The sequence below is a fragment of the Virgibacillus sediminis genome (genome assembly GCF_042643265.1).
Taxonomy (GTDB): domain Bacteria; phylum Bacillota; class Bacilli; order Bacillales; family Amphibacillaceae; genus Virgibacillus_O; species Virgibacillus_O sediminis.
Window position 1 is genome coordinate 57,672 of record NZ_JBHRRZ010000040.1, and the last position, 57,671, is coordinate 115,342.

A 57,671-nucleotide genomic window follows, 5' to 3' on the forward strand; every position below is an offset into this window, starting at 1 on the left:
CAGTTTTGTGCCATTGAATGCAATCTCTAAATTCGGTGTATATCCAATATTAAAACTAAGTTCGTCCTGTCCGGTGACATCAAACTCCATCTCGCCATTTTCTTCCGTGAGCGTCCCGCTGTAAATGATCTCATCATTATTTCCGCCTCTTACTTCAAGCCAGGAGCCAGTTCCTACAGCATTCAAGGAAAGGGTCACTTGCTCCCCAGCATTCGTAAACTCGATTTGCGATAATGGAGGTGATCCTGTACCTTCTTCGATGACATTAAACACAGGCTCAGCTTGTTCTTCCTGGGAATCATCCTCACTGCCGTCATCTTCCCCAGTCCCTTGATTATCGGTATTGCTGTCATCGGAACCTCGATCCGCCTCCGTGCCAGCATCCTTGCTCTCATCTTCGTCATCTGGATTATTTATCACCACATTATCGTTCGGCTCCTCTACCGGTTCCGTGCTTTCTCCAGACATCGCTTCCTGGATGAAGAACCAGGCAGCAAAGAAAATGCCGATGACAAGAGCAACAGTTATAATACTCGGTAATATTGAAAATATAGCTGGACCTTTATCGGAACTCTCTTTTCTGCTCCGTTGCATCCGTGTATACTGGACAGTATTTTCCTCTTCTGTCTCCGGGACTTCTTCTTTATGTTCATCCAATAACTCGTTCGGGTCAAGGCCCACTGCATTAGCATACTCTTTAATGAAGGCACGGGCATAGAATTTTCCCGGAAGGATATGAAGATTCCCTTCTTCAATAGCAGTCAAATACCTTTTCTGTATTTTGGTTGTTTCCTGCAAATGATCCAGGGAAAGATTTTGCGCTTCTCTAGCTTCTCTCAGCCTCGCTCCAATTTCCATACATAAACACCATCCATTTTAAAAATCAAACATAGAAAAGCCATCCTGATGGCTATCCTGTTGCTGTTCCATGGGTTCATATGTAATCTCTTCGTCCTCATGGCTCCGCAGCTCAATAATATAATCGAAATCATCCAGATTATATTCCGTGGCCTGCACAAAAATGTCCGGATGCTCCACTACTTTAATGGCTGGCAGCTGCATAATTTCCCTAATCAGCTGCCAATGTTTTTCATTGGCTCTTCTCTTGGATACAACTCCATCAATAATATAAATATTGTCCGTGTTGTATTCGCCCTCAATCAGCTGGCTGCGCACCGTTTGCTTCAAAAGGGTGCTCGAAACAAACAACCACCGTTTATTGGCAGATACACTGGCAGCGACTACTGATTCAGTCTTACCAACTCTGGGCATGCCCCGGATACCAACCAGCTTATGCCCTTCCTGTTTAAACAGCTCCGCCATGAAATCCACCAGTATACCGAGTTCTTCCCGGACAAAGCGCACTGTTTTCCGGTCATCCGTATCCCGATGGATATACTTTCCATGCCTTACCGCCAGCCTATCCCGTAGCTTCGGTTTACGCAACTTTGTAACTTCAATGATATCGATGGTATTCAAAATAGACTCTAGCCGGGTAATATGCTCATCATATTTAGAAAGAATAAGCATTCCTCTTTTGGAATTTTCCACCCCGTTAATAGTAATGATATTGATTGCCAGCATTCCCAATAAAGAGGAAATATCTCCGAGGAGTCCCGGCCGATTATACTTTATTTCATACTCGAGGTACCATTCCGTTTTTTCCATTATATGCTCCCTCTCATGCATACTTTGTTTATGTTATCTAATCTCTTCCGTAAAAGCAATATATGTACTATCATAAATGATTTTCTGACAAGTGAAAAGCAATTCACTGTTTTTTAAAAAAATGAAAAGAAGCTGCATTCTCACATACAGCTTCTTTTCGCACAGATTATTCAATTGTTGCCTTGGTTCTGCACCATCTTGATCATGGTGTTGGCAATTGCCTGTTGTTCCTCTTCAGAAGCAGCGTTCCACAACTCTCTCAGTACCGCTTCTTCTCCATTCTTCGCTTCTACATTCTGTGCTAGGTAGTCACCGACTTCCTCTGCCATATTGGAAATGGTCTGCTGGTTCATACCCTGCTGTTGTGCCTGTTGCAGTTTATCGGCTAAAAAGCCTTTCCAAGAATCAAAGTTATCCAACACTGACATAGCTTTGCCTCCTTCATTATTGTCATGTATAGTATTCGACTTAAACTATTGTTTATACATGATTGAAGGAAGAATTATATCTACCATCCGCCAGTTACATTGATAATTTCTCCATGGATATAGGAAGCTGCTTTATCCATCAGAAAATTTACTGCTTGGGCCACTTCTTCGGGTCTTCCAGTACGGTTCACAGGGATCTCTTCCACAATTGCCGCCTTTTCTTCTTCTGTAATCTGCCGATTCATTTTCGTCTCGATAAATCCCGGGCTGACAGCATTCACCCTGACTCCACTAAGACCAGTTTCCTTTGCAAGTGCTTTTACAAAGGTGTTCTGGGCACCTTTTACAGATGAGTAGACCACTTCATTACTAGCACCTTCCTCGCCCCATATGGATGTTATAAATATGATGCTCCCCTTCTTTTCCTGAATCATAGGAGGAAGCAAATACTTAGTGATCATCCAAGGAGCTTTCACATGAAGCATAATCATTTCATCCATTATATCTTCGGAAGTTTCTTGGAACAGCCCATAATGTGATATTCCGCTGGCAAAGACGATATGATGGACAGGGAAAACGATTTCTGTAAGAAACCGTTTGATTTCCGTTTCCTTTGTTAAATCTGCCTGTATTACAGCAAGCACCGACTCCCCTTCCAACTCCTCCCTGAGTTCATCGACTGGCTGCCGGCTTTGATTAAAATGGAGCAGTAATTTGTAACCTTCCTGTGCAAGCTTTCGGCTGACTGCCGCGCCAATGCCTCCACTGGCGCCTACAACCAATACATTCTCAGCCATGGCTCACTTATTCCGCTGCAATGGTAAAGACAGAAATACGGTCTTCTTCCATCCAGCTTTTCAGGAAATTGTTGGCATCATCCAATGTCAGCCGCTGTATTGCAGGAATGACATCAAATAAATCAATATCGAGCATATGATAATGAGTGAATTTGCTTGCGATAAATTCGAGTGAATTCATTGCCCGAAGTAGCTGGCCAATTTTCTTTTTCTTCATCCGGTCAAATTCCTCTGCATCCAGTGCAGCCTGATTAGTGGATAAAAGCAGTTCCTTCATTTTATCAGCAAACCGTTGAGGGTCTTCCGTATTGCTGCCAATCAAGGTATACCCAAAATTTCTATCCAGTGTTGTTTCAAAATGAAAACTATTATCAATCAGATTCTCTTCATATAATTCATGATAAAAATCTCCGCTCGTGGAGAAATAGTGATCCAGCAGCATATTAATCAACAGGTCTTTCTTGAGCAGTTCGCTGCTCTCCAGTACAGAAGAGGAATCCTTGATTCCGATCGTACATTTAGGAATCGAGACAGGCATGACGACCTTATCTTCTTTTTTGGCTACTTGCTTCGGTTCATCAGGAAAATCTCTTTCAATCTCCTGCATCTTCTTAAATTCTTTCCGGCTCTGGTTATCCTTGACCAACTTCATCATCCGGTCGCCGTCAAAATTGCCAGCAATAAAAAGCACCATGTTTTCCGGGTGATAAAAAGTATTGTAGCAGGTATATAAATCATCCTTCGTTATGGATGTAATTGAATCGACGGTACCGGCTATGTCTACATTCACAGGATGCTTGTGGAACATGCTTTTAATTGTTCCCATAAATGACTGCCAGTCCGGCTGATCATCATACATTCTAATTTCTTGTGAAATGATTCCTTTTTCTTTTTCCACTGATTCTTCCGAGAAATAAGGGTCTTGAACAAAGTCAATTAATGTTTCTACGTTTTTCTCGATATGATCGGTGGCGGCGAATAGATATGCTGTTTTTGTAAAAGAAGTATAGGCATTGGGCGAAGCACCCTGTTTACTGAAGTCTGCAAATACATCCCTGTCTTTTTTCTCAAATAATTTATGCTCAAGAAAGTGGGCAACACCTTCTGGAACAGTGATTTTTTCATCACCGTCTATCGGTACAAATCGCTGGTCAATGGAACCATAATCTGTAGTAAAAAGAGCATAAGTTTTGGACATCTCCTGCTTTGGCAGTAAATAAACCGTGAGCCCGTTTTCCAGCTTTTCGGAATATAATGTCTCCTCTATATACTCATAGGAATGTTTATTCACGGGAATCCCCTCCTTCGCTCGTCAACAGGTAAACTGTATCTTCTTTTACTTTTCCGGCTGTTTCAACAACCTGTTGTTTCGTCACTTTTTTAACAGCATCAATCAGTTGCTGAGGGCTTCGTTCCACATTTGCTGCTGCTTGCTGATAAAGCAATTCAATCATTCCTTGCGGGTGGTCCATGGTTTCCAAGAGTTGATTGATGATGAGTTCCTTTGTTTCACTTAATTGTTCTTCTGTAAAATCGCCTTTTCTCATAGCCTCGAGCTGCTCTCTGATAATATCCCTTGCCTTCTCGTAATCCTCGGGAGCTATTCCGCTGAACACGAGCATTAGACCTTTATGGCTTTCCAGCCGGGAAGCAGCATAATAGGCAAGACTATTTTTCTCACGAACATTCAGAAACAGCTTGGAACTTGGAAACCCTCCAAATAGCCCATTAAACACTTGAAGGGCTGAATAATCTTCATCCCCGAATGTCGTATTTGTGCGATAGCCAATATGCAGTTTGGCCTGCTGTACTTGTTGTTTCTCTATCACTTCATTCGGTTCATTGATATCCTTTACTTCTGTTTCTTCTGATGGCTGAATAGCTGAAGTCGCATTCCTCCCGGAGAACACTTTTTCCAGTCCAGAGAGCATTTCCTCATGATTGAAGTCTCCCATGACATAGATATCCATCTGGTCTTCAGCCAGAACGTCTCGGTAATATACATAGAGATTTTCAGGAGTCAGCGTCTGCAGATCTTCCATATAACCATGTACATGCAATTGGTATGGTTCCTCTTTACACATCTCATCAATCAATCGCATATTCGCATATTTCATCTTATCATCTTTTACTGTGCTTATTTTCTGCTTAAGTGTATCTTTTTCTCTTTGGAACGCTTTCTTGTTAAAGGCTTCACCTTCTCGATGAGGATGATAGATAATTTCACTCAGAAGCTCAATTCCCTCTCCGATCACAGAGCTTTCCTCAGGTAAGAATTTTTCATTCGCTATATCAAGCCGTATGCTAATAATATGATTTTCGCCCTTTTTAGCTCCATCCACAGAGAAAGAAGCACCATACAGCTCATCCATTTTTCGCTGAAGGGATTTTCTGCTGGGATAACTTTCCGTACCCTGCTTTAAAATATATGGCAGCAACGCTCTTTTGGTTATGGTGTCACGCGTTAATGGCGCCTTTAGCTTTACAGCAAAATGGATGGTTTTAAATTTCTTGCTTTCAACAAAATGGAAATTGACACCATTCCTGCTGAAACGCTGTTCTTCAATTATTGTCATTACTCATCCTCCAATCCAATAGGGATCCAACACTATTCTTCACATTTTTTCCATTTAACATCCATTATACGGCAAAAAAAACTGACTTGCTATGAATACATAGCAAGTCAGTTTTAGGGGGAGCCCTGCCTAACCGCGTTTTCTGAGTACATGGAAGCTGAAAGTATCAGAACGAAAGTAATTGGAAGAATATAATACTGGTTCATCATCCACTGTATAGTGCATTTGCTTCAACAACAACAGGGACTGATCTGGCTCACAATTCAGAAGATCATAAATCCGGTCATGGTAGCTGATCGGCTCAATGTACGTTACAGCATAATCTATCCGCTTTCCAGAATATTCTTCCATCACCTTGAATAGCGAGTCTTCCTTATTTACCGATTCAATTGGAATGAGCCCCTCAGGCACTTTGTCGATGCAAAAGACGACTGGACGGCCATCAGCCGTCCTGATCCGTTCTATTTTTGCCAGCTGATCTACCTTGACAGGGGAGAATCTCATGGAATCCTCATCAGTGGGGCCCAGTATTTCGGTACTTAAATACTGTGATCCTGCAGTTTTTCCGGATTGTTCAATCATAAACGTAACACTGTTCAACTGTTCTATGCCTGAGGAAAATATTGGTTTGGCATTTACAAATGTACCAACACCATGACGGCGCGTCACCACATTATCTTCCTCGAGAATACGGAGGGCTTCCCGTAAGGTCGCACGGGACACTCCGAGCTGCTTGGATAATTGGAATTCTGAGGGAAGCTTTTCTTTCTCCTTATACACCCCGCGTTTTATGTCTTTTTTAATTTCATCAATTACCTGCAGATACAGGTGTCTTGCATCTGTTTTAATTGACATAACATCCCCCTCCTTTCATGGTTGTTTAGACATCAGACGTTCAACCGGCAGTTGTCTTATAATAATATAGCATTTTTCAGGGAAATAATAAATACAGGATAAAAGATATTACACTTTGACAGCCATATCTAACAATATAAAAACAGTATGCGGTACCTTTCCTTCCGCATACTGAATAACATCTTCTTAAGAGGATTTCTCTTCTGGGCTGTTCGATACTAGAACGGATCTAGGCTTACTCCCTTCATATGGCCCGACAATGCCCCTGTCTTCCATTGCGTCAATAAGCCGTGCTGCCCGGGTATAGCCAATACGAAACCGCCGTTGAAGCATAGAAACACTTGCACTTTGCATTTCGGTAATCAATTGAACTGCTTCATCATACAGATTGTCGTCAACTTCCTCTGCGGCCTCATTCGTGTCTTCAGGAATCATCTCTTCCTGATAGGATGCTTTCTGTTGATCAACACAGTGATCGACTATGCGTTCCACTTCCTCATCCGACAAAAATGCTCCCTGCACCCGAGTCGGTTTGGAATTCCCTACCGGCATATAAAGCATATCCCCTCTGCCAAGCAGCTTCTCTGCACCGCCTGTATCCAATATCGTGCGGGAATCAATGGCGGAAGACACACTGAAAGCAATTCTTGACGGGATATTCGCTTTGATTACACCGGTAATTACATCCACGGATGGACGCTGGGTGGCAATGATCAAATGGATGCCGGCGGCTCTGGCCATTTGAGCAAGACGGGTGATGGAATCCTCCACATCATTTGAAGCAACCATCATTAAATCAGCCAGCTCATCTACCAGGACAACGATATATGGCAGATTTGGCTGCGCCTCATCCTCGCCAACCGTCTTATTATACTTACGGATATACTCATTATAGCCTTCTATATTCCGAGTTCCTGTGTCGGAGAACAGTTCATATCTTCTCTCCATTTCGGAAACAACTTTTTTCAATGCTCTTGATGCTTTCTTGGGATCTGTAACAACCGGTGCAATTAAATGGGGTATACCGTTATAAACATTCAACTCCACCTTTTTCGGATCAATCATCATCATCTTTACTTCATGGGGCTTAGTTCTCATTAGAATTGTCGTTATGATCCCATTCACACATACACTCTTACCGCTTCCTGTAGCACCGGCGATAAGTAAATGAGGCATCTTGTTCAATTCACCGAGTACTGCGTCTCCAGAAATATCCCTTCCCAAGGCAAATAAAAGTTTAGAGGACTGCTTATTCGACTTGTTGTCCAGGACTTCCCTCAATGACACCATCGCCACTTCTTGGTTCGGTACCTCTATACCTACTGCAGACTTGCCTGGGATAGGGGCTTCAATCCGTATATCCTTAGCTGCCAGGGCCAAAGCCAGGTCGTCATGAAGGTTAACGATTTTGCTAACTTTCACACCGGCTTCCGGATAAACTTCATACTTTGTTACAGCAGGGCCTACATGGACTTTGGTAATCCTTGCTTTGACTCCAAAACTTTGGAATGTCTTTTCCAACTTCCTCACAGTTCTTTGAATCATAGACTTCTCTTGCTGCTGTGAATTATAGGAAGGTTCAGCCAGCAGATTAGGCGGAGGAAGTTCGTACTCATGGTTCTCTGTTTCTGTCATCGGCAGATTGGACATAGTAGAATCCTCCGTTGCTTCAGTATGATCCTCTTCTGCCTTGTCATCTTCCTGTTCGTCCGGTTCCTCATTCAACTCAGATGAAGAGTATGCCACATCTGTGAAGTCTTGGATAAACGGTTCATCCGTATGGCCGGACTCAGCAGGATCAGAACTGGGCTCGCTGACAGCCATAGTGGTAACCTCTGCTCCTTCATCATCCTGTATGGCCTGCTTTCTTTCCTCTTTTTTCTCTTTATACGACTGCCAACCGGCAGAGATGTGTTTTCTAAGCTTGTCCCAGACATTAGCAAAGATTTGACCCACTGAGATTTCAGTCATGAACAAGAAGCCGATGATAATAGAAAAAGCCGCCACAATCTGAGAACCCGCAGAAGAAAACAAATAAAAGCAGAATGTATAAAGCAAGGCTCCGATCATCCCGCCCCCTGTCTGCATGGCAGTCCCCTGGCCATCGAGATAAGCAATGAAACTGGACCAGCTGCTAGCAAGAATGGATTGATTTTCCGGATCGACTAGCAGACTGTCCAATGTCTGAATATGTGTCAGAAGCAAAACGCCTGTAAACAAGATATAAAATCCTATCACTTTTTTGCTGCCGAAATCCGGAAAGCGCCTTTTTACCAACAGAATAAAGCCTGTAATGAATAAAGTAATAGAAGCAATAAAATACCAGATGCCAAAGAAGAAACGAAACAGATGTTCCAATCCGCCCGGTATCGCTCCATCGCTTATCGCACTGGCGCCGCTCCCAAATATAGCTAGGAAGAGAAATAATAAACCGAGCATCTCCATTTTCACATATTGCTTCAGTTTTCTATTTTTACGTTTTTTTCTCTTTTTAGGCAAATTAGTCACCTCTCTTATGGCCTATAATAGAACAGCAAACCCCTGCCGATAATTGGCAAGGGTTTACGTACTATGCAATTATTGTCATTATACCATAAAGTAAAACTTCATTCAGTGCAGGTTGCTGAATGTCCTTTAGAGCCCATCGGACTTTTACGGCAGTTATTTCCGTTTAGTCCTTTATCGCTCCCCCACCTGAACCGATGCCGACATTAATTGCTCCTATTCTGTTATTAGACACTATTTCTGGGAGAGTGAAGCCTGCCATCTAATCGATGATGTTACCAGGAGTATAATTCTCATCCATATAGTCCTGGGGATCCGTCGACAAAAGCTGAAGTATTTGATAGGAACCATCATTCTTTCTTTCCGCGTATAAGGACCTTCCATTGATGGAAAGTAAATGCCTATTAGAAAACTGCTCTTCAGACTGTGGAAAAATCTCATGTTCGGATAAAGGAGTATAAAGAATCATTGAATCACCTGATTTCCAATATTGTTATCTCCGATCATTTCATTCACTTTTTCCATTGCCTCTTTCACGCCACCTATTCCGTCTATCAGCCCGTATTCCACTGCTTCCGTTCCAACGACATTGGTTCCAATATCCCTGGTAAGGTTACCTTTTGCGAACATAAGATCCTTGAACTTTTCTTCTTCGATGTTGGAGTGGCTGGTAACATAATTGATGACTCTATCCTGCATCTTATCCAAATACTCAAATGTTTGCGGAACACCAATAACAAGACCGTTCAGCCGAACAGGATGGATAGTCATAGTGGCTGTCGGGGCAATGTAGGAATGATCTGCAGCCACAGCAATTGGCACCCCTATAGAGTGTCCTCCCCCTAATACAATGGATACAGTTGGCTTGGAAATGGAGGAGATCATCTCTGCCAATGCTAAACCTGCCTCAACATCTCCCCCTACTGTATTCAGGAGAATAATTAATCCCTCTATCTTTGGATTTTGCTCAACAGCAATCAATTGGGGGAGGAGGTGCTCATATTTCGTTGTCTTATTCTGTGGCGGCAACTGCACATGCCCTTCCACCTGGCCAATAATTGTGAGTACATGTATATTGGAATCCGGTGCCTGCGCAACATTAGAAGAGCCTAGCTGCTGTATCTTCTGTACCAGGGCAGAAGGATTCTGCTTATCTCCTTGGTTTTGGTCCTGATTCGGGTTTTCCTTTTTATCTGTTTCATTATTCATCTTAGAACAACTCCCTTAAAATTAAGATCGCTTTGTTTTTAGTATGTACGTAAGCGATCTGCTTCATGCGGGGAGGAGTATTCCTTGGAAAATGCAGCTGAATATCTTACAAAAGCAAACATGGATAAAAAAATATCGGCTTATCAGCCGATATTTTTATCCATCCATTAATTCTTTTAATTCGTTTCTTTCCTGTTCTGTAAGATCCAGGAGCGGCAGGCGGACCCCGCCGGTATCAATGCCTTTCATTTGCAGTGCAGCTTTTGTTGGCGCTGGTGAAGGCTGCTTAAACAAGCCTCTCATTACCGGCAGGAGTTGACGATGCAAAGATGCAGCCTTTTGGTATTCCCCATTAGTATAGGCTTTGATCATCTGTTGCAGTTCATTCCCGATCACATGGGATGCCACCGAAATGACTCCATCGGCTCCAATAGAAACCAATGGAAGCGTAAGGCCGTCTTCACCGCTATATACGCTGAAATCCTCACTGGTGTTTTGAATGACCTCTGAAGCTAAATCAAAGTCGCCTGAAGCTTCTTTAAGAGAGACAATATTATCGATCTTGCTAAGTTCGATGATCGTTTCAGCATTTATTTTTACGACAGAGCGTCCCGGGATATTGTACAGGACAACAGGAAGTGTGGTAGCTTCTGCAAGTGCCTTGAAGTGCTCATACATCCCCCGCTGTGTCGGTTTATTATAATATGGTGCAACAATCATCACGGCATCGACCCCTGCAGTTTCTGCTTCTTTGGTAAGTTCTATCGAAGCGTAGGTATCATTACTGCTAGTTCCTGCAATAATCGGAACCCTCTTATTAGTAACCTTGACAACATGTTTGAACAGGTCAATTTTTTCCTGGATGGACAGAGTAGGTGATTCACCGGTTGTTCCGTTGATCACCAGGCCTTCTGTTCCATTTTCCAGCAGATATTCAATCAGAATTGTCGTTCTTTCCAGATCCATTTTACCTTTTTCATCAAATGGTGTAACCATTGCTGTTAAAACCTTGCCGAAATCCATTGCATATCACCCTTCTTTTGCATATCTCGATTTCTCCATACTTAAACCAAAAACATCATGCAGCGCATTGACCGCCTTCTTCGTATCTTTTTCGTGAATCAAGATCCAAATCGTAGTATTGCTGTCGGCAGACTGCAGGATTTGTATTCCCTCATTAGTTATGGCCTGAACCATTTTTGAGACCACCCCAGGAATGTAAGCCATCCCTGCTCCAACAGCGGAAACTTTCGTACAGTTTTCAGTGACAATCGGTTGAAACCCTAATTCTTCCAATATACCGACAGCCTTTTCCGTATAGGTATCAGGAACGGTGTATATAACATCACGAGGTGAGATATTGATAAAATCAACGGATATTCCTGATGCAGCCATCGCCTTAAAAACTGCCGATTGAAGATGATATGCTTCTTCTTTTCTTGCCGGCACTCTTATCTGTGTAATATTGGTCATATGGGCGATCCCTGTCACCGCACTTTCCCCTGGGAGCAAGCTATTGTTCCTATAGAGGGAGGAAGTGACTAAAGTACCTTCATCTTCTGTATACGTGGACCTTATTCTTATCGGTATATCGGCTTGCATAGCAACTTCCACTGCCCTCGGATGAATGACTTTGGCTCCCTGATATGCAAGATTGCAGATTTCCTGATAAGTGACTACATGAAGCTGTCTGGCTGAATCGACAACTCTTGGATCGGCTGTCATTATTCCATGAACATCTGTGAATATATCAATATATTCTGCATTCAGGGCGGCACCGACGGCAGCAGCCGTTGTATCGCTCCCGCCCCGCCCGATAGTGGTTATTTCGCCGCTTACCGTTGCTCCCTGGAACCCAGCAACGACCACTACATCACTCTGCTTCAGTTCCTGTACGATACGTGACGGATTAACTTTTTTGATTTTTGCCCGTGTGAATTCCTCATTGGTCAAAATTCCCGCCTGAGGACCGGTTAATGCTGTTGTTTGGATTCCCTCTTTCTGCAGTTCATTCGACAGGACTACTGACGAGATTACTTCTCCGCAGGACATGAGCAGATCCATCTCCCGATTCCCGGCTGAGTGGGCTGGATAATCAACTAACCCAAGCAACGTATCTGTAGCATAGGGGTCCGGATTCCTTCCTAATGCAGATACTACCGCCACCAGTTTATATCCCTTTTTCAATGCAGCTTTAATATGTTTGATGACATGCTTTCTGTTCTCTTCAGACCTTACAGAAGTACCACCAAATTTTTGAACTAATATCTGCATTATAACACTACCTTACAGCCATTTATTTTGAATCAGACTCTGTGCAATCTGGATCGAATTCCATGCAGCTCCTTTCAATAGGTTATCAGATACTACCCATAGATGGAAGCCGTTTTTCTGATCCAGATCCTTTCTTACCCGGCCGACAAAAACTTGTTCTTTGTCTGCAGCACTTAAAGGAGTCGGGTATGTTTGACTGGCAGGATCATCTTCCAGTACGACGCCGTCCGCTCCTTCCAGTACTTTCCATAGGTCAGCTACTTCAAGTCCTTCCTTCCCCACTTCAATATATACACTTTCCGCATGAGAAGTGAAAAATGGCAATCTTACACAAGTAGCTGCCACATTCAACTCGGGAGCATGCATGATTTTCTTTGTCTCATTTATCATTTTCATTTCTTCAAAGGTATATCCATTATCTTCAAACACATCAATTTGTGGAAGTGCGTTGAAAGCAATCGGATAATGCTTTTCCTCCCCTTTTACCGGGAGTAGTTCCGCTTTCATTTCTTCTCCATTCAATCTTGCCTTTGACTGCTCTTCCAATTCTTTATTAGCTTCATTACCTGCACCGGATACTGCCTGGTACGTGGATACGATTACCCGGTCCAGACCAAAAGCATCTTTAATCGGTTTCAATGCTGCAACCATTTGGATAGTCGAACAGTTAGGATTTGCAATGATTCCATTATGTTTGGCTATGTCTTCATTATTCACTTCAGGCACAACCAACGGTACATCTTCTGTCATCCTGAAAGCGCTGGTATTATCCACTACGACTGCTCCGCGCTTAACTGCTTCCGGCGCCAGTTTTTTTGATACAGATCCACCAGCAGAAAATAGAGCGATATCCACATCAGTAAAACTCTCCGGTGTAGCTGCTTCAACTGTTAATTCCTTATTTTGGAAGTTAATTTTTTTTCCAGCCGACCTTTCAGAGGATAATAGTTTCAGGTCATTAATTGGGAAGTCTTTGGCATCCAGAAGGTCGATGATCTTTTGCCCAACTGCGCCTGTAGCCCCCACTACTGCTATGTTAAATGTTGTTTTTTCTGTCATGTACAAAACTCCCTTTCCTATTAAGAATGATAGTGATCAGTTCTTAGCATATTATTCTATCATAGATTAGCCTTTATGAGTAATGATTACAGGCTGAAATTGTTTACCTTTTAGCGCAAATTTGACAGTTTCCGGCAGATAATTCATATCGGCCACCATAGAATTCGGCTTATTATGTGGGTTATCTTGGCCGTATGGAATAAAATATATGAATTTTGCTGCCATTAGACGCATCAAATTAACTCCATTGAGTCCCAATGCATCATTGGTGGAGATTCCTAAAACAACGGGCTGCTGGTTGCGGATGGTTGACTTTGCTGCCATCAGTACAGGGGAGTCTGTCAAAGCATTTGCTAATTTACTGAGTGAATTTCCTGTGAGAGGAGCAATAACCATACAGTCCAACGGTTCCTTAGGCCCCAATGGTTCTGCTTCGGGAATGGTGGAAATCACTTTTTTTCCTGTTATAGTTTCAAGCTTTTCAATATGCTCTTGTGCGTCGCCAAATTTAGTATTCGTGTTTTTCACGGTGTTGGAGATAATAGGAATGATCTCTGCTCCGCTATCCATTAATTTTTCTATTTGTGGAAAAACTTTTGCATGCATATGATGGGAGCCGGTGAGCCCAAAACCTATCCGTTTTCCCTTCAATTCCATGTTGATCTCCTTTCTTCCACTAGAATCTGTTTTATGACATCAGCCAAAATCTTTCCGGCAGTTTTTGGTGCCACTACTCCTGGGAGACTCCTCGCAAGAATTGCCTGAATTCCACGTTGTTTTGCATAATCAAAATCAGTCCCTCCTGGTTTGGAGGCCAAATCTATGATCAGAGTATGAGGTGGGAGCTGCTGAATGGACTCTCTGGTGATAACAGGAGCAGGAATCGTATTGATGATCATATCGCAGTCCTCGGATCTACCAGGGAGGTCATCCAATGGAACTGCCTCAAGACCCATCTCATTGATTCGGGCTAAATCTTTATTGCTTCTAGTACTTACACTCACCTTGGCACCTAAAGCATCAAACTTATTGGCCACTGTCTGGCCTACTCTCCCAAAGCCTACAACCATCACCTTAGATGAATGAATTGTAAAGTCTGTATGTTCAATTGCCATCATGATTGTTCCTTCTGCAGTTGGTATGGAATTATAAATAGCCACATCATCCCGGTCAAGTAACGGAATTAACGATACGCCCGCTTGTTCAGCGGCCTTCTTCAAGTAATTATTAACAATGCCGCTGAACAGCAATGCATCGTGTTTTAATTCTTTCAGCCAGTCTTCGGTCAATTGAATTTCCTTGTCGGAGAAGACCGTCTCGACATTGCCTTCCATGTCGGTTCCCGTAATCGGTAGAATGACGGCATCTAATTGATCCTGCTCCAATTCTGCAAAATCCATTTGTTTTAAGCCGGTAAATCCTTGTTCCAATTTATCGAAACCAACCAATATAATATCGGTACCGGAAAGTTCCTGCAGCTGCCGGATTAATTCGAGATAACGGGCATCTCCGCCTATTACAGCAATTGTATGTTTCATCTTTATGAGACCCCTCCAGACATTGATCCATAAATTATTTCTTTATAGCTTATGAATTTCCATGCAGAGGGTGATAAAGATTTTATAAAATCTCCCGTCGATTAAAATTTCCGGCCGGAGCAAAAGCATAAACGCCAGTCAATATGCAGAATGACTTTTACCATTCCGCCTTCCAGCTTATGTAAGAAGTGAATAGAATGGGCGGCACCGGCTTGGTGTTTAAATTTTTTTGCGTTCCCATTTATAGACAAAAACTCCGGCATCATCGATGCCGGAGTTTTTCATTCGTCCATTTCAATCATTATCATATCATCACCGATTTTCCTTATGGAGGTCCAGTGGATCTTTTTTTCCTCTCCTTCTTTTTTAAGGCCAAACCATTTGTAATTTGGCAGAATAAGAGCTTCAATCTGACCGCTATGTTCATTGATCTCCAGATCGGTCTGCCCTAGAATGCCTAGTCGCGCTCCCTGATTGATGTTAACGATCTCTTTTCCGCTGATCTCCTTATAACGCATGATTTCCCCCCATTATTGTCCTCTTCTTATCTAATATATATGCAGAGAGGAAACCAGTCATTCTATACTATTTCGCTATGATAAAAGGAACGTGTAACTATATAGGTGAACCATAAACTTTAATCAGCTTTTGGAGCAATTAAGGCTGTTGAAGGGGACTGATTGAAAATGGTCTCAATTACACGCTGGATAGATGCATGATCTACCGCGTCAATCTCTTCAATCATTTCGTCCAAGCTTCGATGTCGATTTAATAGCAGTTCATTCCTTCCATTTCGGCTCATTCGACTATTGGTGCTTTCCAGGCTGAGCATTAAATTCCCTTTCAATTGTTCTTTACTGTTTTTCAGCTCTTTATCAGTAAGCCCCTTCTCTCTCATATGCTCGACCGTCTGTTCAATAGTATCCTGAAGTACCGGCAGTTGTTCACTTCCAGTACCGGCATAGATGGTCAATAATCCATTATCAAGAAATGAGGAATGATAAGAGAAGACTGAATAGGCTAATCCCCGTTTTTCACGGACATCCTGAAAAAGTCTGGAGCTCATACTTCCTCCAAGTACATTATTCATGATGGTGAGACTGAAAATATCATCGTTTCCTACAGCCAGTCCATCATATCCGAGACAGAGATGTGCCTGCTCTGTATCTTTATTCCTTTCTATTTTCTCTGCAAAAAAGTCAGGTTTCTCTAGTGAGCTGCTTTGATTTCCACCTTGATAAGACCCAAAATGCTCATCTACTTTATCCAAAAATTGCTGATCTACGTTCCCAGCAATAGACACAACGACATTTTCCGGTCTATACTGCTCTTTCATATAATTTCTTAATGTGTCGGCAGTGAAGGAACTCAGGTGCTCCTCTGTTCCCAAAATCGGGTAACCGAGCGGATGTTTGCCATATGATGCCCTTGCCAGCAGATCATGTACAATGTCGTCCGGCGTGTCTTCATACATTTTGATTTCTTCATATACAACCTTTTTCTCCCGCTCCATTTCTTCTTCATTAAAAGAGGAATGAAAGAACATGTCAGCCAGAATATCCAACGCATACTCCTTATGGGTATCCAGCACTTTTGCATAGAAGCATGTATATTCTTTTGAGGTGAAGGCATTCACCTGTCCTCCTATGGAATCAAAAGCCTCTGCTATTTCTTGCGGAGACCTCTTTTCCGTACCCTTGAAAAACATATGTTCAAGGAAATGGGAGATTCCATTGTTCTGATCCGTTTCATTTCTGGAACCGGTTAAAACCCAAATTCCAATGGTTACCGAACGAACCGACGGGATATTTTCCATCACTATACGAAGACCATTCTTACTTGTGTGCTTTTCTACCATGTTTTCCCTCCTAGATAATAAACCCTACCGCTCTTCCTTTAATAACATTTCAATCGTATCAATTCTATAGCCTTTATCTTTTATATTTTTTATTAAGGGTCCCAGGCCTTCCACAATAGCAGGTGTCGGGTGCATCAAAATTGTAGCGCCGGGATGGATTTTGTCATTTACTCGGTTCATCATAACAGATACCGTTGGATTCTTCCAATCAATCGTATCAACGGTCCATAGTATAGTCTCCATGCCTAGTTGATCGGCAGCTTTGACCACTTCTTCGGTATAGTTTCCACTTGGTGGTGCAAACCATTTAGGAGTAGCATCCACTGTGGCTTGCAGGATCTCATTGGTTCTGGAAATCTGTTCGGCAATATCGGCGGATGATAATTGTCTCATATCCGGGTGGTTGTATGCATGGTTGCCGATCAAATGCCCTTGTTCATGAATCATTTTCACATACCCGGCGTTTTCCTTGGCCCATTTACCCTCAATAAAAAAGGTGGCTTTTACCTTGTTCTCTTTTAAAATCTGTAGGATATCTGGAATATACTCTGTTCCCCACGATACATTAATAAGCAACGCAACCATCTCTTTTTCAGGATGTCCTCTGTAGATAGGAGATGCTGGAAGATCTTTTAATTGAATCTCCGGAGGAACCTGCTTATACTCCAGAAGGCTTTCATCAAAGGAGCCTTTTTCCTTCATTTTTTGGTAAGATTTCTCTACATCTACTTTTAGACCATTCCTTCCTGGTGTCTTATGCCAGACCTGGTCAATGTATGCGTTCTGCGGCTCTTCAGCAAACTCCTTGCTCTTCGCCTGAATTTCTTTATATAAAGGATCCTCAGCATTTACCATAGTTGATGATATATGTAGACCCGGAGCTTTAAAGGGATTCTGGTCTATATCGAATGCCAAAGCAACGATAATGATAAATACCAATAAATGAACACCTTTTGAAACATAACGCATCGATATCCCCTCCTGTTAAAACCATATGTCAGGAAGGGACAAGGTATGCCTGAAATAGTGCAAATGAAGAACCCGATAGCTAGGAATCGGAAACTGGCTAGCACTAAAGAAAAGCATACCGGCTTTTTCCCAAATAAAAAAAGAAACTGGAATCCAGCTTCTTGTTTTTAAAAAGTAATTATTGTTCGGCCTTTTCAGCTTTCTCTGCCTTTTCTCTCTCTTCTTTCAGCAACGCTTTACGTGACAGGTTGACCCTGCCTTGGCGATCTATTTCTTTAACCTTGACCTTTATCTGATCACCGATTGATACAACGTCCTCTACCTTATTGGTGCGTTCCTCAGCCAATTCGGAAATATGGACAAGGCCATCTTTTCCTTTAAATAATTCTACAAATGCACCGAACTTTTCAATACGTTTTACAGTACCCAGGTAAACTTCGCCTGTTTCCACCTCTCTGACAAGGTCCTCGATAATTTTCTGAGCTTTCTTATTCATATCGGCGTCAGTAGAAGAAATAAATACATTGCCATCCTGTTCAATGTCGATTTTTACTCCGGTCTCATCAATAATTTTATTGATTTGTTTACCGCTTGGTCCAATGACATCACGGATCTTATCCGGATTGATCTGCATGGTCAAGATTTTTGGTGCGTACTCGGACAATTCAGTTTTCGGTTCCTCAATCGTCCCAAGCATATGTTCAAGGATTTGCATGCGGCCAATTCTTGCCTGCTGCAGTGCCTCTTCCAGAATTTCCCTGGAAAGCCCATCAATCTTGATATCCATTTGCAATGCAGTGACACCTTTTTCGGTACCAGCCACTTTGAAGTCCATATCACCAAGTGCATCTTCCATACCCTGGATATCGGTCAGAATGGAATAATCTTCCCCTGACTTCACAAGACCCATAGCTATCCCGGCAACAGGGGCCTTAATCGGCACACCTGCGGCCATCATGGCCAATGTGCTTGCACAAATACTGGCTTGTGAGGTTGATCCATTGGATTCAAGGACTTCAGATACCAGGCGAATAGTATAAGGGAATTCTTTCTCATTGGGAATTACTTTCTCGAGAGCTCTTTCTCCTAGGGCCCCATGCCCGATCTCGCGGCGGCCTGGTCCTCTGATAGGACCGGTCTCCCCTACGCTGTATTGCGGGAAATTATAATGATGCATAAAGCGTTTGGACTCTTCCAGATCCAGCCCGTCCAAGATTTGAACATCACCAAGCGCTCCAAGCGTACAAACACTCAAGGCCTGTGTTTGCCCTCTTGTAAAGAGGCCAGATCCGTGTGTTCTAGGAAGTACATTGATACGGGATGACAGCGCCCGAATCTCATCAAGCTTACGGCCGTCCGGTCGTACTTTCTCTTTGGTGATCAGTCGACGGACTTCCTCTTTCACCATTTTATCCAGGACATTTTTCACCTGTTTAATAACATCCTCTTCCTCTTCTTCGTAAGACTCAAGGATTTCCTCTTTTACACTGCTGATCGCTTCTTCTCTAGCCTGTTTCTCCTTCACCTGGATTGCCTCGACCAATTTACCCTTGGCTTCGGCTTCCACCCGGCTGGCAAGCTCTTCATCCGTTTCAACCAATTTCACCGGCGACTTTGGTACACCGACTGCCTCTACGATTTCCTCTTGGAAAGCGATCAGCCTTTTGATTTCTTCATGGCCGAACATGATTGCTTCCAGCATTACTTCCTCTGGTACTTCATCAGCTCCGGCTTCGACCATATTGATGGCATCCTTTGTTCCTGCCACAGTTAACTCTATATCGCTTTTCTCTTCCTGTTCAATCGTTGGGTTTATTACAAATTCCCCATCAACCCTGCCGACATGGACTCCGGCAATAGACTCCTCAAAAGGAATATCTGATATGCTAAGAGCGATAGAGGATCCGATCATTGCGGCGATTTCTGAAGAACAGTCCTGATCTACACTCATCACCGTGGAAATGACTTGTACCTCATTACGAAAACCATCTGGGAAAAGCGGGCGGATCGGCCTGTCAATTAGGCGGGAAGATAAAATCGCCTTTTCGCTTGGGCGGCCCTCTCGCTTAATGAATCCTCCCGGTATTTTGCCGACTGCATAGAGGCGTTCCTCGTAGTTTACAGTCAATGGAAAAAACGGAAGATCTTTCGGTTCTTTGGATGCTGTAGCAACAGACAGCACTGCTGTATCACCATAGTGAATCATGCAGGCTCCATTAGCCTGTTTTGCTAATTCGCCAACTTCAACGGTAAACGTCTTACCGGCGATTTCTTTAGAAAATAATCGTTTTTCTTCTGACATTAATCCAAGTGCTCCTTTCAATAGAACGTTCTACACCCCATTTTATAGTTTATAACTTAAAATGTAAATTTTATGTAGGCTGAGATGTATACATATTAAAAAAAGCAGGATTTCTCCTGCTTTTTGGCTTAACGACGTAGACCAAGTTTTTTAATTAACTCACGGTACCGGGTAACGTCTTTTTTACGTAGATAGTTAAGCAAATTACGACGTTTACCGACCATCTTTAAAAGACCGCGGCGTGAATGGTGGTCTTTTTTATGAACACGCAAATGCTCATTCAATGTCGTGATCTCTTCAGTAAGTACAGCAATTTGTACCTCTGGAGAACCAGTGTCACTGTCGTGGACCTTGTATTCGTTAATGATTTCGTTTTTACGCTCTTGTGTGATTGCCATCTGGTTCACCTCCTATCAATCTGTCTTATCCCCATTCCCCTAGCAAACGCCGGAGTTGCGATTTGCCAAGCGATGGTTCTACGTTGTTAATCGTACCTTTTTTTTATAAGAAATGCAAGGGAAAAGCCGAAATTCTACATTTTTAATTTTTCTGCGAGAAGTAGGCCCTGATTTCTCTTTCATCCTGAGCGATACGTGCAACCAGTTCTTCCACTCCGTTGAATTTCTCTTCTTCCCTGATATACTTGTACCATTCTACTTGGAGGATTTCACCATATAAATCATTGCTGTAATCTAAGATGTTCACTTCAATTGACAAATCTTTTCTATCTGCCGTGAATGTCGGATTGGTTCCTATGTTTGCCATTCCTTCATAGATTTCGTTTTTATAAATCACTTTCACGGCATATATTCCGGGCTTCGGCAGCAAAGCATCCGGATTAACCTGCAGATTAGCTGTCGGATAGCCAATTTCCTTCCCACGCTTATCCCCATGGATTACCAAGCCTTCAAGCAAAAGGGGACGGCCAAGCAGTTCATTTGCTTCTTCCACTCTTCCATCCATCAACAACTTCCGAATCCTAGAGGAACTCACTTTTTCAGAGCCCATGGTAACTTGATCAATTGTAGTATAGCTGAAATATCCTTTTGAAAATTCATCCATATTATCCATTCTGCCCTCTCCTCTGTAACCGAATGAAAAGTCAAAGCCGGCAACGAGATGCCTGATGTTCAACCCTATAATAAAGTGGTCCACGAATTCCTGTGGTGACAAGGAAGATAATTCTTTATTAAAAGTGATAATATAGAGTCGGTCCACATCCATTTGTTTAAGTATTTCTTTCTTTTCTTTTAAGGTGGTAAGATATTTCACATGGTCTGCGCCTTTCAGTACCACGGAGGGATGGGGATGAAATGTTATGACTGCACTCTCCATGCCTTTAGCTCTGGCTTCCTCTACGGCCGTCCCTATTACTTTTTGATGACCTTTATGAATACCGTCAAAAAAACCGACCGCACTGACAGTTTCAGGTAGTCCTTCCCTCTCCAAGGAATGGGGAGAAGTCAACTCAAACGTTCTCAATATCTTTCACCTGCTCTTTCACCCGTGAAAAACACGGACCGGCTTAATCTGCCCCGGTTTTTCAGGATGCTTTTGATAGATTGCCAGCAGTAGCCGGCCATGCATAACTCTGAAGGGATCTGTTTTTAATTCCTCATCAGGATGCATAAGTTTGCTGCCATTTTCTACCTTTTTCTTTGTAGCTTCATCTACTTGCAGTACATCTAGATGGTTCAGCCCGCTGGAAAGCGGAAAAAGCAGCTGTTCTTCCTGATTTTTTTCCACAGCTTCCTCTATTTCTGTAAAACGTATACAGTCATCCTCAGCAAACGATCCTGTCTGTATACGGGAAAGGTCTGCCATATGGGCGGGATAGCCGAGTTTTCTTCCCACATCCACACATAAGGTACGGATATATGTGCCTTTGGAACAAACAACTTTAAAACGGATGTCCTGCCCATCAGAAGGCAGTCTCTCTATGTCAAAAATTGTTACTGTCCGCTTGGGACGCTCGACTTCAATGTTTTTCCTCGCATATTCATATAACTTTCTTCCATTTACCTTGACTGCTGAATACATAGGAGGAACTTGTGTAATATCTCCCTGGAATGATTGTAGCACATCCTCTACAGTATCATCAGTCGGAAAATCATTCACTGGTTTGCTTTCAACCACTTCGCCTTGGCCGTCTTCCGTATCTGTTGCAGTGCCAAGCTTCACTTCGGCAATGTAGGTTTTTTTTGTATCTGTCAAAAATGGTACTATTTTAGTGGCCTGTCCTATGCATATCGGAAGGACACCTTCCACTTCAGGATCGAGTGTTCCGGTATGACCGACTTTTTTTGTACGATAAAGTTTGCGTATTTTGACAACACAATCATGGGATGTCATCCCTTTCGGTTTCCATAAAGGCAGGATACCGTCCATACCATCAGCTCCCTATGTATTGAATGCACCAAAAATCTGACCTTGCTTTATGAAGGTCAGATTCAGATGTCTCTATTTATTGAGGTCGCGAAGAATGGATTCAATTCTGTTTCCATATGCATATGCCTCGTCAAACTCAAAAGATAACTCCGGAGTTTTCCGTAATCGTATACGGCGGCCGATTTCCGAACGGATAAACCCTTTTGCCTTAGCAAGACCCAGCAGTGTATCTTTTTTCTGCTGGTCATCGCCTAAGACAGAAATGAATATCTTGGCCTGCTGCAAATCGCCAGTTACCTCTACATCTGTTACGGTAACGAATCCTACCCGTGGATCTTTAATTTTGCGGGTAAGGATTTCCCCCATTTCTTTTTTCATCTGCTCTGCGATTCTGTTTGCACGTAAATCTGCCATCATTTTCACCTCATTCGCGAATGCTAATCCATTACATGGGGTCACCACCCAAAAAAGCGAGAACCCCGTAGTAATGGAATATTGGATTCAGCGGCGTTCAGTGTTTGTAAGGGTCCGCTCCATTTCCGAATAAGAATCAATGACCCTCAAGACTTCCTGAACTACTTTTTCGGCATGCTTACTATCTATAGAGATGGTTACAATGCCTATTTTTGTCCGCTGCCATAAATCATGGTAATCGAGCTCTGTGACGGCTACATTGAAATCTTTCCTCAATCTGGAAAATAACCGTTTAATCACCGACCGTTTCTGCTTCAGTGAATGTCCTTCATACATCATACATTCCACTTCTGCATACATGATCATCAGCGTGCAATCTCCTGCATGATAAACGCCTCAATAATGTCGCCCTCTTTGATATCATTGAAGTTTTTAATGGTGATCCCGCACTCATAGTTTGTAGCGACTTCTTTGACATCATCCTTAAACCGCTTCAATGTATCAATTTCTCCTTCATATTGTACAACGCCATTCCGAATAAGCCTTATACCAGAATCCCTTGTAATCTTTCCTTCTGTTACATAGCTTCCGGCAATAGTGCCAATTCTTGAAACTTTAAATGTTTCACGGACTTCCGCCTGACCGATTACTTTCTCCTCATATTCAGGATCAAGCATACCTTTCATGGCCGATTCAATTTCCTCTATAGCGGTATAGATGACACGATGTAGACGGACATCCACTTTTTCGGAAGCTGCTGCATTTTTGGCATTGGCATCGGGTCGTACATTGAAACCAATGACAATGGCATTAGAAGCTGAAGCAAGGATAATATCCGACTCGGTAATCGCCCCTACCCCTGAGTGGATGATTTTAATGTTGACACCCTCTACATCAATCTTCTGCAAAGAACCAGCTAATGCTTCAGCTGAGCCTTGTACATCTGCCTTAATGATCACATTTATTTCTTTCATATCACCTTGCTTGATTTGTTCGAATAGATCATCCAAGCTGACTTTTGTCTGCTCGCCGCGGTTCTCCATGATTTGCTTCTGTTGACGCGCTTCACCGATTTGACGAGCTTTTTTCTCATCATCAAATACCAAGAATTGATCACCGGCTTGCGGCACATCATTCAATCCGGTTATTTCCACCGGAGTAGAAGGAGCCGCTTCCTTCACCCGTTGCCCGAGGTCATTGACCATAGCACGTACGCGTCCATATGTGTTTCCCACTACAATGGAATCTCCCACCTTGAGGGTACCATTCTGGACGAGTAATGTAGCAACAGATCCTCTTCCTTTATCAAGCTCTGCCTCTATAACGGTACCAAATGCCTGTGTGTCCGGATTAGCCTTTAATTCTTCCACTTCGGAAACGAGCAAGAGCATCTCCAACAGATCATCAATACCCTCGCCTTTGATAGCAGACATATTTACAAAGATGGTGCTGCCGCCCCAATCTTCCGGAATCAATTCATATTCAGTCAGTTCCTGCATCACTCGGTCCGGATTGGCGCCTTCTTTATCCATTTTATTAACAGCTACGATAATTGGCACTTCGGCTGCTTTAGCGTGGTTGATTGCTTCCACAGTCTGTGGCATAACGCCGTCATCCGCTGCGACAACTAGGACTGCAATATCAGTAACCTGCGCTCCACGGGAACGCATGCTGGTAAATGCTGCGTGGCCAGGTGTATCCAAGAATGTGATCTTCTTTCCATTGTTCTCTATTTGATAAGCACCGATATGCTGGGTGATTCCACCTGCTTCCCCAGCAGTTACTTTTGTATGACGGATGGAATCAAGCAATGTGGTTTTTCCATGGTCGACGTGTCCCATAATGGTCACGACGGCAGGCCGTTCTACAAGCTTATCTTCTTCGTCTTCATCTCTATATTTATCCAGATCGGTATCTTCCAGGATGATCTCTTTCTCTACTTCTACATTGAACTCTTCACAAATGAGTTCCACTGCATCATCTTCAAGATCCTGGTTTTTCGTAGCCATAACACCAAGGAACATCAGCTTCTTAATGATTTCAGCTGATTCCTTATTCAATTTCTCAGCTAGCTCACTGACCGTAAGCGTTCCACTGTAGGTAATCTTTTCAGGTGTTGGCTTAGGAGCAGGTTTTTGTGCGCCACCGGAGGATTGGTCTTTTCTCCCTTTATTATTGCGCTGATTGTTTCTCTGTTGGCCCTTCCCTTTCTTGTTCTGCTTACCGGAAGGGTTGCCGGATTTACCTTTATTATCCGGTTTCTTTCCTTTATTATTCTGCTGATTATTTTTTTGGGAAGTATTACCGTTCTGTTGTTGTTGACCACTATTCTGGTTCCCCGCAGGACTGAATTTCTTATCCAGCTTAGCAACAGTGTCAGCAGAAATAGTAGACATATGATTAGACACTTCTATATTTGATTCTTTCAGATAATTGATTACATCTTTACTTGCTATGTTCTTTTTCTTGGCATATTCATATACTCGCATTTTGTTCATACGTTCACCCCCGAATTTATTACCCGAGCAGCGATCTAATTTTATCAGCAAACCCTGCATCTAAAATAGCAACAGCTACTCTTTGGGACTTGCCGATCGCGTGGGAGATTGTTTCCCTGTCATCCACTACTGCGACCGGTATTCCATAAGTCTTGCATTTATCCATAATCTTTTTTCTTGTTTGAGGCCCTGTGTCACCGGCAAGGATGACAAGCTTCGCCTTCCCCTGCCTGATATCCTTCATGATGGCTTCACCGGTGGAACATTTCCCTGCTCGAAAGGCCAATCCAAGAATATTTAAATAATTATTTTTCATTTTTGCTACCTTCGCCGGCAAGCTGTTTTAAGTCTTCATATATGGAAGCATCCACTTCAGCATCAAGTTGGCGATTGAGTATCCCGGACTTTTCCGCTTTGATAATTACATCCATATCCCTGGAAAGATAGGCACCGCGTCCATTCTTTTTGCCGGTGGGATCTACAAATACCTCTCCCTCTTTATTACGTACAATTCGAATTAATTCCTTTTTCGGTTTCATTTCATTTGTAACTACACATTTTCGTTGAGGTATTTTCTTTTTCTTTACCATAAGACTTCCTCCTTATTCAAACAAATCTTCTTCATTGTCGGAATAAGTCTCATCCACTTCCTGTTCTGCTGCTTCTGAGTCTGTTAAGAGGCCTTCTTCCCTTGCTTCTGTTTCACTTTTGATATCAATCTTCCAGCCTGTTAACTTTGCGGCGAGCCTAGCATTCTGACCCCGTTTCCCTATTGCAAGGGATAGTTGATAATCAGGCACAATAACTGTGGTGGCTTTCTCTTCTTCATCCACCAGCACTTCGACTACCTTGGACGGACTCAGGGCATTGGAGACATATACCACTGGATCTTCAGACCATTCCACGACATCGATTTTTTCACCTTTCAATTCATCGACGATAGCCTGTACCCGCTGTCCACGCTGCCCAACACATGAGCCGACCGGATCTATGTCTGGATCAGGGGCATGGACAGAGATCTTGGAGCGGTCTCCAGCCTCCCGGGAAACAGACTTAATTTCCACTATTCCATCATAAATTTCCGGTACTTCCATTTCAAATAAACGCTTCAGTAGGCCGGGATGGGATCTGGAAATGTAAATCTGGGGACCTTTACTGGTATTTTCAACTTTGGTTACATACACTTTAATGCGATCATGTATATTGTATTCCTCTGTAGGCATCTGCTCTGCTTCGGCAAGTTTCGCTTCAATCTTTCCGAGGTTGACGTATACAAAACGAGGATCTTTTCTTTGAATAATCCCTGTCATTACATCGTCTTCCCGGTCGGAGTATTCACTGAAGATGACACCGCGTTCTGCCTCCCGTACACGCTGGGTTACCACTTGCTTTGCAGCCTGGGCAGCGATACGCCCGAAATCTTTCGGGGTTACTTCTACTTCAATGATATCATCCACTTCATAATTCGGTTCAATCTTCTTAGCCTCTTCCAAGGAAATTTCAAGCTGATGATCCTCCACATCTTCTACTACAGTCTTTCTTGAGTAAACAGCCATTTTACCTGACTCCTCATCAAGTTCGACCCTGACATTTCCCGCAGACTTGAAATTTTTCTTGTATGCAGAGATAAGTGCAGCTTCCAATGCCTCCATGAGCACTTCTTTATCAATACCTTTTTCTTTCGCTAAATAATCAATCGCATCAAACAACTGACTGCTCACTTTTATTTTCCCCCTTTAAAACGTAACAGCAAGCCTTGCTTTTGCTATCTTATCAAATGGTATCTCCACCGTGGACTTCCTTGTTTTCACCTTATATTCAACCGTTGCTACATCTCCAGTGAAGCTGGTTAGAATTCCTTCATACTCTTTGTTACCGTCTATCGGCTCATACAGCTTCACGAAAATATTGCTGTCTATATTAGCAGCAAAGTCTTCCTTTGTTTTCAACGGCCTCTCAACACCGGGGGAAGACACTTCAAGGAAATATGCTTCCTTGATTGGATCAGCTTCATCGAGCTTATTGCTTAGTTCTTCGGAAACTTCTCCGCATTCTGCGATGTCGACCCCTCCGGCTTTATCGATATAAACACGGAGAAACCAATTCTTGCCTTCTTTTACGTATTCTATATCAACCAGATCCAAGTTCCTCTCTTCCAGAATGGGTTGGATCAAGTCTTCGGTTGTATTAACTACTTGAGAACTCAATATATATCCTCCTTCATTTCAATATCATCAAATACTGTCCCAAACGATTGCTACCTTTCCGCCTTAACAATATAAAACCCCTGCCTGGAGATGTGGCAAGGGGGAAGGGTAACTCAAAGTCAGGTCGAAGTATGAAGAAAGAGTGGGTATCTGCCCACTCTTTAGCCGTTCGTATCATTACTTACCAAAAAATTATATCATAATGGTTTTCATGATGCAAGTTTGGGGAGTCCGATAATATTATAACCCGTCCACCTGTTTTTTAAACCAAGTCTGATAAGTTTCTATCTTCCGTGGTTGTGTTCCGGTGGTAGTAATTCTCAAGGGCTTTCTGCAGGGTTCCTCTTGCTTCTACTTTCTTGCTGAAATCCATGTCCACTTCTTGAATGCTCGTAACCACTTCAGGTCTCAGCCCCGTAACGATAGCTTTGCATCCCATCATGGAAAGACCATCCAGAAGTTTTAGGAAATGCTGGGTTGCTTCTACATCCATCTCCGCTATACCGGAAAGGTCCATAATAAGTGTTTCTACCCGCATCTTCCCTACCTCTACCAGCACTTTTTCTTCAATGATAGTAGCACGGTAGGAATCGATGGTTCCTATTAACGGCAGAATGCTTACAGAAGAAGATATGGGAATGATTGGAACAGACAAATTTTCTACCAACTGTCGCTGGGATTCAATCAGCTCGTCCTTATATCTGGAGTAATGGATGAAAAAACTTCTAAAGAATTCATCCATCAATGAGTTTACTTTATACTCCATATCATAAAATTGTTCACTGTTGAACCTATTCCCCTCTTCCTGATCGAACTTGGCAAGGAAATGCCATAGAGTTCTTCGAATGGTCTGCACCCATTCAAGCTTGAAAGCGATAGTCAATTGATTCTTTGCCCAGGCGATTCCTTCCTGTTTTCCAAAGTCGACCACTTCTTGATGCTTCTGTTCGACTATGTACAGGACCAGTTTATGTGCGTTTTCAATGAGATTGATATTGCCAACCAACTTGATTTCTTCAATCTTATCCCGTACATTAACCGCCTCGGACAACAACCTGTTTTCAAAATCCTGCCTATTCTCCTGTATAAATTCCTTAACACCCTTATCATCAAAATTGTTTCCCACGATAGCCACATCCTTCAGCATGTTTTTCTATTATGGACTCTCCGTAGCCCGTAAGTTCTATATATAATCGCATGAAGTATTATAGCATACTCAACCTTGCTACCTTAACAGAAAGGACTTAACACCCATCTGGTAAAGCTAAGCAAGAGTCCCTCATATCAGAAGAGAGATAATTGGTTCTTTTCCGCCATTCCTTCCAGGCAGCCATGATTATCAAGATACTCCAGTACCGTCTTAGATATCCTGCTTCGTTCACGAAGGTCTTCTTTAGATAGAAACTCCCCTTCTTCCCTGGCTTTCACTATATTGAGAGCAGCATTGGTTCCCAGCCCTTCTACTGCGTTGAATGGAGGGATCAATTGATTATCTTCTACGATAAATTCAGTGGCACTGGATTTATACAAGTCGACTTTACTGAAAGAATATCCCCGTTCAGCCATTTCTAAGCTGACTTCAAGAACAGTCAGCAGACTCTTTTCTTTTGGAGAAGCATCATTTCCTTTGGCCATAATTTCTTCGATGCGTTTTCTGATTGCTTCCGAGCCCTTCACCATGGTATCCAATTCAAAGTCGCCAGCCCTGACAGTAAAGTAAGCTGCATAAAAGAGTATTGGATGATGCACTTTGAAATAGGCAATACGCACTGCCATCAATACATATGCCGCAGCATGGGCTTTCGGGAACATATACTTGATTTTCTTACAGGATTCAATATACCAGTCAGGCACACCATTGTTTTTCATCTCTGTAATCCACTCATCCTGAAGGCCTTTCCCTTTACGGACAAATTCCATGATTTTAAAGGCAAGCGATGCTTCCAGCCCTTTATGCATGAGATAGACCATGATATCATCACGGCAGCCGATAACATCTGGCAACTCACATATCCCATCATTAATCAGGTCCTGTGCATTCCCCAGCCATACATCTGTGCCGTGGGAAAGCCCTGAGATAATAACCAGTTCGGCAAATGTGGATGGTTTGGTATCTTCAAGCATCTGCCGCACAAAACGGGTTCCGAACTCCGGCACACCAAGTGTACCGGTCTTACAGTTGATCTGCTCTGGACTTACACCAAGCGATTCGGTGCCCGAGAAAATCTTCATCACTTCGGGGTCATCTATCGGTATGGTCTTCGGGTCAATTCCACTAAGATCCTGAAGCATACGTATAACCGTTGGATCATCGTGCCCCAGGATATCCAATTTCAGAAGGTTATCATGAATGGAATGGAAGTCGAAGTGGGTGGTCCTCCACTCACTGTTCCGATCATCGGCAGGATACTGAATTGGTGTGAAATCAAAAATTTCCTTATCATCAGGAACAACAATAATACCACCGGGATGCTGCCCAGTAGTCCTTTTCACGCCAGTACAGCCCTGGACAAGACGGTCAACCTCAGCATTCTTGTAGACAAGCTGGTTATCGGATGCATAGCCCTTTACATAACCATAGGCCGTTTTCTCAGCAATAGTGCCAATAGTACCTGCACGGTATACATTGTCAACACCAAACAGTTCCTTGGTATAGTTATGGGCTGTCGGCTGATATGCGCCTGAGAAATTCAAATCAATATCCGGAACCTTATCTCCTTTGAAACCAAGGAATGTTTCAAAAGGGATGTCCTGGCCATCTTTTGTTAGTTCCTCTCCACATTCCGGACAGGTCTTATCAGGAAGGTCATAGCCGCTTCCTACAGAGCCGTCCGTAATAAATTCATTATAATGACACTCCATACAGACATAATGAGGAGGAAGGGGGTTTACTTCCGATATCTCTGTCATGGTAGCGACAAAGGAAGACCCTACTGACCCCCGGGAACCAACCAGGTATCCATCATCCAAGGATTTTTTCACTAGTTTCTGGGAAATTAGATAGATAACCGCAAATCCGTTTCCGATAATACTTTCCAATTCTTTTTCAAGCCTATCCACTACAATTTTTGGTACATCCTGGCCATATATTGCTTTGGCCCGGTTGTAACAAAGATCTCTGATTTCCTGCTCTGCACCTTCAATTGTAGGTGTATATAATCCATCCTTCACTGGTGAAATTTCATCAATTTCATCAGCCATTGCATTCGTATTATCAATAACGATCTCCCTCGCCTTTTCTTCCCCAAGGAAATGGAAGCATTCAAGCATCTCACCGGTTGTACGGAAAGGAGTGTCGGGCAGAGTCTGACGGTTCAACGGATTGCCGGCCTGTGAACTAATCAGAATCTGCCGGTACATTTTGTCGTGATCCTCAATATAATGAACATTTCCGGTAGCAACCACTTTCTTGTTCAACCGACTGCCCATGTCCACCAGTTTGGACAGGATGTCTAATATTTGAGCCTCGTTTTGCACTAAGTCTTTTTCTATCAGATGAGTATAATTGGAAGGCGGCTGTATTTCTATATAATCATAAAACTCGGCCACCTTTTCAGCTTCTTCCGCGGACTTCTGCATCATGGTTTCAAAAACTTCACCCTTATCACAGCCCGATCCAACAAGAATGCCTTCCCTGAATTTCTGCAGCAGGGAACGCGGCACACGTGGGACACGATAGAAATAATCGATATGGGCATGGGAAACAAGCTTATAAATATTCTTAAGTCCTTCTTGTGTTCTTGCAAGCAGTATACAGTGGTATGGCCGGGAACGTTGGTATGCATTCCCTTCCCCCATATGGTCATTCAGCTGCTTATGATTCAATATATCTCTGTTAAGCAGCCGTTGAACTAGCTTCCATAACAGATAACCAGTCGCTTCAGCATCATAAATTGCCCTGTGATGCTGGGTCAATTCAATATCCAAGTGCTTACAAAGGGTGTTCAGCCGGTGGTTTTTCAGCTCCGGAAACAGGAATCTTGCCAATTCCAACGTATCAATAACTGGATTTGCAGCCTTGTCATAATCAATCCGTTTAAACCCTTGATTGAGGAATCCCATATCGAAACTTGCATTATGAGCTACAAGAATGTCATTGCCCATCCATTCATGGAATTCTTTCAATACCTGCTCGACTTCTGGAGCATCCCTTACCATATCATCTGTAATACCTGTCAGGTCGATGGTCGTCTGGGAAAGCGGATGATGCGGGTTGGCAAAGGATTCAAACCGGTCGACAATTTCCCCATCATGCACTTTAACAGCTGCCAGCTCTATAATGGTGTCATACACAGCAGAGAGTCCGGTAGTCTCCACGTCAAAAACTACATAAGTCTCTGATGCCAGATTCCGGTCTTGCTCATTATAAGCAATCGGAACACCATCATCCACCAGATTGGCTTCCACCCCATATAAAACCTTTATACCATTTTTCTCTCCAGCAGCATGTGCCTCTGGGTATGCCTGAACCCCGGCATGGTCGGTAATGGCAACTGCCTTATGGCCCCATTCAGCAGCCCTGGACACCAATGCACCGGGGGATACCACCGCATCCATCTGGCTCATCGTTGTATGAGCATGAAGCTCTACACGCTTATCGGCTTCTTCATCTTTTCGAGACTCTACCTTAACTTCGTGTATATCGTTTGCCATCATTGCCAGCTCATTAGTATACATATCTGTTTGAATGCTTCCTCTGGCTTTTATCCAGATCCCTTTTTTAACAGCATCAAACTTCTCGGCATCTTCCTCCCCTTTGGAGAACATCTTTATCTGAAGGGAATCCGTATAATCGGTAGCTTTTATAATCAAGAGGCTTCTTCCGGAACGCAGCTTGCGGACCTCTGCATCAAATATATAACCTTGGACGGTTACCCTGCGTTCCTCTTCTTGTATTTCTTCCATTTGTATAGCTTCGTCCTGAATTTTATATCCTAGCATAAGCGGCTTATCCTCAGGAGAAGACTTCTTCTTATCACGTTTTTCTTTTTCCTGGACTGTCTTGAGCACGGCTTGCTGATCTTCCATGGCTTTTTGCTCTTTAAATTTAAGTATATCCGCTTCTTCCGTTTTAACGGAAACCTCCAGTGAATAGGAAGCCGCCCCAACCTTGCTGCAATACTGGCGGAAACTTTCTTCCAAACGCTTCTTAAGCGCATTGGCCTCTGCATCATTTCTGGCAGTTAACATAATTTTATTATTGTTAATAGAAGGTTTCTGCTGGTGGACAAGCTCTTTATAGGCCGGGGATAGATTGGTGAGTGATTGGATAAAGGTGCTCCAGTAACTACAAATGGTTTCTTCCCCGCAGCTTTTATCCTCCGCTTCAATTGTCAGGTCTATATTGGCCATTTGCTGAAACTCTTCTTTCAGCTTGCCGAAAAAGAGCTGATAAATATTCACAGGAAGCACCCGGGGCACATGAATATAAAAATGCCAAGCCTTTTTACTTTTATGAACTTCAAGCTTGTCCAAATAAGCCCCCTCAAAGTAATCGCCTCTATATTCCAGTGGGATTTGCAATTGCTCCAATAATACATCCATTTTTTCTTTCTTTGAAATATCCATAATATCCCCTCCTGCATCAGCTGAGAAAAGCAGCTGTAATGATGGAAAACCCTTGCCAGTTATTAGACAAGGGTTTCTAAAAAGTCCTGCGTGTTATTTATGTTCTAGAGGAACAAACGCTGTATATCATTCCACGTAACAATGATCATCAATAACATAAGCAGAGCAAAACCAATAAAATGAAAAACACCTTCTTTTTCGGGTGCAATTGGCTTGCCCCGTATTGCTTCGAGCCCTACAAACATTAAACGTCCACCATCCAGTGCAGGCAGTGGCACCAAGTTAACCACACCTAGATTGACACTCAATATGGCCGTCCACATCAAAAAGTTCATAAAGCCGGTCTGGACCACTTGGTCGGTGGCATCATAAATGCCTACAGGGCCTGACAGCAGTTCAATGGAAACCTGGCCGGTTATAAGCATCATAAGGTTAGTCAAGATAGTTTGAGTAGTCTCAATGGTCTGTGTAAACCCATATTCAAATGTCCCCAGGAAAGACTTTTCGAAAGCTTGGTAGACACCTATCTGGCCGATTGGCTCTTGTCCCTCAATAGGCACTTCAGCCGGAACCACCGTCACTGTCTCTTGATTGCCGTCTCTTACAACTGTCATGGAAAGCTCCCGACCCGGATTTTCCCTAACGATTGAAGTGAACTCCTCCCAGGTGGAGACAGAATTTCCTTCAATTTCAACGACCTCATCTCCAGGCTGGAATCCTGCCTCTTCTGCCGGGCTATCCGGCTGTACTTCGCTCATTTTCGCTTCTTCTACTGGTATTCCCTGTACAAGTCCTATAGCTATAAACAGCAGAATCGCCAGTAAAAAGTTCATCATGGGGCCGGCGAACAACTGCATTGCCCGTTGTCCTGCTGTCTTGGAGGCAAACTGGCGGTCATATGGAGCTATCTGTGTTTCGCGCTCGTCCATGACAAAGAAAGCCTTAGGATCTACATCAAATCGGAGCTTCTGATCCTCTTCATCAATTTCGTATCCTTCTATGACCAGTTCGTGATCCAAGTCCACTCTTTCTACTTCCATCGGCCTGGCATTAGGATGTTTGGATTTATTGTTAACAATGATTTTTTCTACATTCCCCGCCTCATTGAACTCCAACCCAATGTGATGACCCGGCTTGAGGTCTATTATTTCCGGATCTTCTCCCGCTACACGCACATACCCGCCAGCAGGAATCAAACGAATGGTATATAATGTTTCATTCCTGGTAAAGGAAAAGACCTTTGGACCAAAACCGATGGCAAACTCACGCGCAAGCATTCCGGCACGCTTCGCAAAAATTAAATGCCCCCACTCGTGGACAAAAACAAGCAGGCCAAACATAAGTATAAAAGCAATAACTGTCGTCAATTGGTACACCTCCCTGAGGGTATATGGCCGGTAATCCGAAACCCATATCCAACAAACTCTTGACTCCTATGAAAATTCCCAGCCCGCCTTATTGAATAAAATTAATGAAATGCAGTAGAGGAAGTACAAAGAGCAGACTGTCAAACCTGTCCAATATCCCTCCATGGCCGGGTAAAATCTTTCCGGAATCTTTGACACCGTAATGGCGTTTAAAAGCTGATTCGACTAAGTCCCCGACTTGACCGAATATAGATGCAAGTATGGTTGCCCCCAATACAACAGCCATGGAAAAAGAGAATGGGTGGATCAGCTGAAAGAAAACAGCTACTATACATGCCAGCAATATCCCGCCCAGGGCCCCTTCCACTGTTTTATTTGGACTGATTTTCGGCCACAGCTTCCGTCTGCCAAACTTTCTGCCAAACAAGTACGCTCCGGTATCTGTTGCCCAAATGATAAATAAGGCAAATAGCAGATAATCCAATCCAGCTTTTTGTGTTTCAATAAAAAACAGAAAGCCGGTTCCTACGTATAGGACGGACAAAAGAATAAAGCCTGCGTCATCAAAAGTAAATTTATTTTTCACCAACACTGTATAGGATAGCAGCAACAGAACAAACAGCATAATGATCTCCGTCTGAGTCAGCCAAGCTGTCCCGCTCCAATAAGGGAACAATATCATCCATAATAGCCCTGCCGCCAGAACAAATGGCAGCGAAACCAAGTTGATTTGGTGCATTCTCATTAACTCCGCCAACCCAATGGTGGCTAAAATGTATACAAAGGTGACAAATGGCCAGCCTCCAAAGATGACGAATGGCAGCAGGATCAGTATTGCCACTATTGCTGTGATTGTGCGCTGTTTCATAAACCTTTCATCACCTTAAATACCTCCATATCGCCTTTTCCGCTGCTGATAGTCACCGAGAGCCTGATTGAATATACCTTCATCGAAATCCGGCCAATAAGTCTCAGTAAACCATAATTCTGTATAGGCCAGCTGCCAGAGCAGAAAATTGCTCAGCCGCTGTTCACCGCTTGTTCGGATCAACAGGTCCGGGTCGGTGAGACCCTGTGTAAACAGATAGTTTGCAAACGTTTCTTCATTAATTGAGTCAATGGACAGTGTGGAACAATCAAGGTCGGCCATCATCTGCTTGACTGCCTGCATGATTTCAAATCTACCACCGTAATTCAACGCAAAGTTTAATAACAATCCATCGTTATTTTTTGTTTTATCCTTGGCATATGTAACGGCTTCCTGCGTATGTGCCGGCAGCGCCTGAATATCTCCAATGGTTTCTACACGTACATTATTATCCATTAAGTCCGGCAGATAGACATGAAGAAATTCCTTTGGCAGTTTCATAAGAAATTCTATTTCTGAAGCTGGCCTTTTCCAGTTCTCCGTAGAAAAAGCATACAAGGTAAGTACTTTTACGTGCGACTGAGCGGCCGCCCTGACCACTCTATTTACCGCTTTAACACCTTCCCGGTGCCCCGCGATGCGCGGAAGTCCTCTCTTCTTTGCCCAACGGCCGTTTCCGTCCATGATGATGGCAACATGCTCCGGCATGTTCTCCGGGTCTTGTTCATCATTCTGTTCGGTTTGTTTTTTCTTAAAAAAAGGAAGTTTCATTGACATGTTTTGTCCTCCGAATGCTGTTGATTATCCATATGCAATCCTTCAGCCTTTTATCCCGAGAAGAGGAAAAGGGGCCCGGGGATTGGATGAATCACCATTATATCATTAAAACCCTAACTAATTATATCTATTTTCATAGAAGAATACAAAGTGATTTTTCATGAATGAGTTTGTAATACAGAAGAAGTTGGCATCACTGATATTCTGAAGGGAGTATGCTTTGAAGTTCGGAAAGAAATTAAAAGCCCCCTTAGTAACAAGAGGGCTATTAATAACTTATTGCAAGTCAATATGTTTTATACTTCCAGAATCTCTTTTTCTTTGTCTTTTGCAAGCTGGTCGACTTTGGCAATATGGTTATCCGTTTCTTTCTGCACTTTGTCCTGGGATCCTCTTAATTCATCTTCAGTAAGTTCCCCATTCTTTTCCGCCTTCTTCAATTGGTCATTGGCATCGCGGCGGACGTTTCTAACCTGCACACGGGATTCTTCTGCATATTTGCCGACAACCTTCACCAAATCTCTGCGCCGTTCTTCCGTCAGGGCTGGTATGTTGATACGGATGACATTTCCATCATTATTCGGAGAAAGTCCCAAATCTGCTTTTTGAATTGCTCTTTCAACTTCAGGCAGTGCAGATTTGTCATACGGTGTGATCATCAAAAGCCTTGCCTCCGGAGCAGAGATGCTGGCCAATTGATTGAGTGGAGTGGAAGCACCGTAATAATCCACATAGACACTATCCAAAATGCTTGGATTGGCTCTGCCCGCTCTTACAGTAGCCAGGTTTCTGGAGAAGGCTTGGACTGCCTGCTCCATTTTTTCACGTGCTTGTTTTATGATTGCTTCTGACATGACTATTTCCCCCTTATAGTAGTTCCGATTGATTCGCCTTCGACGACCCTTTTGATATTACCCTCTTCAGTAATAGAGAATACCACCAATGGGATATCGTTGTCCATGCATAACGAGGATGCAGTGGAATCCATGACACCCAGTCCTTCATTAAGCATTTCCATATAGGAAAGATTATCATATTTCTCCGCATTTTTATTAACTTGCGGATCATCGGTATAAACACCATCCACATTGTTCTTCGCCATCAGAATTACTTCCGCTTCGATTTCGGCTGCTCTCAGTGCAGCTGTCGTGTCCGTAGAGAAGAATGGATTTCCTGTTCCTGCTGCAAATATCACCACACGCTTTTTCTGTAGGTGGCGAATTGCTTTTCTTCTTATGTAAGGTTCTGCCACCTGCCGCATCTCAATGGATGATTGGACACGGGTCTCCACGCCCATGTTTTCGAGCCCATCCTGTAATGCAAGAGAATTCATTACTGTTGCCAGCATTCCCATATAATCAGCAGTTGCACGGTCCATACCCATTTCGCTGCCGACTTTTCCGCGCCAAATGTTGCCCGCACCGACAACAATTGCTATCTCAACCCCCATCTCGGCAACTTCTTTCACCTGATTCGCTACAGATTGGATGATTTTTGGTTCAATGCCATATCCTTGCTCACCACTGAGGGCCTCCCCACTTAGTTTAAGCACAATTCTACGGTAACGAGCTGTTGTCATAGTAACCTCCATGGAAATGATATTAATATACTGACTGTCGATTAAAATAAACCAGGAAATTTAGAAAATTAGCTGGTTATGGACAAATAGGGAACATTAAATGTCCCCTATTCCCTGTTTTATTTACTTTTTGATTTGGCTCATCACTTCATCAGCGAAGTTTTCTTCACGTTTTTCCATTCCTTCTCCTACTTCATAACGGATAAAGGACTTAACGGAAGCGCCTTTGTCTTCTACGTACTTTTTCACTTTCTGATCCGGATCTTTAACGAAGTCCTGTTCAAGCAGCACAATACCTTCAAAGAATTTGCCTAGACGGCCTTCCACCATTTTCTCCACAATCTTCTCTGGTTTGCCTTCGTTCAGCGCCTGTGTCTTGAGAACTTCACGCTCACGGTTTACTTCCTCTTCAGCAACCTCGTCACGAGATACGTAGCTAGGGTTTACTGCTGCTATGTGCATAGCAACATCCTTGGCAACTTCCTCGTCCTGTGTTCCTTCAAGCAATGTCAGAACACCAATGCGGCCGCCAGCATGAAGATACGCGCCGAAAGCATCATTATCTGTTTTGTTCACTAATGCAAAGCGGCGGAGGGAGATTTTCTCACCGATTTTAGAAATTACAGCATTTAGATGAGCTTCCAGTGTTTCGCCTTCGCCATGCAATTTTTGCTGAAGTGCTTCTTCCACAGTTTCCGGCTTTTGAGAAAGGATATGCTTACCCAGTTCAGGCAGAAGCTGCTGGAATTGATCGTTTTTCGTTACAAAGTCAGTTTCACAGTTCACTTCAATGATAACGGCAGTATTGTTGTCTACTTCAATGTGTGCAGAACCTTCTGCAGCAATGCGATCCGCTTTTTTGGCAGCCTTGGAGATGCCTTTCTCACGAAGATAGTCAATTGCTTTGTCGATGTCACCATCTGTTTCCTGAAGAGCTTTTTTGCAGTCCATCATACCTGCCCCAGTTTTTTCACGCAGTTCTTTAACCAATTTGGCTGTGATTGCCATATGAATTCCTCCTTATATAATTGTTAAAAAAGGGTGATAAAAGGCTCTTATCCTCTTATCACCCTCACCTTTTACAAGAATTATGCTTCAGTTGATTCTGCTTCAGCCTTCTGATCGGCTTCCGCAGCTTCTGGTGCTTCAGTTGTTTCCACTTCAGCTGTTTCTTCGCCTTGCTTCACTTCCAGTACTGCATCAGCAATTTTGGAAGTAAGAAGTTTAACGGCACGGATAGCATCATCATTAGATGGAATTACATAGTCAATTTCATCCGGGTCACAGTTAGTATCAACCATGCCGATGATTGGGATGTTCAATTTATGAGCTTCAGCGATCGCAATACGCTCTTTGCGAGGATCAATAACGAACAATGCATCTGGAAGCTTGTTCATTTCCTTGATTCCGCCCAAGAACTTAACGAGGCGATCTTTCTCTTTTAACAGGTTAACAACTTCTTTTTTCGGAAGCACTTCAAATGTGCCGTCCTCTTCCATTTTTTCAATGTCCTTCAAACGATTGATACGCTTGCGGATAGTTTGGAAGTTAGTCAATGTACCTCCCAACCAGCGTTGGTTGATATAGTACATTCCCGCACGGGTAGCTTCGTCACGAACAGACTCCTGTGCTTGTTTTTTTGTACCTACGAAAAGGATGGTACCGCCATTGGCTGCCAGTTCCTTTACATAGTTATAAGCTTCATCAACCTTTTTCACTGTCTTTTGCAGGTCGATGATGTAGATGCCGTTACGCTCTGTGAAGATATATTTTTTCATCTTCGGATTCCAACGGCGTGTCTGGTGTCCAAAGTGTACACCAGCTTCCAACAATTGCTTCATGGATATTGCTGCCATAAATAAATTCCTCCTAAATGGTTTTTTTCCTCCGTCCAGATCATCTTTGCACAAAGACCACTTTAGAAAGCGGCACCCGATATACAAATAACTGGACGTGTGTATTTTTTTGCCCGTCCATATTTCTCGACATGAACAAAGCATTTACACCAAAAGTTAATATATCATACCGGCTTTGCTTATTCAAGTAAAAAATGGATGAATTTCAGGAACAGTTGAAAATCCCCTCTACTTCTAGCATTCCACTACAGAAACATACCATTCTCCAGTTCAGGAATGCAACTTTATCACCAATTCTGCCTCTGTCTTCCCACAGTCCAGCTGCTGAGCTATTTCTTCGGCATTATACCCTTGCTTGTGCAACAGCAGAATTCTGGACTGCAAGGATGTTTCTGTTTTCTCTTCCATCACACGATCAGTAACACCGTTCGTATCTTCTTGCACTTCTTCCTCATGATTTGTTCCAGAATGGGTGCCCTGGTATAGTTCCCTTTTATCCAGCTCCATTTCCAGCCGCTGGTTTTCTTCTCTGATTTGCTGCAAATAACTGTCAAGTAAATTTGAAATGTCTTCTGTATTAACCGCTTCTGCCTCTTTCAAACGTTTAAACAATTGATAAATTGCAAATAAGGTTACTGCATGAATCATAAAACTTAGGATCAATAATAGTGAGAACATAGATACTCCTTAATCTAATACATTAATTTTTTCGAGAGTGGTTTTCAATTTGAATACAGCTTTTTTATGAATTTGTGAGATACGTGATGTTGTTAAGCCAAGAACATTGCCTATTTCCGTAAAGGTCAGCTCCTCATGATAAAATAGGCTTATTACCAGTTGCTCTTTCTCATTAAGGGACCTTATTCCTTCCGCGAGTTCTGTCTTCCACTCATTCATTAGAAGCTGTTCCTGTGGCCGCCCCGCTTCATTGTCCGCAATCGTATATCCAATCCCTTCCTTCATCTCCTGTCCCCCGTTATGAGATTTATCTTCAAGAGAAAACACATGAGCAAACAGCGCATCCTTTGTAATACTCTCTACTTCCGTTGCTGTCATTCCCGCCCGTCCTGCAATCTCTTCAGAAGTAGGGGCGCGCTGATATCTTTGTTCCAATTCATTACTGTACTGCTCAATTTTTTTCGCTTTTTCCCTCAATGACCGGGGAAGCCAGTCTTCCTTTCTCAGCCCATCCATAATCGCCCCACGAATACGGAATGAAGCGTATGTGTCGAATTTCAAATTGCGATCCAGTTCGAATTTTTGCAGTGCATCATATAGGCCGGCCATTCCAAAGCTGGTAATATCATTTCTGTCAACATTACCAGGCAGGTGGCTTGCGATCCTTTCTACATGGAAGTTTACCAGATACATATAATTCTGTATCAAATCGTTGGCTGCCTGCTCGTCTGCCCTGTTTACCCATGCATCCCATAGTTTCTGTTCGTTGGAAGAGTCATTCATTTTCATCCCTTTGCTCCTTTTGCTCTCCATATTACCGTTTTCATATAATTGTGATCATCTTATTTACTGTTCTAATTTTCAACTCACGCGTAGCCGGATTGAATTCTATTGTCCTTCCAGAATTCCCGCCAGTATCCGCTGCTATTATCGGTATACGATATTCCTGCAGCTTGCTGCGGACAGCTTGTACATTCCGTGGGCCAATACGCATAATTTCAGACTCTGAAGCCATTTGAAACATCTGTGCCCCTCCAGCCAGCTTAGCCTGTAAAAAATGTTTTCTGGCCCCTGCTTCGATTAACCTGTCTATCAGTTCAGGAATCGCGGTATCGGCATATTTATGTGCATTTACTTCTGTCTGCCGTGCTAAATAGGAATCAGGCAAGAGAATATGTGCCAGTCCAGCTAATTTTTTGGAACTGTCATAGAGGATGACCCCTACACACGAGCCTAATCCAGTGGTGCTGATAAGATCGGGAGCTGCTACTGTCTTTAAATCGGCAATTCCGACTTTAACGACTTTTCCACATTCATTCATTTTGTTCGAGTCCCAGGGAAGTAAAAATGGTCGATAAAGATTCTGGATCAGGAAGCATGAGGAAATTGCCCTGTATCCCATCGCTGCCGCCTTCGTGTTGAATCTTTGTATCTATAATAATAGCGTGGTCAGCAAATGGAGACACCTGCATAAGGCCGACTGTCAATAGTGCCCCTGCCATATCTATTCCCAGATGAGGAACAGTTGGACGGAAAGCAAGTCCTGTAAATTCCGATAAGGCGGACAAATAGGTCCCTGTTATAATATTGGCAACTTCTTTAAGCGCCGAAGCATCCATCCCATTCTGCTGGTCTTGTTCAGCCAAGGCCGGGCCTGTCATACGGCGGGCCAGATTATCAGCTTCATCCATACCCAGAATTAAGTACACACTGCTTGGAGCATCTCCGCCAATCCGAAAAAATAGACTTGTTATCAATTCCTCGGGGCCGCCGATCAACTCCATCATTTCATCAAAACTTACAACATTTACAGAAGGAACTTCTATTTCTATTCTCTCTCCTAATAAAACAGATAATGCAGTAGCGGCATTCCCTGCACCAATGTTCCCAATCTCCTTTAGCACATCTTTTTGAACGGCGGTAAGATTGCTGTAGCTCATAAGATTACCCCTTCCACTTCCTTCAGGCCTTCCCGCTTCTGGCAATTCCTGCAGTCTAGTAATATCAGCAGCCTGTTCTCTTTTTTTCGAATCCCTTCTTCCTAGAGGAAGCCGGTCTTTCTAATATTTCCAGTGTATTTCCTTATCTTTACTCCCCTGGTCCAGATATGTAGAATCCTATATTTCTAACAATTCCCTCTATCTGATCCCAATCCATTTACCGAATTGTTCAGCATCCGCCCCATAAGATGGATGGGGACAATTTGATCCACGTAGCCTGCTCTTATAGCGCTACCTGGCATTCCATGTACTACTGCTGTTTCTTCTGATTCTGCGAGTATTATTGCCTGCTGATCTCTGCTTTTGATCAGTTTTATGCCTTCCGTCCCATCACCGCCCATCCCAGTTAACACTACAGCAATTTTTTTCACGTTTCTTAGTCTGGATACGGAATCAAATAGCACATCGGCTGAGGGCCTGTGGCCGGAGACAGCAGGACCAGCGGTTAATTGAATGGCTAACATGCGCCCGTTTGCTTTGACCCCCATATGAAGATCACCTGGTGCGAGGTAGACCGTCTTCTCTCGGATAATTTCTCCATGCTCCGCCTCTTTTACACAGTAAGCCGACCGCGAATGAAGCCTCCCTGCAAGAGATTTGGTAAATCCTTTCGGCATATGCTGGACGATTAAGATAGGGACAGTAAGTGGGTCTGGAAGATCTGCCAGCAGCCTCTCCAATGCCCTTGGCCCGCCGGTAGATGTTGCTATCACGACAATCATTCTCTCCTGCATCCTACTACCTCTCTGTCATTAATTGTTTTAGTTTGAAAAGGAATCTATTATTGCCGCCGATCGAGTTCAGTCTTCCCGAATTTTCCAAATAATTCGCTGCCAATTCTCGCATCGCTCTTGATACTGCTGCCCTGTCCCCAAACAGGGTATACGGTATCTGGCGGGAAACTGCCTTTGAAACTGTCGGGTCATCAGGAAGGATTCCCAGCGGTTTAATCTCTATAGCTAAAAATCGGGAGACGGCTTGTTTGAACCTTTCCATTGATTGTTCACCCTCTTTTTGGGAAGGGGCACGGTTCATGATCAAGTTGATCGGCATGCCCGGACGATTTTTTATAATATGTTTCACTACACTGTATCCATCGGTTATGGAGGTGGGTTCGGGAGTAGTTATTACCAGGCACTCATCTGATGCAAGAATAAAAAACATACTATCCCTTGTAATGCCTGCACTCATATCAAAGATAAAAAAATCATATTCCGGCAGCAGTTCACTGAACTGTTGGAAGAAGTAGTCTCTTTCAACCTCCCCCATTTCTATTAATTCGGCTATTCCTGATCCACCTGCAATATAAGAGAGGCCGTTGACTCCTGTTTCAATAATTTCCTTGATAGAAAGCCGCCTTTGAAACATATCTGCGATCGTATTCCTAGAATGCATGCCCATAAGGATATCAATATTTCCCATGCCGATATCCAGATCGAACAACAGCACCTTTTTACCATGCCTGATGAGTTCCAGGGAAAAGTTCAATGCTGTATTTGACTTTCCAACCCCTCCCTTACCGCTTATAACGGAGATTGTCCGGGCATGGGATGAGGAAGAGCTGTGATTCAATTGTCTTCTTAGCTTATGAGCTTGATCATGTCGCAAAATAATCACCTGTAACATACTGAAGTAGTTTATCGGATCCCATTTTTTCCAAATCCTCCGGTACCTCCTGGCCAGTTGCAGTGTAGGCAATACCTAAACGATGAATCAAGGCCGTATTTAACATACTGCCATATTGTGTCGTTTCATCCGTTTTCGTGAAAATTGCCTGCTTAATTGGTATTTGCTTGAATTGCTCCATAATTTCCATTATATCTTTCGGCTTTGCTGTTAGGGATAATACCAAATAATTATGCACTGTCACCGGTATCTCCATATAGGCTCGAAGTTCACTTACATACCTTCCATCCCGAAAATTCCTCCCGGCGGTATCAACGAGGATAAGGTCATAAGCCTCAAACTTCTTGATCGCCTGCTGATAATCTTCCAATGTATAGGCAACTTCCATAGGGATGTCCAGGATCCGGGCATACGTCTTCAATTGTTCGACGGCAGCAATTCGATAGGTGTCCGTAGTGATGAAAGCTACCCGTTTGTTATCCTCCAGGACGCATTTTGCTGCTATCTTGGCAAGCGTGGTAGTTTTACCGACACCCGTCGGCCCGACCAATTGTATGATCTTCTCATCGTAAGTGATGCCTTCAAACGGTAGGCTGTTCAGTTTCCCCTTAATTAATGACAAGGTATTACGCATGCATTGCTTGGTATCTTCTTCTCCTTCCGGTTCTCCATACGTTTCTATTGTTTCTTCTACGATACTTCTCGCTAATTCTTGATCAACCTCCTGTTGGATGAGGTGACGATAGACTTCCTGATAGGATGTACTGTATTCCTGAAGGGAACTACTATGCTGTTCCATCAGTTTCCGCAAGTTCTTAATCTCTTTCATGATTTCCTGATCGGCCGCCATGCGTTGGTCGCCAAAGTTGCCAGATTTCTCAGCCGGCTCATTTACTTGGGGCTGCCATTTGTCTGCAACTGGCTCTTGATTAACTGGTGGATCCAAGGCCGCAATCACTTCAATGTTCGTCTTTTTGAACAACCCGAGGATTCCTCCGCTCTGGATCTCTTTGGATTGCAGTATAACCGCTTCCGTTCCAAGTTCTTTTCTTACCTTATTCATTGCTTCCGGCATAGTTGGTGCTACATATTTTTTTACCTTCATGCTACATTGACCACTCCCATACTCTTAACATCAACATCCGGCTCCAATTCGTTATAGGATAATATAACTACCTGTGGCAGGAATCTATCGACCAGCTGTTTTAGATACATACGGATTGCCGGAGAACAAAGGACAATAACCGTATCCTGATGGAGTGTCATCTTTTCAGCTTCTTCCTGTAAGGACCGAATGACATCCTGCTGGCTCCCCGGGTCCATTGGCAAATAATTTCCATGCTCTGTCTGCTGAATATTTTCAGCAATCATTTTTTCCACTTTCCCCGAGACTGTGATTACCTTAATAGACCGGTCTTCCTGTACAAACTGTTCAGTTATCTGTGAGGATAGGGCCTGGCGCGCATATTCCCCAAGCAGTTCGGTGTCGTTTGTTAGTTTAGAGAAGTCAGCAAGGGTTTCAAATATAACTGGCAGATTCCGTATGGACACATTTTCTTTTAGCAATTTAGCTAGAACTTTTTGTATGTCTCCGATTGAGAGCGGATCAGGTGTCACCTCTTCTGCAAGTATCGGATAATTTTCTTTCAAATGATCAACCAGCTGTTTTGTTTCCTGTCTGCCGATCAATCTGTGTGCATGACGTTTGATAACTTCTGTAATATGAGTAGAGACCACAGAAGGAGGATCGACAACCGTATAACCAGATAATTCAGCTTCATCCTTTATATCTTCTGTTATCCATTTTGCGGGCAGTCCAAACGCAGGCTCAACTGTGTCAATGCCGTCAACCGGATCGTCCTCCATGTCTGGACTCATAGCCAGGTAGTGATCTAACATCAGTTCCCCTTTAGCCACCTCATTGCCTTTGATCTTCAAACGATATTCATTGGGCTGTAACTGGATATTATCCCGGATCCGCACCACAGGAATAACAAGTCCCAGTTCAATGGCCAACTGTCTGCGTATCATAATAATGCGATCCAGCAGATCTCCGCCCTGATTGGCATCTGCCAAAGGAATAAGGGCATATCCAAATTCAAATTCAATGGGATCCATACTCAACAGATCCACGACGTTTTCCGGCGCCTTCATAGCAGCAGTCTCATCTGCAGCTTCTTCTTCTTCCGCCTGAACTTCAGAGACTTCAGGCGCTCGCTGGAGCATATAGCCACTAAAGCCTAGCACCGTTGCTATAATGGTAGTCAAAAAGAAATTAATCGGCGTTAATCCAAGCAGGAACACCGCCCCCGCTGCAATATACAAAAGCTTCGGAAATTGAGTTAGCTGCCGTGTCACATTATTACTGAGATTACCCTCACCGGCCGCCCTGGTTACGACAATACCCGTGGCTGTAGAGACCAGCAGTGCCGGAATTTGGCTTACCAAGCCATCCCCCACGGTAAGACGGACAAAAGTGTTGACTGCTTCTTGAAAAGGGATTCCCATCTGGACCATTCCAATAATCAATCCGAATAGGATGTTCATTAATACAATGATGATTCCGGCAATCGCATCCCCCTTCACGAATTTGCTGGCACCGTCCATGGATCCGTGGAAATCTGCTTCCCGTTCAATCTTTTCACGTCTCTCCTTGGCTTGCTTCTCTGAAATGAGGCCTGCATTCAAATCTGCATCCACACTCATTTGCTTCCCAGGCATAGCATCCAGTGAAAATCTTGCGGCAACTTCCGATACACGCTCGGACCCTTTGGTAATAACAAGGAAGTTTATAATTACCAAGATGACGAATACCACAAAACCCACAAGCGGGTTGTTCCCAATTACAAACGAACCAAATGTATCGATAACGCCGCCTGCCTGCGCCTCTGAAAGAATTGATCTTGTTGTCGAGACATTCAACCCAAGCCGGAACAAAGTCAACAACAATATGAGTGTAGGGAATACAGAAAACTGCAGTGGTTCATGGGTATTCATTGCAATCAAAATAACAATGAGGGATAAGGTGATATTTACCAGGATAAAGATACTGAGTATCCACCCAGGTAGTGGGATTACCAGCATAACGATAATTAAAATAACTCCAATTAATACAGATAAATCACTTGCTTTCATTAACAGTGCACCTCATTGCTAAACTTTTTTCTCTAAGCTGTAGACATACGCAAGCACCTCTGCGATGGCCTGATAAAAATCTTCGGGTATAAAATCACCAATTTCCAGGGAAGCGAACAAGGAACGTGCCAAAGGCTTATTTTCCACGGTAACTACATGATGATTTCTGGCTATTTCCTTTATTTTCAACGCGACTAGATCTGCCCCTTTTGCTACAACATAAGGAGCAGCGGCTTTCGATTCGTCGTATTTTATGGCTACAGCAAAGTGTGTTGGATTGGTAATGATGACATCCGCATTCGGCACTTCACTCATCATCCGTTGTGTGGCCATTTGACGCTGCTTTTCCTTAATTTTTGATTTAATGAGCGGGTCGCCTTCCACATTTTTATATTCATCTTTTACATCCTGTTTGGACATCCGCATATTCTTTTCATAATCATATCGTTGATAGGCATAGTCAAAAACAGAAAGAAGCAATAGTGCAGCAGCCGCCGCAAAGGCCATCAAGATGGTGACACGGGAAAAGAAAGCCAGTGCTCCTTCCGCATTATAGAATGCGGTCATCATCATGTCGTCTTTATAGATCCAAATCACCATAAACGTGATTGCACCGATAAACGTAATCTTTAATAGGGACTTCAGAAGCTCCACCAATGCTCTGATGGAAAAGATGCGTTTTGCCCCTTGGATGGGATCAATTTTCTTTAAATCCATTTTTAATGGTTTGGTGGTAAATAAAAAGCCGATCTGCATAAGATTGGAAGCAAAACCTGCAATAATGACGACAAGCATGAGCGGTGCCAGCATTTTTGCCGTATCCAGGGCAGCTCCAGAGAATATTTGATGCACACTATATTCTGTTACATCCCAATGAAGGGTTTCGGTAAAGGAATATTCAAAGGATTTCAACATATTTTCAAGGATGTAACCGCCGAAAACGAATAAAATAATGAAGGAAAACAATAGTAATATAGCAGTATTAACATCCTGACTTTTGGCGGTTTTACCTTTTTTTCTTTCGTCCTGCCTTTTTTTAGGGGTGGCTTTTTCCGTTTTCTCCCCAGCAAAGTATTGCAGATTCATCTTCAACATTAATTAAGCCCCCCGAACAGTTGCATTAGCCCACGCATCACATTAAACATATATCCAAACAAATTTTTCACCAAAACGATGTAGAGGCCCATAAAGAATATAAGCACGATGAAGCTTACACCTATTTTCAACGGTAATCCGACCACGAAGACGTTTAGCTGGGGCACCGTTCTTGCGACGATGCCAAGTGCCACATCCACAAGGAACAGACAGCCTACTATCGGGATGGAAATTTGGAATGCGATCAAGAACATCTGATTAAATGCATCAATGACAAACCCTACAATAGACTCACTCCCGATAGGAATAAAAGAAGTAACCGGGACAAACTGAAAACTATTAACCATTCCATCTATTAACAAATGGTGGCCATCGACCGATAATAAAAATAGAAGTGCAATAATATTAAAGTACTGGCCGGTGAGGGGGCTTTGGGCCCCTGTTTGAGGATCCATTACATTTGCAATGGCGAATCCCATCTGGAAATCAATAAAACCGCCCGCTATCTGCACCGCGGAGATTATGATGTAAGCCAGTAGGCCGATCAATAAGCCGATGGCAGCTTCCTTCATGATGAGAAGAAGGAAAGAACCGTCCATGCTAAGCGGCGGAGCATCTACCGTATAAAAAATGATATATGCCAGAAAAAAACTGATACCAATCTTGAAGTGAGCCGGTACGGTCCGGTATGAGAATAATGGAAGCGTAACAAAAAATGCTGCAACCCTTACGAGAATGAGCAGAAATACTGGGAAACTATTAATATCTATCATGTCTAGCATTTTCTCACCCTGTAAATTGGTTCAGATTCCGCAGCAAGTCACTGGTGAATTCTACCATGGTGGTAAGCATCCAAGGTCCAAAAAAGATCAGCCCTACTAGAACGGCTACAATTTTAGGGATGAACGCCAGAGTCTGTTCCTGTATTTGTGTTGTAGCCTGAAAAATACTTACCAGCAATCCTACAGCCAATGCCAGGATAAGCAGAGGTCCAGTCACTAACAAGACGGTATAAATTCCTCTTTGTGCGATCGATAGAACAAATTCACTTGTCATACAATAAACCACCTTTTTTCTTTAGAGCCATCAAAATCCGTCCAGTAATGAATGGGTAATTAAATACCAGCCATCAACCAAGACAAACAACAGAATTTTAAATGGTAGGGAAATCATTACTGGCGGCAGCATCATCATCCCCATGGACATCAAAACGCTCGCTACTGCCATATCGATGATAAGAAATGGAACGAAGATCATGAAGCCCATTTGAAATGCTGTTTTGAGCTCACTGATGGCAAAAGCCGGTACCAGGGTAGTCATCGGAATATCCTGTACACTTTCAGGAGCTTCCATTTCTGCGTACTCCATAAATAACACCAAATCTTTCTGTCTCGTATGCTTCGCCATAAACTCCTTTAATGGACTGCTTGCCCGTTCATATGCCTCATCGAGTCCAATCTCTTCATTGAAAAGCGGCTGGAGTGCTTCCTCATTCACCTCATTGAATGTCGGTGCCATGATAAAGAAGGTTAGGAATAATGCCAAACCGATCAACACTTGGTTTGGGGGCATCTGCTGGGTTGCAAGTGAGGTCCGTACAAAGGACAGGACAATAATTATTCGTGTAAAACTTGTCATCAAGATCAAAATTCCTGGAGCAAGGGACAGAACCGTCAACAGAAGCAGCAATTTAACAGAGGTAGATACAGCTTCCGGATCAGAGTTGGAGAACATATCTACAAATTCATTCATTGCTGTCCTCCCTGCCCATCCTCTTGCGGATGATTTCCTTTCTATTCTCTTTGAGCTTGTCCAGCTCTGTGGTGAACAAATGCTTAAACGGTGTTTGAGAGGTGTGCTCCCTCTTGCCACTGTTCATTTCCCGGAGAAAGGAAGGAAGGCGGGGAAGGTCCATAGGCTTCCCTTCATCTTCCCTGCTGCTTACTATTTCCTGTATGACTGATTCATCCTGCACTTCTCCCAACAGTTCCACATTGTCTCCCACCCCTACCAAGTAAACCTTTGAGCCTAAGCGGACGATCTGTATGGATTTGTTTTGGCCTACGGAAATACCGCCCAAGTTTTCCAGGGCCCGTAGCCTGCTCCCCAATTTATTCTTCCGGCTCAAAAAGCGAAGGGACAGATAAATTAATCCTAGAACCAACAGGAGAGCAAAGGCCATTTTGATTAAATCCAAGACAATAGACCCTGAATTACGGGTGAATGTTTCTTCATCCCCTGTTGGACCCTCCTCGGAGGGCTGCTCTAGTTGTTCTTCACAATCCTGCTGGTTCTCCAGACAATCAAGTACATTGCCTGCGGCAGCAGAAACTTCTGAATCAGTAAGTATAGAGATAAAAGCAATTGCTAAACATATCTTTAAAACAAAAACTGTCTGGTTCATACGTTCACTCGTTTCTTAACTTAATGCCTTCTGGATTGCTTCAATAACCCGATCTGCCTGAAATGGCTTTACGATAAAGTCTTTTGCTCCGGACTGTATAGCGTCAATGACCATGGCCTGCTGCCCCATTGCTGAACACATAATGACTTTGGCCTGGGGGTTGATATCCTTGATCTCTTTCAGTGCGGATATTCCATCCTTATCGGGCATGGTAATATCCATTGTTACAAGATCTGGAACCAGTTCCTTATATTTTTCTACAGCCTCTATCCCATCTGCCGCTTCCCCTGCTATTTCGTATCCATTTTTCTTCAGGATATCTTTGATCATCATACGCATGAAGGCAGCATCATCTACGATTAAAATACGATTTGCCATCGAATTTTCCCCCAGTTAATCACTTTTTTATTTTAGTTTCTTAAGCCGGTCGGAAGGGCTGACTATATCCGAGACCCTTACACCGAAATTCTCATCAATCACTACTACTTCGCCTTTTGCGATTAATTTCTCATTCACCAGAATATCTACAGGCTCTCCGGCGAGTTTATCCAGTTCTATGATGGATCCAGAAGATAATTCAAGAATGTTCCTAATGGATTGCTTGGTTCTTCCAAGTTCTACTGTTACCTTTAAAGGTATATCCAGCAGCATATCCAGATTCCGCTGTTCCTTTTTATTTAATTCCACCTGCTCAAAGGATGAGAAATCGGCCTCTTGTACTGTAGACTTTTTCTTATCAAAGGTTTCTCCGAGAACTTGAGGCGTTGTCTGCTCATTTTCTTCCTGATCTTGCGAAGCGTTTGGTGGGTGTTTCTCTTCCCGCTGCAAGGAATCATAGGCATAGGAAGAATCGGATTCCGACCCAGCCGCCTGCTCCACTTCCCCATGGCCGTTCAAGAGGTGATCCGCCATTTGTTTGGCAAACTCCAGAGGAATCACCTGGACCATATTAGAATCGATCAACTCGCCGACCTGAAGATTGAAAAATACTTGTACATAACCTTGGTTGCCAAGGCTCTCCTTCATCCCGTCATCTTCTTGTTTGATAAGAGGAGGCGAAATATCCACCCGTTTTCCAAAAATAGTCGACATACTGGTAGCAGCTGAGCCCATCATTTGATTCATGGCCTCCTGTACTGCGCTAAGATGGATATCTGTTAATTCAGTAACTGCAGATGTTCCGTCTCCTCCGAGCATAATATCAGAGATCACTGCAACATCTTCTTTTTTCAGTACAAAGACATTCCTGCCTGTGAACCCCTCTGTATACTTGACTTCAATACTAATTGATTCATAGGCTAAACTTTCTTCCAAATCCTGCTGAACCACTGTCACTTGCGGTGTGGTGATTTCTACTTTTTGATTCAGCAAGGTTGATAGAGTAGTTGCAGAACTTCCAAATGAAATATTTCCGATTTCACCTATTGCGTCCTTCTCAATGTCAGACAGGAGCTGACTTCCCTCCTGATCGCCACTACTGCTTCCACTGCCCTCATCCATGGAAAGTAGAGCATCAATTTCATCCTGTGAAAGCATTCCATCATTCATCATTAACGTTCACCTCTTTAATTTCTTCCAGCACCTGTACAGCCAATCTGTTGCGGGATCTGCCTGGTTGAACCAAAAACTTCGGCTGCTGATTAACAGACATTGTCAGTGGCTGATCAATCTGCTGTCCCAGGGCAATAATGTCACCATCACTCAAATTCAGAAACTCTCCAACACTGATCTTTGTTTCACCCAAAACAGCAATATTTTCTACTATTGCCTGCTGAAGATTATCGGAAATCTTCTGGTAAGCATCTTCATCCCGTTTTGTCTGGGCTGTCTGCATCCAATAATGTACTGACAGTTTTGAAATGACCGGCTCTAGAATAATATGGGGGATGCAAATGTTAATCATCCCGCTTGTTTCTCCAATCACTGTATTGAATGACACTACTACCACCGTCTCATTTGGTGAAACCATTTGCAGAAATTGCGGATTTACTTCCAAATCTTCCAGCACTGGATCAATTTCCATGACGGAAGACCAGGCTTCCCTCAAATTTCCTGTTGTTTTTTCGAAAAGCTGTGACATTAATAATGTCTCTATCTCTGTCAATTTATTTACTTTGTTGACACCGCTCCCCCGTCCGCCGAGGACCCTGTCCATCATTGCATAAGCGATATTCGGATTAACTTCCATCACCAGCCGGCCGTCCAGCGGAGTTAAACTGTAAATATTTAGCACAGTCATATTGGGGATAGATCGAATAAATTCCTCATACGGTACCTGGTCTACAGAAGATACCGAAATATCCACATAGGTCCTCAACTGGGCGGAAAAGAAGGTAGTCAGCATCCTTGCCAGGTTTTCATGGATCCGGGTGATGCCCCTGATCTGATCCTTCGAAAACCTTAAGGCACGCTTGAAGTCGTATACCCGCACCTTCTTTTCTTTCTCTTCTACTCTTAATTTTTCAGCATCCATCTCCCCTGAGGAGATTGCTGACAACAGGGCATCAATCTCATGTTGTGACAGTACTTCATCTGCCAAGTAATTCCCCTCCATCCTGGAGTGTTTCCTTTATCTACTGTAAAATTTTACTGGTGGTATAGACGTCTGACACCTGTCCATCCGTCATCAGCTCATTCAGGCTGGTTTCTACACTATCCTCCAGCTCTGCAAGCCCAGATCGGAAATCCTCCTCTTGCTTTTCAGCCATTTCCTTTATCATTACATTCTTTATCTGGAATTCCCTTTTCTCCAATTCCTTTTTGGCATCTTTACTGTCAGCAAGAATCTGGAATTGAATCCGGACAAAACTGCCATCCTTCAGGTCGGTGGTAATCTCTGGCGATTCATAAGCGAATTCAATCATTTCATCGATCGACTCTGCTTCACTCTCCGTATCCCTATCATGTAAATATAAAAGCGTTGCTGCTGCCAGGGCACCACCAAGGCCCAAGATGGCAAATGAGAATACCATAGCCTTCCAAATCTTATTCATAATTTCCACCAGCTTTCACCATAGAGTGCTGCAGCCCGATGCTGCGGTAAAAGGAGGAAGCAAGTTCTGCCGCTTCTTCTTCTGTGTTTTTTACCACTATCTTCTTGCCATTGATCAATGTGATGGTGGTGTCTGGAAAAGCCTGGATCTGCTCAATCATTAAGGCATTGAGCATGAACTCTTCTCCATTTAAACGGGTCAATTTGATCATACCGGGCGGAAATGCAATATAATATACATTTCCTACCTCCTTATTATCGTTTTAAGTTTACTAGTTCCTGCAGGATTTCATCTGAAGTTGTTATTATTCTAGTGTTTGCCTGAAACCCCCGTTGCGCTGTGATCATCTCCGTAAACTCCTCTGCTAAGTCTACATTGGACATCTCCAAAGCGCCACTAACAAGAGAGCCGGTTCCCTGTGTACCAGGGGCTATACCACGGGGAACTTCGGCGTCGGTGACAAGTCCGGCATTGGGTGAATCCAAAAACAGATTATTACCTGCTTTTTCCAAACCTGCCGGGTTGGAGAAGGAGTACAAAGCAATCTGGCCGGCTGTAAGTGGATTTCCATCCTCATCTACTGTCTCTCCATTTGCATTCACATAATTAATGGTACCGTCTGATTGGATACTGAAACTTTGAGCATCAGTTTGTATGGTTATTTTTTGGCCGTCCGTACCGGTAAGATAGTAACCATCGGGATTGACGACATCCCCATTATTATCTAAATAAAAGTTTCCTGCCCGGGTATAATAAGTGGCTCCGTCTTCTTCTATTACCTGGAACATCCCATCCCCTTCAATGGCCAAATCTAGCGGGTTATTGGTGGTCTGCAAAAAACCCTGTGTGTGGATATTGTCGATGCTTCCAAGCTTTGAGCCAAGCCCCACTTGTGCCGGGTTTACGCCTCCTCTTGCAGCTGTAGGCCCTTGCGCTCCGGATGTGGTCTGACTCATCATATCTTGGAAGGTGACCCTTCCCTTCTTAAATCCTGAAGTATTTACGTTGGCAATGTTATTTCCTACTACATCCAATTTAGATTGAAAACCCTTCATTCCTGAAATACCTGCATACATGGAACGCAACATATTATTATCTCCTTTTGTTTTAGCTGCCGCACTTACGCTTTCTAACGAGCCCGGCGGAGCATTAAATTTTTAACTGGAATACCGTTTTTATTTGGCCGGGTTGCTTACTTGAAGAACAGCATCCGCGTAAACCTTTTCTCCATTTTCCAATTCCAGAATAGCATATCCATCTTTCTGGCTGACTGCAGCGACTGTACCTGATTGTTCTGCCCCATTTTCACCTTCGTAGGTTACATTCATCCCCGCCATGTGGCTGTACTGGATAACAGGTGATATAAGCTGGCTTTCTACTAATCTTTCAATGGAATTTGCCATATTCATGGTTTGTTCCAGAGAAGTAAATTGGGCCATCTGCGAAATAAATTCACGGTCATCCATCGGGTTGCTTGGGTCCTGGTTCTGCAGCTGTGTCATCAATATTTGCAGAAACTGGTCCTTTCCCAGCTCAGAACTTGGTGTACGTACTGTCTGCTGATTACTTAGATATAAGGATGGATCAATGGTTGGCATCTATAACCACCTACACTTTCTCATTCATAATTTCCTCCATTTTTTCGGCAAAGTCCATCTCTGTATCACTGTCACCGTCTTCGTCATTGTTTGGATAATCATTGTCCTGTTCCGGTGGATGATCGCCTGCCAAATCCTCCTGGACATCCTGCTGTGACTGGATACTTACATCCTGTTTCTCAACAGCTACCTGGTGTGGTGAAAACATCGTTCTTAATTGCCCCATATTCGATTCCAGCATTTCCTTTGCCGACTGCGAGGTTACCAGGATCTTCACCATCATTTCTCCATTCACCTGAGTGAACTTGAGTGTCATTTCTCCTAAAGTATCCGGTCTGATTGTCATAACCATTTGGTTGTTGGTCTGGGCTGTAAAACTGCTGGCCTTGATCACCTTCTGGAATTCTTCCAGGAGCTGTTGTTCAGCTGATTTTGATTCCGGCGAATGCTGAATGTGGATGACGTACTGTTCCAATTTGGTAATCGGTAAGTTTGCCCCTGTTATAGCCTGCGCTGTCTCCGTCCTTACCGGCGATTCTTTAGCATTAATCAGCTTACCCAGCCATTTAGCAACATCGGCATTGGTAACTTTTGCTTCATTGCCATATAGTTGTTTCCCGGCCATTCCATCTCTCTTCTGAAAGGTTCGCAATAATTCTGACCACAGGGTCGGCTGCTCCTGTTTCTGTGCCCCAGTGTCGGTGAGTTTATGGGTAAGATCCCCATGATTTTTTTCAAGCGCAGTCCAACGTTGTAATAATGCCATTACTTCCGCTGCCGCTTTTCGTAAACTGCTCCCACTTTCCAGACTAGAAGCAATAGAGGTAAACGTTGATTGCATTTCCCGAAGTTCTTTAAGCAAACCGCTATCCATCTCCACTTTTCCCGTATTGGAAGGGATAGGATTGTTTAAAGATAGGGAAACCTCTTGTTCGGGAATTTCCACTTGTATTCCATGCTCTTGCAGCAATTCTCCGAGAGCATCGGCCATATCTGCAGGCAATTCCGTCTCCGAAACCATTAATGTCCCGTGCGGAAGTTCATCAACCTGATTAGCAGTTAGAAGTTCATCCACAACTGTCCAGGCATTCCCAGCTTCATTCCCACCTTTATACGAATCTAGAAAAGGAGTGCCTTCTGTGATCAGGAGATCTTCCGTTTGTTCGGATAAAATCAATTGGAAAGAAGAAACGCCCTCATTTGGCTGCATAGGCTGCTGGGCATTTTTCGCCATCTGTAAGAACTGCCCCATATTTATCATCATTTTTCTCCCCTCCTTTCCCTAATCATTTTCCATCATCAACTGGGTTAATTCGGCCGCTCTTTCTGGAGTTATCTCCCCTAGAATACGCCCTCGCTCTTTACTAGATAAATCCTCAAGGATCAATACAGCTGAGGATGTTTCCATGCTCTCCATGATCGCTGCTGCCTGATCCTCGTCCATATTTCTGAATGATTTGGAGATATCATCAGCATTATCACCACCCGCTTCTTCATTCTGGGAGGGTTGTCGTTCCTGGTTTTTTTCAAGTTGGAGTATCTCCTGCTTTAATTGAGCAAGGTCAAATTCCAGCCCGGATATCTCCTCATTCAACTGTTCAATCTCTTCATCCTTATCTGCTATAACGGAATCCATTTGTTGTTGATCGGCCGGTGTTGGTGTTTCTGTTTTTTCTTCCAATTGAGGCGTGCCAGCGACTCGTCCCGCTTTTTCCTTTATCCAACCAGTTACATCTACACCCGCTGCTGCCGCTATTCCAAGACCGATGACTGTCAGAACAGCTAAAGGAACCACGACAACAAAAAAGAACGTTAAGATGGGATGCTGTCTCTTTGTACCTTGTTTCTTTTCCATGTCATTCACCTTTTGACTTGCTTAAGTATTGGCGGATCGATATCTCATCCATCATGGCCGATTCTTCTTTCCGGATGGCTTCAAGCTCAGTTTGCTTACGGTTCTCAATGATTTTTTCAAATTTCTTTACTTCCATATGGGCATCCGTCAACTTATGCTGCCTTGCTTCCATTTCCGTCCTAGCATATTGAACTTCCTTTTGCATCCGGTCGATTTCAAGGTTCAACCGCTGAAGGTAAGTATTCTGCTGTTTGAGGGTTTCAATAGGTATCGATTGCTGAGTACTGAGATCGTAGGCCTCCTCCGTCTCTTCTTTCTTCCTCAATAATTCATATAGCGATAAAGCTGACCGTTCAAATTGTTCCATAGCCTGATGATAGATTTTTTGGGCATCAAGCTTTTCGTTTTCCCGGACGTGCAGTACTTTTGCAAGTGTAGTAATTTCAGCCATTACGTGATACCTCCATGGAGCAGGTCGCTCATCATTTCTATTGTTTCTTCTATTGAATGGTAGTCATCGGTACCCTGCCTTAAAAATTTCTGTACTTTTGGGTGGTGCTGGATTGCTTCATCAATCTCAGGGTCAGTTCCGCGCTTGTAAGCACCAATCTGTATCAATTCTTTGTTCTCTTCATAGGAGGAGATGATTGCGCGCATCTTGTTGGCCGCATCCTTATGTTGGTCATTGGCCACTTGATTCATCACCCTGCTTACTGACTTCAGTACA

62 protein-coding genes (2 of these 62 cut by a window edge) are annotated in these 57,671 nt (G+C 43.3%); all 62 read right to left on the bottom strand.

The features are described from left to right. Positions 1-858 carry the 5' portion of a helix-turn-helix domain-containing protein gene (locus tag ACFODW_RS17125; RefSeq protein WP_390308023.1) on the bottom strand. It extends 81 nt beyond the left edge of the window, so the window shows 858 of its 939 coding nt (coding positions 1-858); the start codon lies at positions 856-858; its stop codon lies beyond the left edge, outside the window. 18 nt (positions 859-876) lie between these two features. After that, positions 877-1,668, bottom strand: a complete 792-nt coding sequence (locus tag ACFODW_RS17130; RefSeq protein ID WP_390308024.1) for a DUF3388 domain-containing protein — start codon at positions 1,666-1,668, stop codon at positions 877-879. A 170-nt stretch (positions 1,669-1,838) separates the two neighbouring features. Further along, a complete protein-coding gene (locus tag ACFODW_RS17135) occupies positions 1,839-2,096 on the bottom strand; it encodes a DUF3243 domain-containing protein (RefSeq protein WP_390308025.1) in 258 nt (85 codons plus the stop codon). 80 nt (positions 2,097-2,176) lie between these two features. After that, positions 2,177-2,893, bottom strand: coding sequence for an elongation factor P 5-aminopentanone reductase (gene ymfI / locus ACFODW_RS17140; protein ID WP_390308026.1), 717 nt, complete (start codon positions 2,891-2,893; stop codon positions 2,177-2,179). A 7-nt stretch (positions 2,894-2,900) separates the two neighbouring features. Continuing rightward, complete coding sequence (gene yfmH / locus ACFODW_RS17145) at positions 2,901-4,184, bottom strand: EF-P 5-aminopentanol modification-associated protein YfmH (RefSeq protein ID WP_390308027.1); 1,284 nt, start codon at positions 4,182-4,184, stop codon at positions 2,901-2,903. Further along, positions 4,177-5,469 (bottom strand): EF-P 5-aminopentanol modification-associated protein YfmF, encoded by a 1,293-nt coding sequence (gene yfmF / locus ACFODW_RS17150; protein WP_390308028.1) that lies wholly within the window; start codon positions 5,467-5,469, stop codon positions 4,177-4,179. The genes yfmH and yfmF overlap by 8 nt, the downstream gene beginning before the upstream one ends. Before the next feature lie 129 nt (positions 5,470-5,598). After that, positions 5,599-6,324, bottom strand: a complete 726-nt coding sequence (locus ACFODW_RS17155) for a GntR family transcriptional regulator (RefSeq protein ID WP_390308029.1) — start codon at positions 6,322-6,324, stop codon at positions 5,599-5,601. Between the two features lie 186 nt (positions 6,325-6,510). Next, positions 6,511-8,823: a DNA translocase FtsK gene (locus ACFODW_RS17160; RefSeq protein WP_449366463.1), complete on the bottom strand. Its 2,313-nt coding sequence runs from the start codon at positions 8,821-8,823 to the stop codon at positions 6,511-6,513. A gap of 268 nt (positions 8,824-9,091) precedes the next feature. After that, positions 9,092-9,298, bottom strand: a complete 207-nt coding sequence (locus ACFODW_RS17165; protein ID WP_390308030.1) for a YlzJ-like family protein — start codon at positions 9,296-9,298, stop codon at positions 9,092-9,094. Then, positions 9,295-10,038: a ClpP family protease gene (locus ACFODW_RS17170; RefSeq protein WP_390308031.1), complete on the bottom strand. Its 744-nt coding sequence runs from the start codon at positions 10,036-10,038 to the stop codon at positions 9,295-9,297. Before ACFODW_RS17170 ends, ACFODW_RS17165 begins: the two co-directional genes overlap by 4 nt. A 156-nt stretch (positions 10,039-10,194) precedes the next feature. Beyond that, positions 10,195-11,061 carry a 4-hydroxy-tetrahydrodipicolinate synthase gene (gene dapA, locus ACFODW_RS17175; RefSeq protein WP_390308032.1) on the bottom strand — a complete coding sequence of 289 codons (867 nt, stop codon included), beginning with the start codon at positions 11,059-11,061 and terminating at the stop codon, positions 10,195-10,197. Positions 11,062-11,067: 6 nt separating this feature from the next. Continuing rightward, a complete protein-coding gene (gene dapG / locus ACFODW_RS17180) occupies positions 11,068-12,312 on the bottom strand; it encodes an aspartate kinase (protein WP_390308033.1) in 1,245 nt (414 codons plus the stop codon). Between the two features lie 12 nt (positions 12,313-12,324). Further along, on the bottom strand, positions 12,325-13,371 hold the full coding sequence (asd, locus tag ACFODW_RS17185) for an aspartate-semialdehyde dehydrogenase (protein ID WP_390308034.1): 1,047 nt from the start codon (positions 13,369-13,371) through the stop codon (positions 12,325-12,327). A gap of 66 nt (positions 13,372-13,437) precedes the next feature. Next, on the bottom strand, positions 13,438-14,028 hold the full coding sequence (gene dpaB / locus ACFODW_RS17190) for a dipicolinate synthase subunit B (protein WP_390308035.1): 591 nt from the start codon (positions 14,026-14,028) through the stop codon (positions 13,438-13,440). Further along, positions 14,019-14,909 carry a dipicolinic acid synthetase subunit A gene (dpaA, locus tag ACFODW_RS17195; RefSeq protein ID WP_390308036.1) on the bottom strand — a complete coding sequence of 297 codons (891 nt, stop codon included), beginning with the start codon at positions 14,907-14,909 and terminating at the stop codon, positions 14,019-14,021. The genes dpaB and dpaA overlap by 10 nt, the downstream gene beginning before the upstream one ends. Positions 14,910-15,190: 281 nt before the next feature. Then, positions 15,191-15,427, bottom strand: a complete 237-nt coding sequence (locus tag ACFODW_RS17200; protein ID WP_390308037.1) for a YlmC/YmxH family sporulation protein — start codon at positions 15,425-15,427, stop codon at positions 15,191-15,193. A 119-nt stretch (positions 15,428-15,546) separates the two neighbouring features. Beyond that, positions 15,547-16,767, bottom strand: a complete 1,221-nt coding sequence (locus ACFODW_RS17205) for a M16 family metallopeptidase (protein WP_390308039.1) — start codon at positions 16,765-16,767, stop codon at positions 15,547-15,549. Positions 16,768-16,791: 24 nt separating this feature from the next. After that, positions 16,792-17,736 carry a polysaccharide deacetylase family protein gene (locus tag ACFODW_RS17210; RefSeq protein ID WP_390308040.1) on the bottom strand — a complete coding sequence of 315 codons (945 nt, stop codon included), beginning with the start codon at positions 17,734-17,736 and terminating at the stop codon, positions 16,792-16,794. Between the two features lie 178 nt (positions 17,737-17,914). Beyond that, complete coding sequence (locus ACFODW_RS17215) at positions 17,915-20,038, bottom strand: polyribonucleotide nucleotidyltransferase (RefSeq protein ID WP_390308042.1); 2,124 nt, start codon at positions 20,036-20,038, stop codon at positions 17,915-17,917. Positions 20,039-20,166: 128 nt separating this feature from the next. Then, a complete protein-coding gene (gene rpsO / locus ACFODW_RS17220; RefSeq protein ID WP_390308044.1) occupies positions 20,167-20,436 on the bottom strand; it encodes a 30S ribosomal protein S15 in 270 nt (89 codons plus the stop codon). 142 nt (positions 20,437-20,578) lie between these two features. Continuing rightward, positions 20,579-21,520, bottom strand: a complete 942-nt coding sequence (locus ACFODW_RS17225; RefSeq protein ID WP_390308045.1) for a bifunctional riboflavin kinase/FAD synthetase — start codon at positions 21,518-21,520, stop codon at positions 20,579-20,581. A gap of 18 nt (positions 21,521-21,538) precedes the next feature. Beyond that, positions 21,539-22,426: a tRNA pseudouridine(55) synthase TruB gene (gene truB / locus ACFODW_RS17230; RefSeq protein WP_390308046.1), complete on the bottom strand. Its 888-nt coding sequence runs from the start codon at positions 22,424-22,426 to the stop codon at positions 21,539-21,541. 72 nt (positions 22,427-22,498) lie between these two features. Next, on the bottom strand, positions 22,499-22,840 hold the full coding sequence (rbfA, locus tag ACFODW_RS17235; protein ID WP_390308048.1) for a 30S ribosome-binding factor RbfA: 342 nt from the start codon (positions 22,838-22,840) through the stop codon (positions 22,499-22,501). A gap of 87 nt (positions 22,841-22,927) precedes the next feature. After that, positions 22,928-23,206: a DUF503 domain-containing protein gene (locus ACFODW_RS17240; RefSeq protein WP_390308050.1), complete on the bottom strand. Its 279-nt coding sequence runs from the start codon at positions 23,204-23,206 to the stop codon at positions 22,928-22,930. Next, the gene (infB, locus tag ACFODW_RS17245; RefSeq protein ID WP_390308051.1) at positions 23,206-25,338 is read right to left on the bottom strand and encodes a translation initiation factor IF-2; all 2,133 of its coding nucleotides are present in this window, start codon (positions 25,336-25,338) and stop codon (positions 23,206-23,208) included. The genes ACFODW_RS17240 and infB overlap by 1 nt, the downstream gene beginning before the upstream one ends. A 19-nt stretch (positions 25,339-25,357) precedes the next feature. Continuing rightward, positions 25,358-25,654: a L7Ae/L30e/S12e/Gadd45 family ribosomal protein gene (locus ACFODW_RS17250; RefSeq protein WP_390308053.1), complete on the bottom strand. Its 297-nt coding sequence runs from the start codon at positions 25,652-25,654 to the stop codon at positions 25,358-25,360. Continuing rightward, complete coding sequence (rnpM, locus tag ACFODW_RS17255; protein WP_390308055.1) at positions 25,644-25,928, bottom strand: RNase P modulator RnpM; 285 nt, start codon at positions 25,926-25,928, stop codon at positions 25,644-25,646. The genes ACFODW_RS17250 and rnpM overlap by 11 nt, the downstream gene beginning before the upstream one ends. Before the next feature lie 12 nt (positions 25,929-25,940). Continuing rightward, positions 25,941-27,059 (bottom strand): transcription termination factor NusA, encoded by a 1,119-nt coding sequence (gene nusA, locus ACFODW_RS17260; protein WP_390308056.1) that lies wholly within the window; start codon positions 27,057-27,059, stop codon positions 25,941-25,943. A 15-nt stretch (positions 27,060-27,074) separates the two neighbouring features. After that, positions 27,075-27,545: a ribosome maturation factor RimP gene (rimP, locus tag ACFODW_RS17265; RefSeq protein WP_390308058.1), complete on the bottom strand. Its 471-nt coding sequence runs from the start codon at positions 27,543-27,545 to the stop codon at positions 27,075-27,077. 262 nt (positions 27,546-27,807) lie between these two features. Then, positions 27,808-28,671 (bottom strand): STAS domain-containing protein, encoded by an 864-nt coding sequence (locus tag ACFODW_RS17270; protein WP_390308060.1) that lies wholly within the window; start codon positions 28,669-28,671, stop codon positions 27,808-27,810. Between the two features lie 158 nt (positions 28,672-28,829). Beyond that, the gene (locus tag ACFODW_RS17275; protein ID WP_390308061.1) at positions 28,830-33,113 is read right to left on the bottom strand and encodes a PolC-type DNA polymerase III; all 4,284 of its coding nucleotides are present in this window, start codon (positions 33,111-33,113) and stop codon (positions 28,830-28,832) included. Between the two features lie 104 nt (positions 33,114-33,217). Then, positions 33,218-34,480, bottom strand: coding sequence for an RIP metalloprotease RseP (gene rseP, locus ACFODW_RS17280; RefSeq protein WP_390308063.1), 1,263 nt, complete (start codon positions 34,478-34,480; stop codon positions 33,218-33,220). An 88-nt stretch (positions 34,481-34,568) separates the two neighbouring features. Then, positions 34,569-35,348 carry a phosphatidate cytidylyltransferase gene (locus ACFODW_RS17285; RefSeq protein ID WP_390308065.1) on the bottom strand — a complete coding sequence of 260 codons (780 nt, stop codon included), beginning with the start codon at positions 35,346-35,348 and terminating at the stop codon, positions 34,569-34,571. Between the two features lie 15 nt (positions 35,349-35,363). Further along, the gene (locus ACFODW_RS17290; protein ID WP_390308066.1) at positions 35,364-36,125 is read right to left on the bottom strand and encodes an isoprenyl transferase; all 762 of its coding nucleotides are present in this window, start codon (positions 36,123-36,125) and stop codon (positions 35,364-35,366) included. A 296-nt stretch (positions 36,126-36,421) separates the two neighbouring features. After that, positions 36,422-36,979, bottom strand: a complete 558-nt coding sequence (gene frr / locus ACFODW_RS17295) for a ribosome recycling factor (protein WP_390308068.1) — start codon at positions 36,977-36,979, stop codon at positions 36,422-36,424. 2 nt (positions 36,980-36,981) lie between these two features. Continuing rightward, complete coding sequence (pyrH, locus tag ACFODW_RS17300) at positions 36,982-37,704, bottom strand: UMP kinase (RefSeq protein ID WP_390308070.1); 723 nt, start codon at positions 37,702-37,704, stop codon at positions 36,982-36,984. Between the two features lie 123 nt (positions 37,705-37,827). Next, positions 37,828-38,712 (bottom strand): translation elongation factor Ts, encoded by an 885-nt coding sequence (tsf, locus tag ACFODW_RS17305; RefSeq protein WP_390308071.1) that lies wholly within the window; start codon positions 38,710-38,712, stop codon positions 37,828-37,830. An 80-nt stretch (positions 38,713-38,792) separates the two neighbouring features. Further along, entirely contained in the window at positions 38,793-39,560 is a 768-nt protein-coding gene (gene rpsB / locus ACFODW_RS17310; protein ID WP_390308073.1) for a 30S ribosomal protein S2, read from the bottom strand. Positions 39,561-39,830: 270 nt separating this feature from the next. Continuing rightward, positions 39,831-40,238: a DUF6115 domain-containing protein gene (locus ACFODW_RS17315; RefSeq protein WP_390308075.1), complete on the bottom strand. Its 408-nt coding sequence runs from the start codon at positions 40,236-40,238 to the stop codon at positions 39,831-39,833. A gap of 9 nt (positions 40,239-40,247) precedes the next feature. Continuing rightward, on the bottom strand, positions 40,248-41,027 hold the full coding sequence (locus ACFODW_RS17320) for a FliA/WhiG family RNA polymerase sigma factor (RefSeq protein WP_390308077.1): 780 nt from the start codon (positions 41,025-41,027) through the stop codon (positions 40,248-40,250). Positions 41,028-41,061: 34 nt separating this feature from the next. Then, positions 41,062-41,559 carry a chemotaxis protein CheD gene (locus ACFODW_RS17325; protein WP_390308078.1) on the bottom strand — a complete coding sequence of 166 codons (498 nt, stop codon included), beginning with the start codon at positions 41,557-41,559 and terminating at the stop codon, positions 41,062-41,064. Beyond that, entirely contained in the window at positions 41,552-42,178 is a 627-nt protein-coding gene (locus ACFODW_RS17330; RefSeq protein WP_390308080.1) for a chemotaxis protein CheC, read from the bottom strand. Before ACFODW_RS17330 ends, ACFODW_RS17325 begins: the two co-directional genes overlap by 8 nt. Before the next feature lie 185 nt (positions 42,179-42,363). Next, a complete protein-coding gene (locus ACFODW_RS17335) occupies positions 42,364-42,972 on the bottom strand; it encodes a CheB methylesterase domain-containing protein (protein WP_390308082.1) in 609 nt (202 codons plus the stop codon). 4 nt (positions 42,973-42,976) lie between these two features. After that, on the bottom strand, positions 42,977-43,846 hold the full coding sequence (locus tag ACFODW_RS17340) for a MinD/ParA family protein (RefSeq protein WP_390308084.1): 870 nt from the start codon (positions 43,844-43,846) through the stop codon (positions 42,977-42,979). Further along, positions 43,836-44,969 carry a flagellar biosynthesis protein FlhF gene (gene flhF, locus ACFODW_RS17345; protein ID WP_390308085.1) on the bottom strand — a complete coding sequence of 378 codons (1,134 nt, stop codon included), beginning with the start codon at positions 44,967-44,969 and terminating at the stop codon, positions 43,836-43,838. Before flhF ends, ACFODW_RS17340 begins: the two co-directional genes overlap by 11 nt. Beyond that, positions 44,966-46,999, bottom strand: a complete 2,034-nt coding sequence (gene flhA / locus ACFODW_RS17350; RefSeq protein WP_390308087.1) for a flagellar biosynthesis protein FlhA — start codon at positions 46,997-46,999, stop codon at positions 44,966-44,968. The genes flhF and flhA overlap by 4 nt, the downstream gene beginning before the upstream one ends. An 18-nt stretch (positions 47,000-47,017) precedes the next feature. Beyond that, complete coding sequence (flhB, locus tag ACFODW_RS17355) at positions 47,018-48,094, bottom strand: flagellar biosynthesis protein FlhB (RefSeq protein WP_390308088.1); 1,077 nt, start codon at positions 48,092-48,094, stop codon at positions 47,018-47,020. Beyond that, positions 48,094-48,876: a flagellar biosynthetic protein FliR gene (fliR, locus tag ACFODW_RS17360; protein WP_390308090.1), complete on the bottom strand. Its 783-nt coding sequence runs from the start codon at positions 48,874-48,876 to the stop codon at positions 48,094-48,096. Before fliR ends, flhB begins: the two co-directional genes overlap by 1 nt. 4 nt (positions 48,877-48,880) lie before the next feature. After that, positions 48,881-49,150, bottom strand: coding sequence for a flagellar biosynthesis protein FliQ (gene fliQ / locus ACFODW_RS17365; protein WP_390308091.1), 270 nt, complete (start codon positions 49,148-49,150; stop codon positions 48,881-48,883). 30 nt (positions 49,151-49,180) lie between these two features. After that, positions 49,181-49,846 carry a flagellar type III secretion system pore protein FliP gene (gene fliP / locus ACFODW_RS17370; protein WP_390308093.1) on the bottom strand — a complete coding sequence of 222 codons (666 nt, stop codon included), beginning with the start codon at positions 49,844-49,846 and terminating at the stop codon, positions 49,181-49,183. Further along, positions 49,839-50,498 carry a flagellar biosynthetic protein FliO gene (locus ACFODW_RS17375; protein WP_390308095.1) on the bottom strand — a complete coding sequence of 220 codons (660 nt, stop codon included), beginning with the start codon at positions 50,496-50,498 and terminating at the stop codon, positions 49,839-49,841. The genes fliP and ACFODW_RS17375 overlap by 8 nt, the downstream gene beginning before the upstream one ends. 15 nt (positions 50,499-50,513) lie before the next feature. Beyond that, a complete protein-coding gene (locus ACFODW_RS17380; protein WP_390308096.1) occupies positions 50,514-50,876 on the bottom strand; it encodes a response regulator in 363 nt (120 codons plus the stop codon). A gap of 27 nt (positions 50,877-50,903) precedes the next feature. Next, positions 50,904-52,049: a flagellar motor switch phosphatase FliY gene (gene fliY / locus ACFODW_RS17385; protein ID WP_390308097.1), complete on the bottom strand. Its 1,146-nt coding sequence runs from the start codon at positions 52,047-52,049 to the stop codon at positions 50,904-50,906. Further along, a complete protein-coding gene (gene fliM, locus ACFODW_RS17390; protein WP_390308099.1) occupies positions 52,039-53,037 on the bottom strand; it encodes a flagellar motor switch protein FliM in 999 nt (332 codons plus the stop codon). Before fliM ends, fliY begins: the two co-directional genes overlap by 11 nt. 34 nt (positions 53,038-53,071) lie before the next feature. After that, positions 53,072-53,491, bottom strand: a complete 420-nt coding sequence (gene fliL / locus ACFODW_RS17395; protein ID WP_390308101.1) for a flagellar basal body-associated protein FliL — start codon at positions 53,489-53,491, stop codon at positions 53,072-53,074. Further along, positions 53,484-53,702, bottom strand: coding sequence for a flagellar FlbD family protein (locus ACFODW_RS17400; protein WP_390308102.1), 219 nt, complete (start codon positions 53,700-53,702; stop codon positions 53,484-53,486). Before ACFODW_RS17400 ends, fliL begins: the two co-directional genes overlap by 8 nt. 43 nt (positions 53,703-53,745) lie before the next feature. Beyond that, positions 53,746-54,579, bottom strand: a complete 834-nt coding sequence (gene flgG, locus ACFODW_RS17405; RefSeq protein ID WP_390308103.1) for a flagellar basal body rod protein FlgG — start codon at positions 54,577-54,579, stop codon at positions 53,746-53,748. Between the two features lie 87 nt (positions 54,580-54,666). Beyond that, complete coding sequence (gene flgD / locus ACFODW_RS17410) at positions 54,667-55,089, bottom strand: flagellar hook assembly protein FlgD (RefSeq protein ID WP_390308104.1); 423 nt, start codon at positions 55,087-55,089, stop codon at positions 54,667-54,669. A gap of 10 nt (positions 55,090-55,099) precedes the next feature. Continuing rightward, positions 55,100-56,353, bottom strand: a complete 1,254-nt coding sequence (locus ACFODW_RS17415) for a flagellar hook-length control protein FliK (protein WP_390308105.1) — start codon at positions 56,351-56,353, stop codon at positions 55,100-55,102. A gap of 18 nt (positions 56,354-56,371) precedes the next feature. Next, a complete protein-coding gene (locus ACFODW_RS17420; RefSeq protein ID WP_390308107.1) occupies positions 56,372-56,944 on the bottom strand; it encodes a MotE family protein in 573 nt (190 codons plus the stop codon). Between the two features lies 1 nt (position 56,945). After that, the gene (fliJ, locus tag ACFODW_RS17425; RefSeq protein WP_390308109.1) at positions 56,946-57,395 is read right to left on the bottom strand and encodes a flagellar export protein FliJ; all 450 of its coding nucleotides are present in this window, start codon (positions 57,393-57,395) and stop codon (positions 56,946-56,948) included. Further along, positions 57,395-57,671, bottom strand: the 3' portion of a protein-coding gene (gene fliI, locus ACFODW_RS17430; protein WP_390308112.1) for a flagellar protein export ATPase FliI. The gene runs 1,040 nt beyond the window's last position; 277 of the gene's 1,317 nt are visible here — the last part of the coding sequence; its start codon lies beyond the right edge, outside the window — the gene reads right to left on this strand; the stop codon is at positions 57,395-57,397. The genes fliJ and fliI overlap by 1 nt, the downstream gene beginning before the upstream one ends.

Coding starts and splice junctions, on each gene's coding strand:
- ACFODW_RS17285 (WP_390308065.1), bottom strand. CDS start 35,348: ATGAAACAGCGCACAATCACAGCAATAGTGGCAATACTGATCCTGCTG.
- ACFODW_RS17420 (WP_390308107.1), bottom strand. CDS start 56,944: ATGGAAAAGAAACAAGGTACAAAGAGACAGCATCCCATCTTAACGTTC.
- ACFODW_RS17200 (WP_390308037.1), bottom strand. CDS start 15,427: ATGCGTTATAAGGAGATCAGCGGAAAAGAGATCGTTAACATCAATCAG.
- ACFODW_RS17240 (WP_390308050.1), bottom strand. CDS start 23,206: ATGATCATGTATGCAGAAGTGGAATGTATGATGTATGAAGGACATTCA.
- rnpM (WP_390308055.1), bottom strand. CDS start 25,928: ATGGTAAAGAAAAAGAAAATACCTCAACGAAAATGTGTAGTTACAAAT.
- tsf (WP_390308071.1), bottom strand. CDS start 38,712: ATGGCAATCACAGCCAAATTGGTTAAAGAACTGCGTGAAAAAACTGGG.
- flgD (WP_390308104.1), bottom strand. CDS start 55,089: ATGCCAACCATTGATCCATCCTTATATCTAAGTAATCAGCAGACAGTA.
- rbfA (WP_390308048.1), bottom strand. CDS start 22,840: ATGGCAGATTTACGTGCAAACAGAATCGCAGAGCAGATGAAAAAAGAA.
- pyrH (WP_390308070.1), bottom strand. CDS start 37,704: ATGACAACAGCTCGTTACCGTAGAATTGTGCTTAAACTAAGTGGGGAG.
- fliL (WP_390308101.1), bottom strand. CDS start 53,491: ATGAATAAGATTTGGAAGGCTATGGTATTCTCATTTGCCATCTTGGGC.
- ACFODW_RS17335 (WP_390308082.1), bottom strand. CDS start 42,972: ATGCAGGAGAGAATGATTGTCGTGATAGCAACATCTACCGGCGGGCCA.
- ACFODW_RS17380 (WP_390308096.1), bottom strand. CDS start 50,876: ATGGCAAATCGTATTTTAATCGTAGATGATGCTGCCTTCATGCGTATG.
- ACFODW_RS17320 (WP_390308077.1), bottom strand. CDS start 41,027: ATGAAAATGAATGACTCTTCCAACGAACAGAAACTATGGGATGCATGG.
- ACFODW_RS17210 (WP_390308040.1), bottom strand. CDS start 17,736: ATGCGTTATGTTTCAAAAGGTGTTCATTTATTGGTATTTATCATTATC.
- fliJ (WP_390308109.1), bottom strand. CDS start 57,395: ATGGCTGAAATTACTACACTTGCAAAAGTACTGCACGTCCGGGAAAAC.
- flgG (WP_390308103.1), bottom strand. CDS start 54,579: ATGTTGCGTTCCATGTATGCAGGTATTTCAGGAATGAAGGGTTTTCAA.
- truB (WP_390308046.1), bottom strand. CDS start 22,426: ATGGACGGTATCCTGCCTTTATGGAAACCGAAAGGGATGACATCCCAT.
- ACFODW_RS17330 (WP_390308080.1), bottom strand. CDS start 42,178: ATGAGCTACAGCAATCTTACCGCCGTTCAAAAAGATGTGCTAAAGGAG.
- ACFODW_RS17135 (WP_390308025.1), bottom strand. CDS start 2,096: ATGTCAGTGTTGGATAACTTTGATTCTTGGAAAGGCTTTTTAGCCGAT.
- dapA (WP_390308032.1), bottom strand. CDS start 11,061: ATGGATTTCGGCAAGGTTTTAACAGCAATGGTTACACCATTTGATGAA.
- ACFODW_RS17170 (WP_390308031.1), bottom strand. CDS start 10,038: ATGAATAATGAAACAGATAAAAAGGAAAACCCGAATCAGGACCAAAAC.
- ACFODW_RS17275 (WP_390308061.1), bottom strand. CDS start 33,113: ATGGATATTTCAAAGAAAGAAAAAATGGATGTATTATTGGAGCAATTG.
- dpaB (WP_390308035.1), bottom strand. CDS start 14,028: ATGGAATTGAAGGGAAAACGGATAGGTTTTGGGCTCACCGGCTCCCAT.
- ACFODW_RS17215 (WP_390308042.1), bottom strand. CDS start 20,038: ATGTCAGAAGAAAAACGATTATTTTCTAAAGAAATCGCCGGTAAGACG.
- ACFODW_RS17375 (WP_390308095.1), bottom strand. CDS start 50,498: ATGAACCAGACAGTTTTTGTTTTAAAGATATGTTTAGCAATTGCTTTT.
- dapG (WP_390308033.1), bottom strand. CDS start 12,312: ATGCAGATATTAGTTCAAAAATTTGGTGGTACTTCTGTAAGGTCTGAA.
- fliY (WP_390308097.1), bottom strand. CDS start 52,049: ATGATGAATGATGGAATGCTTTCACAGGATGAAATTGATGCTCTACTT.
- rpsB (WP_390308073.1), bottom strand. CDS start 39,560: ATGGCAGCAATATCCATGAAGCAATTGTTGGAAGCTGGTGTACACTTT.
- ACFODW_RS17250 (WP_390308053.1), bottom strand. CDS start 25,654: ATGAAAAATAATTATTTAAATATTCTTGGATTGGCCTTTCGAGCAGGG.
- fliQ (WP_390308091.1), bottom strand. CDS start 49,150: ATGACAAGTGAATTTGTTCTATCGATCGCACAAAGAGGAATTTATACC.
- rpsO (WP_390308044.1), bottom strand. CDS start 20,436: ATGGCAATCACACAAGAGCGTAAAAACGAAATCATTAACGAATACAAG.
- ACFODW_RS17165 (WP_390308030.1), bottom strand. CDS start 9,298: ATGATTCTTTATACTCCTTTATCCGAACATGAGATTTTTCCACAGTCT.
- ACFODW_RS17325 (WP_390308078.1), bottom strand. CDS start 41,559: ATGAATGAATGTGGAAAAGTCGTTAAAGTCGGAATTGCCGATTTAAAG.
- ymfI (WP_390308026.1), bottom strand. CDS start 2,893: ATGGCTGAGAATGTATTGGTTGTAGGCGCCAGTGGAGGCATTGGCGCG.
- ACFODW_RS17315 (WP_390308075.1), bottom strand. CDS start 40,238: ATGTTCTCACTATTATTGATCCTAAGTTTTATGATTCATGCAGTAACC.
- ACFODW_RS17400 (WP_390308102.1), bottom strand. CDS start 53,702: ATGATCAAATTGACCCGTTTAAATGGAGAAGAGTTCATGCTCAATGCC.
- dpaA (WP_390308036.1), bottom strand. CDS start 14,909: ATGAAACATACAATTGCTGTAATAGGCGGAGATGCCCGTTATCTCGAA.
- flhF (WP_390308085.1), bottom strand. CDS start 44,969: ATGAAGGTAAAAAAATATGTAGCACCAACTATGCCGGAAGCAATGAAT.
- yfmF (WP_390308028.1), bottom strand. CDS start 5,469: ATGACAATAATTGAAGAACAGCGTTTCAGCAGGAATGGTGTCAATTTC.
- ACFODW_RS17155 (WP_390308029.1), bottom strand. CDS start 6,324: ATGTCAATTAAAACAGATGCAAGACACCTGTATCTGCAGGTAATTGAT.
- ACFODW_RS17130 (WP_390308024.1), bottom strand. CDS start 1,668: ATGGAAAAAACGGAATGGTACCTCGAGTATGAAATAAAGTATAATCGG.
- fliR (WP_390308090.1), bottom strand. CDS start 48,876: ATGCTAGACATGATAGATATTAATAGTTTCCCAGTATTTCTGCTCATT.
- ACFODW_RS17290 (WP_390308066.1), bottom strand. CDS start 36,125: ATGTCAATGAAACTTCCTTTTTTTAAGAAAAAACAAACCGAACAGAAT.
- frr (WP_390308068.1), bottom strand. CDS start 36,979: ATGTCAGAAGCAATCATAAAACAAGCACGTGAAAAAATGGAGCAGGCA.
- flhA (WP_390308087.1), bottom strand. CDS start 46,999: ATGAAAGCAAGTGATTTATCTGTATTAATTGGAGTTATTTTAATTATC.
- ACFODW_RS17415 (WP_390308105.1), bottom strand. CDS start 56,353: ATGATGATAAATATGGGGCAGTTCTTACAGATGGCGAAAAATGCCCAG.
- fliP (WP_390308093.1), bottom strand. CDS start 49,846: ATGAATGAATTTGTAGATATGTTCTCCAACTCTGATCCGGAAGCTGTA.
- infB (WP_390308051.1), bottom strand. CDS start 25,338: ATGAACAAAATGCGAGTATATGAATATGCCAAGAAAAAGAACATAGCA.
- asd (WP_390308034.1), bottom strand. CDS start 13,371: ATGACAGAAAAAACAACATTTAACATAGCAGTAGTGGGGGCTACAGGC.
- flhB (WP_390308088.1), bottom strand. CDS start 48,094: ATGTTGAAGATGAATCTGCAATACTTTGCTGGGGAGAAAACGGAAAAA.
- ACFODW_RS17205 (WP_390308039.1), bottom strand. CDS start 16,767: ATGGTAGAAAAGCACACAAGTAAGAATGGTCTTCGTATAGTGATGGAA.